Source organism: Burkholderia sp. JP2-270, assembly GCF_003233675.1.
Classification (GTDB): domain Bacteria; phylum Pseudomonadota; class Gammaproteobacteria; order Burkholderiales; family Burkholderiaceae; genus Burkholderia; species Burkholderia pyrrocinia_C.
The window spans coordinates 922,539-978,824 of sequence record NZ_CP029826.1; the positions used below are offsets into that span (position 1 = coordinate 922,539).

General features: G+C 66.5%; 53 protein-coding genes and 1 pseudogene (1 of these 54 cut by a window edge). 24 read left to right on the top strand and 30 right to left on the bottom strand.

The window, feature by feature from the left end:
- Together DM992_RS36935 and DM992_RS36940 are read right to left on the bottom strand one after the other, a co-directional pair.
- A protein-coding gene (locus DM992_RS36935) for an ABC transporter permease (RefSeq protein ID WP_111021124.1) crosses the window boundary here: on the bottom strand, window positions 1-83 show its start. The gene continues 781 nt to the left of window position 1, outside the view; 83 of the gene's 864 nt are visible here — the first part of the coding sequence; its start codon is at window positions 81-83; its stop codon lies beyond the left edge, outside the window.
- 1 nt (window position 84) lies between these two features.
- Window positions 85-1,077 (bottom strand): aliphatic sulfonate ABC transporter substrate-binding protein, encoded by a 993-nt coding sequence (locus DM992_RS36940; protein WP_111021126.1) that lies wholly within the window; start codon window positions 1,075-1,077, stop codon window positions 85-87.
- A 345-nt stretch (window positions 1,078-1,422) separates the two neighbouring features.
- Here DM992_RS36940 and DM992_RS36945 point away from each other — a divergent pair, with 345 nt between their 5' ends.
- Complete coding sequence (locus DM992_RS36945) at window positions 1,423-2,850, top strand: MFS transporter (RefSeq protein WP_111021128.1); 1,428 nt, start codon at window positions 1,423-1,425, stop codon at window positions 2,848-2,850.
- 121 nt (window positions 2,851-2,971) lie between these two features.
- On the opposite strand, the gene DM992_RS36950 is transcribed toward DM992_RS36945, so the two are convergent.
- Together DM992_RS36950 and DM992_RS36955 are read right to left on the bottom strand one after the other, a co-directional pair.
- Window positions 2,972-4,372 (bottom strand): LLM class flavin-dependent oxidoreductase, encoded by a 1,401-nt coding sequence (locus tag DM992_RS36950; RefSeq protein WP_111021130.1) that lies wholly within the window; start codon window positions 4,370-4,372, stop codon window positions 2,972-2,974.
- Window positions 4,369-5,628, bottom strand: a complete 1,260-nt coding sequence (locus DM992_RS36955; RefSeq protein WP_111021132.1) for an acyl-CoA dehydrogenase family protein — start codon at window positions 5,626-5,628, stop codon at window positions 4,369-4,371. The genes DM992_RS36950 and DM992_RS36955 overlap by 4 nt, the downstream gene beginning before the upstream one ends.
- 292 nt (window positions 5,629-5,920) lie before the next feature.
- On the opposite strand from DM992_RS36955, the gene DM992_RS36960 reads away from it, so the two are divergent.
- Complete coding sequence (locus tag DM992_RS36960; protein ID WP_111021133.1) at window positions 5,921-7,159, top strand: SfnB family sulfur acquisition oxidoreductase; 1,239 nt, start codon at window positions 5,921-5,923, stop codon at window positions 7,157-7,159.
- A gap of 247 nt (window positions 7,160-7,406) precedes the next feature.
- On the opposite strand, the gene deoC is transcribed toward DM992_RS36960, so the two are convergent.
- Window positions 7,407-8,087: a deoxyribose-phosphate aldolase gene (deoC, locus tag DM992_RS36965; RefSeq protein ID WP_111021134.1), complete on the bottom strand. Its 681-nt coding sequence runs from the start codon at window positions 8,085-8,087 to the stop codon at window positions 7,407-7,409.
- A gap of 146 nt (window positions 8,088-8,233) precedes the next feature.
- On the opposite strand from deoC, the gene deoR reads away from it, so the two are divergent.
- Window positions 8,234-9,004 (top strand): DNA-binding transcriptional repressor DeoR, encoded by a 771-nt coding sequence (gene deoR, locus DM992_RS36970; protein WP_111021136.1) that lies wholly within the window; start codon window positions 8,234-8,236, stop codon window positions 9,002-9,004.
- A gap of 22 nt (window positions 9,005-9,026) precedes the next feature.
- Here deoR and DM992_RS36975 read toward each other — a convergent pair whose 3' ends face one another.
- Genes DM992_RS36975 through rbsK form a run of 3 tightly spaced genes read right to left on the bottom strand, consistent with a single transcriptional unit; the run spans window position 9,027 to window position 12,423 of the window.
- Window positions 9,027-10,079, bottom strand: a complete 1,053-nt coding sequence (locus DM992_RS36975) for an aldose 1-epimerase family protein (RefSeq protein WP_111021138.1) — start codon at window positions 10,077-10,079, stop codon at window positions 9,027-9,029.
- A gap of 2 nt (window positions 10,080-10,081) precedes the next feature.
- Complete coding sequence (gene fucP, locus DM992_RS36980) at window positions 10,082-11,455, bottom strand: L-fucose:H+ symporter permease (RefSeq protein ID WP_111021140.1); 1,374 nt, start codon at window positions 11,453-11,455, stop codon at window positions 10,082-10,084.
- Window positions 11,456-11,496: 41 nt separating this feature from the next.
- Complete coding sequence (gene rbsK / locus DM992_RS36985; RefSeq protein ID WP_111021636.1) at window positions 11,497-12,423, bottom strand: ribokinase; 927 nt, start codon at window positions 12,421-12,423, stop codon at window positions 11,497-11,499.
- A gap of 422 nt (window positions 12,424-12,845) precedes the next feature.
- On the opposite strand from rbsK, the gene DM992_RS36990 reads away from it, so the two are divergent.
- The 4 genes from DM992_RS36990 (at window position 12,846) to DM992_RS37005 (ending at window position 15,787) form a co-directional block, all read left to right on the top strand.
- Complete coding sequence (locus DM992_RS36990) at window positions 12,846-13,652, top strand: transporter substrate-binding domain-containing protein (protein ID WP_034184581.1); 807 nt, start codon at window positions 12,846-12,848, stop codon at window positions 13,650-13,652.
- Between the two features lie 65 nt (window positions 13,653-13,717).
- A complete protein-coding gene (locus DM992_RS36995; RefSeq protein WP_111021142.1) occupies window positions 13,718-14,404 on the top strand; it encodes an amino acid ABC transporter permease in 687 nt (228 codons plus the stop codon).
- Window positions 14,401-15,051 (top strand): amino acid ABC transporter permease, encoded by a 651-nt coding sequence (locus tag DM992_RS37000; protein ID WP_111021144.1) that lies wholly within the window; start codon window positions 14,401-14,403, stop codon window positions 15,049-15,051. The genes DM992_RS36995 and DM992_RS37000 overlap by 4 nt, the downstream gene beginning before the upstream one ends.
- On the top strand, window positions 15,038-15,787 hold the full coding sequence (locus DM992_RS37005; RefSeq protein ID WP_111021146.1) for an amino acid ABC transporter ATP-binding protein: 750 nt from the start codon (window positions 15,038-15,040) through the stop codon (window positions 15,785-15,787). The genes DM992_RS37000 and DM992_RS37005 overlap by 14 nt, the downstream gene beginning before the upstream one ends.
- A 313-nt stretch (window positions 15,788-16,100) precedes the next feature.
- Here the strand turns inward: DM992_RS37005 and DM992_RS37015 are convergent, their stop codons facing one another.
- Both DM992_RS37015 and DM992_RS37020 read right to left on the bottom strand, forming a co-directional pair.
- On the bottom strand, window positions 16,101-16,778 hold the full coding sequence (locus tag DM992_RS37015) for a hypothetical protein (RefSeq protein ID WP_162631827.1): 678 nt from the start codon (window positions 16,776-16,778) through the stop codon (window positions 16,101-16,103).
- Window positions 16,779-16,841: 63 nt separating this feature from the next.
- Window positions 16,842-17,699 (bottom strand): PhzF family phenazine biosynthesis protein, encoded by an 858-nt coding sequence (locus DM992_RS37020; RefSeq protein WP_111021149.1) that lies wholly within the window; start codon window positions 17,697-17,699, stop codon window positions 16,842-16,844.
- Window positions 17,700-18,089: 390 nt separating this feature from the next.
- Between DM992_RS37020 and DM992_RS37025 the strand changes: the two genes are divergently transcribed.
- Window positions 18,090-18,719, top strand: coding sequence for a CoA pyrophosphatase (locus DM992_RS37025; RefSeq protein WP_111021151.1), 630 nt, complete (start codon window positions 18,090-18,092; stop codon window positions 18,717-18,719).
- A 36-nt stretch (window positions 18,720-18,755) separates the two neighbouring features.
- On the opposite strand, the gene DM992_RS37030 is transcribed toward DM992_RS37025, so the two are convergent.
- Window positions 18,756-19,733 carry an AraC family transcriptional regulator gene (locus DM992_RS37030; protein ID WP_111021153.1) on the bottom strand — a complete coding sequence of 326 codons (978 nt, stop codon included), beginning with the start codon at window positions 19,731-19,733 and terminating at the stop codon, window positions 18,756-18,758.
- Window positions 19,734-19,827: 94 nt separating this feature from the next.
- Between DM992_RS37030 and DM992_RS37035 the strand changes: the two genes are divergently transcribed.
- Together DM992_RS37035 and DM992_RS37040 are read left to right on the top strand one after the other, a co-directional pair.
- Window positions 19,828-20,661, top strand: a complete 834-nt coding sequence (locus DM992_RS37035) for an oxidoreductase (RefSeq protein WP_111021155.1) — start codon at window positions 19,828-19,830, stop codon at window positions 20,659-20,661.
- A gap of 289 nt (window positions 20,662-20,950) precedes the next feature.
- The gene (locus DM992_RS37040) at window positions 20,951-21,787 is read left to right on the top strand and encodes an alpha/beta hydrolase (protein WP_111021157.1); all 837 of its coding nucleotides are present in this window, start codon (window positions 20,951-20,953) and stop codon (window positions 21,785-21,787) included.
- Between the two features lie 375 nt (window positions 21,788-22,162).
- Here the strand turns inward: DM992_RS37040 and DM992_RS43180 are convergent, their stop codons facing one another.
- From DM992_RS43180 to DM992_RS37060, 3 genes and pseudogenes are all read right to left on the bottom strand, one after another.
- A complete protein-coding gene (locus DM992_RS43180; protein ID WP_239511483.1) occupies window positions 22,163-22,612 on the bottom strand; it encodes a hypothetical protein in 450 nt (149 codons plus the stop codon).
- Between the two features lie 335 nt (window positions 22,613-22,947).
- A complete protein-coding gene (locus DM992_RS37055) occupies window positions 22,948-23,601 on the bottom strand; it encodes a YitT family protein (RefSeq protein ID WP_111021159.1) in 654 nt (217 codons plus the stop codon).
- Between the two features lie 135 nt (window positions 23,602-23,736).
- Window positions 23,737-23,928: pseudogene (locus DM992_RS37060) on the bottom strand (aminotransferase class IV); the annotation flags it as partial.
- Window positions 23,929-24,119: 191 nt separating this feature from the next.
- Here DM992_RS37060 and DM992_RS37065 point away from each other — a divergent pair.
- Window positions 24,120-25,268, top strand: coding sequence for a porin (locus tag DM992_RS37065; protein ID WP_111021181.1), 1,149 nt, complete (start codon window positions 24,120-24,122; stop codon window positions 25,266-25,268).
- A gap of 91 nt (window positions 25,269-25,359) precedes the next feature.
- Here DM992_RS37065 and rfbB read toward each other — a convergent pair whose 3' ends face one another.
- From rfbB to DM992_RS37115, 10 genes are read right to left on the bottom strand one after another with little or no spacing between them, the layout of a single operon-like run.
- Window positions 25,360-26,364: a dTDP-glucose 4,6-dehydratase gene (rfbB, locus tag DM992_RS37070; RefSeq protein WP_111021183.1), complete on the bottom strand. Its 1,005-nt coding sequence runs from the start codon at window positions 26,362-26,364 to the stop codon at window positions 25,360-25,362.
- On the bottom strand, window positions 26,361-27,245 hold the full coding sequence (rfbD, locus tag DM992_RS37075) for a dTDP-4-dehydrorhamnose reductase (protein ID WP_111021185.1): 885 nt from the start codon (window positions 27,243-27,245) through the stop codon (window positions 26,361-26,363). Before rfbD ends, rfbB begins: the two co-directional genes overlap by 4 nt.
- Entirely contained in the window at window positions 27,242-27,814 is a 573-nt protein-coding gene (gene rfbC, locus DM992_RS37080; RefSeq protein ID WP_111021187.1) for a dTDP-4-dehydrorhamnose 3,5-epimerase, read from the bottom strand. Before rfbC ends, rfbD begins: the two co-directional genes overlap by 4 nt.
- Entirely contained in the window at window positions 27,811-28,707 is an 897-nt protein-coding gene (rfbA, locus tag DM992_RS37085) for a glucose-1-phosphate thymidylyltransferase RfbA (protein ID WP_111021189.1), read from the bottom strand. The genes rfbC and rfbA overlap by 4 nt, the downstream gene beginning before the upstream one ends.
- 41 nt (window positions 28,708-28,748) lie before the next feature.
- A complete protein-coding gene (locus tag DM992_RS37090) occupies window positions 28,749-30,119 on the bottom strand; it encodes an MFS transporter (protein WP_111021191.1) in 1,371 nt (456 codons plus the stop codon).
- Window positions 30,116-30,835: an ABC transporter ATP-binding protein gene (locus DM992_RS37095; protein ID WP_111021192.1), complete on the bottom strand. Its 720-nt coding sequence runs from the start codon at window positions 30,833-30,835 to the stop codon at window positions 30,116-30,118. The genes DM992_RS37090 and DM992_RS37095 overlap by 4 nt, the downstream gene beginning before the upstream one ends.
- On the bottom strand, window positions 30,832-31,614 hold the full coding sequence (locus tag DM992_RS37100; RefSeq protein WP_111021194.1) for an ATP-binding cassette domain-containing protein: 783 nt from the start codon (window positions 31,612-31,614) through the stop codon (window positions 30,832-30,834). Before DM992_RS37100 ends, DM992_RS37095 begins: the two co-directional genes overlap by 4 nt.
- Window positions 31,611-32,498 carry a branched-chain amino acid ABC transporter permease gene (locus tag DM992_RS37105; protein WP_111021196.1) on the bottom strand — a complete coding sequence of 296 codons (888 nt, stop codon included), beginning with the start codon at window positions 32,496-32,498 and terminating at the stop codon, window positions 31,611-31,613. Before DM992_RS37105 ends, DM992_RS37100 begins: the two co-directional genes overlap by 4 nt.
- Window positions 32,491-33,384: a branched-chain amino acid ABC transporter permease gene (locus DM992_RS37110; RefSeq protein ID WP_111021198.1), complete on the bottom strand. Its 894-nt coding sequence runs from the start codon at window positions 33,382-33,384 to the stop codon at window positions 32,491-32,493. Before DM992_RS37110 ends, DM992_RS37105 begins: the two co-directional genes overlap by 8 nt.
- Before the next feature lie 17 nt (window positions 33,385-33,401).
- A complete protein-coding gene (locus DM992_RS37115; protein WP_111021200.1) occupies window positions 33,402-34,496 on the bottom strand; it encodes an ABC transporter substrate-binding protein in 1,095 nt (364 codons plus the stop codon).
- 307 nt (window positions 34,497-34,803) lie between these two features.
- Here DM992_RS37115 and DM992_RS37120 point away from each other — a divergent pair, with 307 nt between their 5' ends.
- The 10 genes from DM992_RS37120 (at window position 34,804) to DM992_RS37165 (ending at window position 43,525) form a co-directional block, all read left to right on the top strand.
- A complete protein-coding gene (locus DM992_RS37120; RefSeq protein WP_111021202.1) occupies window positions 34,804-35,151 on the top strand; it encodes a RidA family protein in 348 nt (115 codons plus the stop codon).
- Window positions 35,152-35,445: 294 nt separating this feature from the next.
- Window positions 35,446-36,690, top strand: coding sequence for a D-amino acid dehydrogenase (locus tag DM992_RS37125; RefSeq protein WP_111021204.1), 1,245 nt, complete (start codon window positions 35,446-35,448; stop codon window positions 36,688-36,690).
- Window positions 36,687-37,478, top strand: a complete 792-nt coding sequence (locus DM992_RS37130) for an aspartate/glutamate racemase family protein (RefSeq protein WP_081938620.1) — start codon at window positions 36,687-36,689, stop codon at window positions 37,476-37,478. Before DM992_RS37125 ends, DM992_RS37130 begins: the two co-directional genes overlap by 4 nt.
- Window positions 37,479-37,557: 79 nt before the next feature.
- Window positions 37,558-38,262 carry a GntR family transcriptional regulator gene (locus DM992_RS37135; RefSeq protein WP_111021206.1) on the top strand — a complete coding sequence of 235 codons (705 nt, stop codon included), beginning with the start codon at window positions 37,558-37,560 and terminating at the stop codon, window positions 38,260-38,262.
- Window positions 38,263-38,384: 122 nt separating this feature from the next.
- Window positions 38,385-39,269: a glycosyltransferase family 2 protein gene (locus DM992_RS37140; RefSeq protein WP_105392800.1), complete on the top strand. Its 885-nt coding sequence runs from the start codon at window positions 38,385-38,387 to the stop codon at window positions 39,267-39,269.
- 70 nt (window positions 39,270-39,339) lie between these two features.
- Window positions 39,340-40,275 carry a dihydrodipicolinate synthase family protein gene (locus tag DM992_RS37145; RefSeq protein ID WP_034184548.1) on the top strand — a complete coding sequence of 312 codons (936 nt, stop codon included), beginning with the start codon at window positions 39,340-39,342 and terminating at the stop codon, window positions 40,273-40,275.
- Window positions 40,276-40,316: 41 nt separating this feature from the next.
- Window positions 40,317-41,495, top strand: coding sequence for an L-rhamnonate dehydratase (gene rhmD, locus DM992_RS37150; protein WP_111021208.1), 1,179 nt, complete (start codon window positions 40,317-40,319; stop codon window positions 41,493-41,495).
- A gap of 9 nt (window positions 41,496-41,504) precedes the next feature.
- The gene (locus DM992_RS37155; protein WP_111021209.1) at window positions 41,505-42,290 is read left to right on the top strand and encodes an SDR family NAD(P)-dependent oxidoreductase; all 786 of its coding nucleotides are present in this window, start codon (window positions 41,505-41,507) and stop codon (window positions 42,288-42,290) included.
- Window positions 42,291-42,301: 11 nt separating this feature from the next.
- Entirely contained in the window at window positions 42,302-42,616 is a 315-nt protein-coding gene (rhaM, locus tag DM992_RS37160; protein ID WP_111021211.1) for an L-rhamnose mutarotase, read from the top strand.
- Between the two features lie 15 nt (window positions 42,617-42,631).
- The gene (locus DM992_RS37165; RefSeq protein WP_111021213.1) at window positions 42,632-43,525 is read left to right on the top strand and encodes an amidohydrolase family protein; all 894 of its coding nucleotides are present in this window, start codon (window positions 42,632-42,634) and stop codon (window positions 43,523-43,525) included.
- 45 nt (window positions 43,526-43,570) lie between these two features.
- Here DM992_RS37165 and DM992_RS37170 read toward each other — a convergent pair whose 3' ends face one another.
- The 4 genes from DM992_RS37170 to DM992_RS37185 form a co-directional block, all read right to left on the bottom strand.
- Entirely contained in the window at window positions 43,571-44,278 is a 708-nt protein-coding gene (locus tag DM992_RS37170) for a DUF3142 domain-containing protein (RefSeq protein WP_111021215.1), read from the bottom strand.
- Between the two features lie 7 nt (window positions 44,279-44,285).
- On the bottom strand, window positions 44,286-46,454 hold the full coding sequence (locus tag DM992_RS37175) for a hypothetical protein (RefSeq protein ID WP_111021217.1): 2,169 nt from the start codon (window positions 46,452-46,454) through the stop codon (window positions 44,286-44,288).
- A 365-nt stretch (window positions 46,455-46,819) separates the two neighbouring features.
- Window positions 46,820-48,232, bottom strand: a complete 1,413-nt coding sequence (locus tag DM992_RS37180; protein ID WP_111021219.1) for a 3-deoxy-D-arabino-heptulosonate 7-phosphate synthase — start codon at window positions 48,230-48,232, stop codon at window positions 46,820-46,822.
- A gap of 144 nt (window positions 48,233-48,376) precedes the next feature.
- The gene (locus tag DM992_RS37185) at window positions 48,377-49,315 is read right to left on the bottom strand and encodes a LysR family transcriptional regulator (protein ID WP_111021220.1); all 939 of its coding nucleotides are present in this window, start codon (window positions 49,313-49,315) and stop codon (window positions 48,377-48,379) included.
- 206 nt (window positions 49,316-49,521) lie between these two features.
- Here DM992_RS37185 and gltP point away from each other — a divergent pair, with 206 nt between their 5' ends.
- Window positions 49,522-50,847, top strand: a complete 1,326-nt coding sequence (gene gltP, locus DM992_RS37190; RefSeq protein WP_111021222.1) for a glutamate/aspartate:proton symporter GltP — start codon at window positions 49,522-49,524, stop codon at window positions 50,845-50,847.
- A gap of 55 nt (window positions 50,848-50,902) precedes the next feature.
- Window positions 50,903-52,177, top strand: coding sequence for an aminotransferase class V-fold PLP-dependent enzyme (locus tag DM992_RS37195; protein WP_111021224.1), 1,275 nt, complete (start codon window positions 50,903-50,905; stop codon window positions 52,175-52,177).
- Window positions 52,178-52,259: 82 nt separating this feature from the next.
- Here DM992_RS37195 and DM992_RS37200 read toward each other — a convergent pair whose 3' ends face one another.
- Together DM992_RS37200 and DM992_RS37205 are read right to left on the bottom strand one after the other, a co-directional pair.
- Window positions 52,260-53,666 (bottom strand): cation:dicarboxylase symporter family transporter, encoded by a 1,407-nt coding sequence (locus tag DM992_RS37200; protein WP_111021226.1) that lies wholly within the window; start codon window positions 53,664-53,666, stop codon window positions 52,260-52,262.
- Window positions 53,667-53,692: 26 nt separating this feature from the next.
- Window positions 53,693-55,063 (bottom strand): adenylosuccinate lyase family protein, encoded by a 1,371-nt coding sequence (locus DM992_RS37205; protein ID WP_111021228.1) that lies wholly within the window; start codon window positions 55,061-55,063, stop codon window positions 53,693-53,695.
- A gap of 150 nt (window positions 55,064-55,213) precedes the next feature.
- On the opposite strand from DM992_RS37205, the gene DM992_RS37210 reads away from it, so the two are divergent.
- A complete protein-coding gene (locus DM992_RS37210) occupies window positions 55,214-55,945 on the top strand; it encodes a GntR family transcriptional regulator (RefSeq protein ID WP_111021230.1) in 732 nt (243 codons plus the stop codon).
- The last annotated feature ends 341 nt before the right edge of the window (window positions 55,946-56,286 follow it).

Here is a 56,286-nt window from a genome sequence, read left to right on the forward strand (position 1 = left end):
TCGCGCAGGCTCGCGCGGGGCGGTTCGGCGCGGCGGGGCGCGAGCGCGTCGTCGCGGGCAGCGGTGTCCGTCATCGGCGGCATCTCAGTGCGACGCGGCGACGAGCGGGCGCGCAAATGCCGGATCGATCAGCGTATCGACAACCTTCGCGGGATCGACGCCGGGCCTGGTCAGCTGTTCGGCCGTCAGTACCGGCGCCGCTGCCTTCAGCGCCGCGCGTTGGGCATCGCCCGGCACCGGATCGCTGAAGTCGTTGCGCTGAAGCTGCAGTTTCGCGACCGGCAGCGATACCTTCGATTCGTCGGCGACGATCTGCGCGGTGTCGGCCGGATGCGCGATGATCCATTGGCGCGCGCGATCGTAGACCTTCAGCACACGCGTGACCGCCTGCGGGTACTGGCTGGCGAATGCGTCGCGGACGTTCAGGAAACCATACGTATTGAATGCGACGTTGCGGTACAGCAGGCGCGCGCCGTCGTCGAGCTGGGCGGCGGCCATGTGCGGATCGAGACCGGCCCATGCGTCGACCTGACCATTCGCGAGTGCGGTGCGTCCGTCCGGATGCTGCAGGTTCACGATCGCCACATCGTCGCGCGTCAGGCCGGCCGTGTGCAACGCGCGCAGCGTGAACAGGAACGGATCGGTGCCGCGCGTCGCGGCGATTTTCTTGCCCTTCAGGTCCGCGAGCGAGCGGATCGGCGAATCCTTGCGGACCACGAGCGCGGTCCACTCCGGGCGCGAGAACACGTATACGGCGCTGATCGGGTTGCCGTTTGCCCGGGCGAGCACCGACGCAAGCCCTGCGGCCGATCCGAAGTCGACCGCACCGCTGTTCAGGTATTCCAGCGCGCGATTGCTGCCGAGGCTCAGCACCCAGCGAATCGACGTGCGGTCGGCCTTGAACTCGTCGTCGAGCCAGCCGAAGTGGCGAATCACCAGGCTCTCCGGCGAGTAGTACGCATAGTCGACGCGGATTTCCGCGGGGGTTGCCGCACGTGCGTGCATCGATACGAGACCGGCGAAAGCGGCAACGGCGACGGCCGCGGATTGCCATGCGCGGGACCAGGACTGCTTCATCGGGGAATCTCCGGAAGAGCGGCAACGTGCCGCGAACAGGCAGGGTGACCGTCCAATGTACCGAAGCGCCAGCGACTCGATAACGAAGAAATACGCGATTGCACATGCGCGTTGCTGCTAAGCGCACGTGACGAGCAACTTTATGACGCACACCGAATAATTTATCGCTTTATATCGCTTGGGATAACCGGATCACGAGAACAGAATCTCCGCTGCCAGAGAGCGACGACAGTACGTGCCGTACGGTCGAGCACTCGCTCCACGCGCTGTCGACAGCGAATGCACGTGCTGCGTTCCTGGCTCCCTGTGGATCTCGCCGAACATTCGGCGCAACAAAGGAATGCGATGAGTTCGATCGATCTGAACGCGGTCACGCCGGTTTCCGCGCCTATCCGCTCCGCAAGCGACGTGGCGCGCCTGATCAATACGACGGACAGTTCCGTCAGCCATGCGCGGATGATCGTGCTGCTCGCGCTCGGCGGCGTGTTTCTCGATGCGTACGACCTGACGACGTTGTCCTACGGCATCGACGACGTCGCGCGCGAGTTCGGTCTGACGCCCGCGCTGACCGGGCTGGTCGGTTCGGCGATCATGATCGGCACGATCTTCGGCAGCCTGATCGGCGGGTGGCTGACCGACAGGATCGGTCGTTACCAGGTGTTCATGGCCGACATGCTGTTTTTCGTGATCGCCGCGATCGCGGCCGGGCTGGCGCCGAACGTCTGGGTACTGATCGGCGCACGCTTCGTGATGGGGCTCGGTGTCGGCATCGACCTGCCCGTCGCGATGGCGTTTCTCGCGGAATTCTCGAAGTTCAGCGGCCGCGGCAACAAGGCGTCGCGGCTCGCCGCTTGGTGCCCGATGTGGTACGTGGCGTCGTCGGTCTGTTTCCTGCTGATCTTCGGCCTGTATTTCCTGCTGCCGGCCGAGCATGCGGGATGGCTTTGGCGCGCGTCGCTGATCTTCGGCGCGGTGCCCGCGCTCGTCATCATTCTGGTCAGGAATCGTTTCATGAACGAATCGCCGCTGTGGGCTGCGAATCAGGGCGACCTGGCCAATGCCGCGCGAATCCTTCGCGAGTCGTACGGCATTCACGCACACGAAGCGGAGGATGCGCGACGCGGGCCGAGCCAGCCGCCAGTGCGGATTCGCGTGCTGTTCCAGCGCCCGTATCTCGGGCGCACGATCGTCGCCAGCGTGATGAACCTGTGCATTCCGTTCGAGTACACGGCGATCGCGTTCTTCCTGCCGTCGATCCTGTCGCAGTTTCTCGGCGCGGGCGTGTTCGAGACGATCGCGGCATCGCTCGCGCTGAACGTTCTGTTCGCGTTTACCGGCGGCTTGCTGGGCATGCGCCTTGCATATCGATATCCGTCGCGTCATGTCGCGATCGCGGGCTTCGCGCTGCAATTCGTCGCGCTTGTCGCGCTTGCGCTGGCCGGACATCCGCACGGTGCGCTCGCGGTCGGCATCGTGCTGCTGATGCTCGGCACCTGGTTGTTCGCCGAAGGTTTCGGGCCGGGTGCGCAGATGATGATCTATCCCACCTTGTCTTACCCGGCGTCGATCCGCGGCACCGGTGTCGGCTTCGGGCGTTCGCTGTGCGGCATCGGCCAGGCGCTTGCGCTGTTCGTGCTGCCGATCCTGCAGGCCCGTCTCGGTACGAACATGTTCTGGGTCGTCGCGATCAGTGCGGTCACGCCGATCGTGTTTCTGTTGATCGTGCGTTACGAGCCGACGGCACGCGACATCGACGACGAAAGCGCCGCGTGAACGCTGGCGGGGGAGCGTTCACCGCCCCGGAAAATACCAACGGCTTCGTCGGACCGTACGAAGCCGTTTGCGTCGAAGCCGGTCGCCGCCGAATGCGGGCCAGCCGGCTTCGACATTGCCGTTACGCGCCGACGGCCTCCCGCTCGGCCTCGCGCTTGACCTGCTCGATATCGCGAAACTGCGCGGCCGGATGCTCGTCCGGCAGCCGCGCCGTGCCGCCGAACAGTTTCTCGCGCAGCGTGCCCGGCGCATATTGCGTCGGATAGACGCCGCGCCGCTGCAACTCCGGAACGAGGTAGTGCACGATGTCTTCGAAGGTTTCATGCGCGACCGCATATGCGAGATTGAAGCCATCCACGTCGGTTGCGGCAACCCATTCCTGCAGGATGTCCGCGACGGTCGCCGCCGACCCGACGAACACCGGGCCCAGTCCGCCGATGCCGCCCCATGCCGCGAGCGCCTCGATCGTCCACGCGGTGTCGCCGCCGGCCAGATGCTCGACCGCCGACACGATCGCATTGGTTTCGACGCGCCTGACCGGATCGGCCGGCGCATACTGGCCGAAGTCGATGCCGGTCCAGCCGGACATGAATACCAGCGAGCCGTCGTACGACACGTAGCGGCGGTACTCGTCGAACTTGGCCTGCGCCTTCTCGTCGGTTTCGTCGACGATCACCGTGACGAGGTTGTAGATCAGCACCTTGCGCGGATCGCGGCCTGCGGCGGCGGCCTGTGCGCGCACATCGGCCACGTAGCGCGCGAGCTGCTCGCGGGTCGGCGCGGCGACGAACACGCATTCGGCGTGCTGCGCGGCGAACGCCTTGCCTGGGCCGGACGCGCCGGCCTGGAACAGCACCGGCGTGCGCTGCGGCGACGGTTCGCACAGGTGATAGCCGGGCACGTCGAAGAAGCGGCCCTTGTGACCGATCTCGTGCACCTTCTCGGGATGCGTGAACACGCGGCCGTCGCGATCGCGCACCACCGCGCCGTCTTCCCAACTGCCCTCGAACAGCTTGTACAGCACCTCGACGTATTCGGCCGCGACCGCATAACGATCGTCGTGCGTGCGCAAGCCGTGATCGCCGACGTTTTTCGCGCCGCTTTCCAGATAGGACGTGACGATGTTCCACGCGAGCCGGCCCTTGGTGTGATGGTCGGCGGTCGACAGCCGGCGCGCGAACGTGTACGGGTGCTCGAACGTCGTCGACGCTGTGATGCCGATGCCGAGATGCTCGGTCGCCATCGCGATCGGCGCCGCGAGCTGCAGCGGGTCGTTGACCGGGATCTGCGCGGCCTGGTGCAGCGCGTGGTAGTTGCTGCCCTTGTAGACGTCGTAATAGCCGATCACGTCCGCGATGAAGATCGCGTCGAAGATCCCGCGTTCGAGGATGCGGGCGAGGTCGGTCCAGTAGTCGAGATCCTTGTACTGCCACGAGCGGTCGCGCGGATGCGCCCACAGGCCGGGCGACTGGTGGCCGACGCAGTTCATCTCGAACGCGTTGAAGCGGATGTTCCTGCTCATCGCGCGACTCCCGGTTCCGTGCCGGCGCTTGTGCCGTCGCCGACGCGCCAGACGAACGGCGGCGTGCGGCCGTTGATGACCCAGTCGCCGACGATCCTGGCCTTGTAGACGAGCGGATTGTGCGACGACACCGTACGCGCGTTGCGCCAGTGGCGGTCGAGCGCGGTCGCGCTGCGTGTGGCGGACGCGCCGAGTGCGTCGAACAGCCGCGTCGCGGCGCGCAGTACGAGTTCGGACACGACGAGCTGGCTCTGCGCGGATTCGATTTCGGCCGCGACGTTCGCGTCGTGCTCGGCCTGTTCGTCGCCGCCGAAGCGGGCTTCGTAGGCGAGCTGAAGCGGCTGCGCGGCGCGCAGCGCGAGCGCGTCCGCCGCGTAGGCCCACGATGCGATCTCGCCGATCACCTGCTGCAGCTGTGCGTCGTCGCCCGCGCGCGGCGCGTTGCCGTGGCTGTACACGCGAGTGCGGGTGCGCACGAGTTCACCCGCGTCGCGCACGATCGCGTGGCCGATGCCGGCCAGCGTCGCAACGTGGAAGAGTTGGTAGAACGCGGTCTGGTACTTGAAGCGGCGTGCGAAGTCGATCACGTTGTCGGCGTCGACCGTCGCATTCTCGAAGCGCGTCGTGCCGCTGCCGGTGGTCGTCTGGCCGAAGCCGTCCCAGTCGTCTTCCCGGATCACGCCGGGCTGCGCGGTCGCGACGGCGACGATCACGTCGCTGCCGTCGTGTGCGCGCTGCGCGAACACGTCGATCCAGTCGGCGAACAGGCTACCGGTGCTGTAGAACTTCCGCCCGTTCAGCACCAGCCGGCCATTCTGCTCCGACACCTTCGTGATGGTCTGGCCGAGCGGCACGTCGCCGGCCTCCGACCACGCGTTGCCGACGAGCTGGCCGCTCGCGAAGCGGTCGAACCACGTCGTGCGTTGCGGCCCGGGCGGCGCATTCAGCCAGTCCTCGACGAATGCGAAGTGCCCGCGCAACGCCTGCGGCAGATTGGAATCGGCGGCGGCGAGCTCGATCAAGAGCCGGAACAACTGCGGCAGCGATGCGCCGGCACCGCCGTCGCGTACCGGCAGCCGTATCGCGCCGAAGCCGGCCGCCTTCAGCCAGCCGATCGCTTCGTGCGGCAGCTCGCGGCGGCGTTCGCGTTCGGCAGTGCCAGAGGCGATGCGGTCGAATATCGGCCGGAACCGGCTCGCGAGTGCGTCGTAGTCGGTGCCGGTGGAAAGGTCGGTGTCTGCGTGCAACGAAGTCATGCGGATTTCCTCGAAGGGCGGGGCCGTTTGCGCCGGGAGGCCAGTATAGGAAGCGCCGGGCGGGCGTTCCAATAACGGATTCGCAGATCGTTATCGTCGATCGGCATTACGCGGAACGGCTGCGGACGCCCCGACGCTCGGGCGTCGATTGCGACACGGAAGCACGCTGACGCGTGCGTGCATCTCCACGTCGTTTGTGATCCGAAGGAATATCGTTCCGAGAATCGCTCGGTTTGCCGACCTGCGGCGCACTGCTAGATTGAACGCTTTCGTGATTCGACAGGAGAGCCCGATGTCAGATACGAGCGCCACGATTCAGGAGCGGTCGACCGAAGCGAAACCGCAAGCGGCCCGTGTGATCGCCGACGATGCGCAGGCGGTCGCGGCCGCACATGCGCTGGCGCAGCGGCTTGCGGAAGGCGCCGCCGAACGCGATCGGGAGCGCCGGTTGCCGCGCGACGAGATCGAATGGTTCTCGCAGTCGGGGCTATGGGCGATCACGGTGCCGAAGGCATACGGCGGCGCGGGCGTATCGCATGTGACGCTCACCGAGGTGATCAAGATCGTCGCGGCGGCCGATGCGTCGCTCGGACAGTTGCCGCAGAATCATTTCGGGCTGGTCGACGTGATCGCGCTGGTCGGCACCGACGCGCAGAAGCGCTATTTCTTCGCGGAAGTGCTGAGCGGCAAGCGGTTCGGCAACGGCTTCTCGGAGAAGGGCACGAAGCACGTACTCGACCTGAAGACGCGCGTGCGCCGCGACGGCGACGACTATGTCGTCGACGGCACGAAGTTCTACTCGACGGGTGCGCTGTTCGCGCATTACGTGCCGGTGCTCGGTCTCGACGACGCACAGCACGCGTGGCTTGCGTACGTGCCGCAGCCGACGCCTGGGCTGACCGTGATCGACGACTGGTCGGGGTTCGGGCAGCGCACGACCGCGAGCGGCACGGTGGTGCTCGACAGCGTGCGCGTGCCCGCGTCGCATGTGCTGCCCGCGCAGCGCGTGTCGGACGAGCCGACGCTCAATGGCCCGCTGTCGCAGATCATCCAGGCGGCGATCGATGCCGGCATCGCGAAAGCGGCCATCGACGATACGCTGGCGTTCGTGCGCACCCGCACGCGGCCGTGGGTCGACAGCGGCGTCGAACGGGCGGCAGACGATCCGCTGATCCTCCGCGAGATCGGCCGTCTGCACATCCAGCTTCATGCGGCGGAAGCGCTGCTCGAACGCGCGGCGCGCACGCTCGACGAGATCGGCGCGCGCGGCACGGTGACCGACGACGATGTCGCGCGCGCGTCGGTCGCGGTCGGCGAAGCGAAGGTGCTGACGACCGAGATCGCGCTGCTCGCGGGCGAGAAGCTGTTCGAGCTGGCCGGCACGCAGTCGACGCTCGCCGAGCACAATCTCGACCGGCATTGGCGCAACGCGCGCACGCATACGCTGCACGATCCGGTGCGGTGGAAGTATCACCTCGTCGGCAACTACTACCTGAACGGCGTGCGTCCGGCGCGCCATGCGTGGAATTGAGCCGCTCGCGATCCGGCTGACAGCGGATATGCACGTTCCGCAAGTCGCCGACGGTGGCCTGATTTGCGGATGATCGGTTGTTTTTTTGGACCGGAGCTGCGCGCTGGCTCGTTCCTCCCGAAGCGGGCAAGCCGAATGCGGAGCCACGCTTCGCGGCTTGCCGTGGTGGCGGACGAACGGCTCGTGGCGGTGAATGGATTTCGACACCGCCGCTGACAGTCCGGTTCGGGCACCCGCCCTTCGCGCGTCAGTACGCCGAATCGCTGCCGTCCTGATCGGTGACGATCGCCACCCCCGAGCTCGTGCCGAGCCGCGTCGCGCCGGCCTCGAGCATCGCGAGCGCGGCCGCGCGGTCGCGCACGCCGCCCGATGCCTTCACGCCGAGGTCCGGCCCGACCGTGCGGCGCATCAGCGCGACATCCGCGAGCGTCGCGCCGCCGTGGCCGAAGCCCGTCGACGTTTTCACGAACGCGACGCCGAGATCGCGGCACATCTCGCACACGCGCACCTTCTCGTCGTCGCTCAGAAGCCCCGTCTCGAGGATCACCTTCAGCGGGACCGCTCCGCACGCATGCTGCACGGCCGCGATGTCGGCTTTCACGTCGTCGGCGCGGCCGCTCTTCAGCGCGCCGAGGTTGATCACCATGTCGATCTCGCCGGCGCCCGCCGCGATCGCGGCCGACGCCTCGAATGCCTTCGCGGCCGACAGCGCCGCGCCGAGCGGAAAGCCGACCACCGCGCAGACGAGCACGCCGGTATCGGCCAGCTCGCGTGCGGCGAGCGGCACGTTCGCCGAATTCACGCAGACCGAGTAAAAGCGATGCGCGGCCGCCTGGCGGCACAGTTCGCGGATCTGCGCGTCGCTCGCGTCGGGCGCGAGCAGCGTGTGATCGATGGTTTGGGCGAGTTGGGCGTTGGAAAGCGGCATGTTTCAGGACTCCACGGATCGTGTGCCGGAAAGGCACACGGAAAGTTGATGTTTTCACATCGGTTTGTTACAAATACGACATTCCGGCCGGGCCCGCACGCCCGGCACGACGAGCGACGAGTGCGACAGGCACGCAGGATACAGGCATGGAAACGAAGAAGGGCGAACGGATCAAGACGCTGATGAACGTGCTGCAAGGGCAGAACGCGATTCATCTGAGGGAAGTCGCCGAGCTGTTCGGCGTGTCCGAGATGACGATCCGCCGCGATCTCGCGGACAACCCGCACGGCCTGAGCCTGATCGGCGGCTACGTGACGCGCCATTTCGCCGCGCAGCGCAGCGACATCGGCGAGTACCTGATCAGCGCCGAGAACAACCGGCAGACCGAGGAAAAGCGCCGCATCGGCAAGCTGGCCGCGCAGTTCGTGACGACCGGCGACACGATCTTCGTCGACTGCGGCTCGACCACGCCGTTCATCGTCGACTTCATCCCGGACGACCTCGAATTCACGGCCGTCTGCAATTCGCTGAACGTGTTCGCGAAGCTGCAGCAAAAGCCGCATTGCAGCGTGATCCTGTGCGGCGGCGCGTATCACCGCAAGAACATGGTGTTCGAGTCGGTCGCCGAAACCGGCATCCTCGACACGGTGCGCGTGTCGAAGGCGTTCATCTCCGCGGCCGGCGTGAGCGACCGCTGCGGCGTCACGTGCTTCAACTTCCACGAAGTCGACGCGAAGAAGAAGGTGATGGCGCGCGCGCAGAACCGCTTCCTGCTCGTCGACCATACGAAGTTCGACGAAGTGCGCGCGGCCTATTTCGCCGAACTGACCGACTTCAACTACGTGATCTCCGACGGGCAACTGGGCAGCCGCTACGAAACGGCGATCCGCGAGCACGGGATCGCGCTCGTGACCTGACGCAACGCGGCCGCGCATCGTTTCACGCATCGCGTGCTTCCGCCGCGCTCAGGTAGCCGGTGACCACGTCGAAGCGGCGCGTTGCCCCCGGCGCGAGCGCCGCGACATGGCCCTTGCGGCGTTCGGCTTCATACCCCTCCGGCTCGCAGGTCGACGGCAGCGCGAACGCGGCGACCTGCTGGTCCGCGTTGTGCAGGATCCAGCGCGTCGCATGCGGGAACTGTTCGGGGCGGTACGCGGTGTGGAATGCGCCGCCGTCCGGATGCGCGAGCAGGAAATGCGCGACGCCGTCTGCATCCGTTTCCGCACCGTCGATGAAAAACACGATCTCGGGGTCGTACAGCGCGGGCGTATCGAGCGTCGCGAGCCGTTCCGGTTCGCATGCGAGCGTGGCCGTATAGTCGCGCCACGCGGCGGTCGGCTTCACGTGTGCGGGCACACTGTCGCGCAATCGCAATCCGCCGCGCGGCAGCGATTGCACGAAACGGCCGCCCGGCACGTACGCATAGTTCAGGTGTGCCATGTACATCAGGTCCATCGGCGTGCCGCCGAGATTCGTCACGGCCATCGCGATCGTCATCTGCGCGTCATGCTCCGCGAGCCGCACCGACGGACGCGCGACGTAGTGGCTGCCGAAGCCCTGCACGTATTCGTATTCGCCGGTCACTTCGACCGTTGCGCCGTGCGCATCCGTGCCGACGATCAGGCTCGCGCGATCCATCGGCGCACACGGCATCTCGCCGTGCAGCGCGTGCGTGTCGTCCGGGCCCGGGCAGCCGTTGCGCAGCAGCCCGCTGTGGAACATGAAGCAACCGTAGGTATCGATGATCGACGCCGCGCGCTTCGGCTGCCGGAACATGTGCTTCATCGTCAGGTCGCGGCCGTCGAACGCGGCGGCCCAGATCATCTGGCCGAGATACGGCAGCACGACGACGTGGCCGCGGCGGTTCTCGAGCTTCAGCGCCTCGACGCCGGACGGATACGCGAACGCGGTGACGGTGATGCCGTCGGTGCGGTACAGCGTGCGCGGAGCGTCGCGGAAGTCGTCGCGCCGCAGTTCGATCTCGCCTCGCATGGTTACGCTCCCGACGTGGTGCGCGTCGCTGCGTAGCGCGCGGGTGTTTTGCCGTCGGCTGTCGCGTCGGGCGTCGCGGCCGGCAGGTGGCGCAGGCAGTAGAAGCCGTAGTAGACGATCACGACGAAGCACGCGAGCGGCACGACGAACGCGAGTTGCATGTTGCCGCCGGTATGGTCGGAGATCAGCCCCTGGATCAGCGGCACGACCGCGCCGCCGACGATGCTCATCACGAGGATCGAGCCGCCGTATTCGGTGTCCTTGCCGAGGCCGTCGATCGTGAGGCCGTAGATCGTCGGCCAGCACGGGCCGAGGAACACGCTCACGCACACGGCCGCATAAACTGCCGTGATGTTGTGCACGCCGATCGTGTACGCGAGCAGCGCGATGCACAGGATGCCGTAGACGATCAGCACCTTGGCCGGGCCGACACGCTTCATCACGAGCGTCGCGACCAGCTTGCCGACGAAGAACGCGAAGAACGTCGCGAGCAGGTAGTGCGATGCGTCGCGCTCGGTGAGGCCGCCGATTTGCATCGCGAGCCGGATCGTGAAGCTCCATACGCCGACCTGCGCGCCGACGTACAGGAACTGCGCGACGACGCCTGCGACGAAGCGCCGGTTGCCGAACAGGCGTGCGAGCGTGCCGCGCGCGTCGATCTTGTGCGTGGCTGCGCCAGGCCCGTTGCCCTTGCAGGCCGGGTAGGGCGTGAGCGCAAACACGATGAACACCGCGACGAGCACGACGATCAGCCATTTGTACGGCTCGAGCGTGGCCTGGATCATCGCGAGCTGGTGCACGTGCGCGTCGGCCGCCGACATCGCCGCGAGTTGCGCATGCGACGCATCGCCTTCCTTGAAGATCAGGAAGCTGCCCATGTACACGCCGGCCATCGCGCCGAACGGGTAGAACGTCTGCGAGATGTTCAGCCGCCGCGTGCTGGTGTCGCGCGGGCCCATCAACGTCGAATACGAGTTCGACGCCGTCTCGAGGAACGACAGGCCCGCGGCGATCACGAACAGCGCGACGAGGAACATCCCGTACTTCGCCATCGATGCGGCCGGGAAGAACAGCAGGCAGCCGGTCGTGTAGAGCAGCAGGCCGACGAGGATCGTCGTCTTGTAGCTGAACTTCTTCACGACGGTTGCGGCGGGGATCGCGAGGAAGAAGTAGCCGAGATAGAACGCGGACTGCACGAACGCCGATTCGAAGTCGGACAGGAAGAACGACTTCTTGAACTGCGCGATCAGCACGTCGTTCAGGTTCGCGGCGGTGCCCCACAGCGCGAACAGGCAGCACAGCAGCGTGAATGCGAAAAGCGGCGTGCGGTTCAGGTAATAGCCGTCGGGTGTGTGTTCGATTCTGGCTCGGCTCACGGGTGTCTCCTTCCCAATTGTCTCGTCGATGAAGGCGCCGGTCAGAGGCCGGCGTCGCGGAGGAAGCGTTCGAACGTCGCGGCGTCGGCGTACGACTTCTGCGTGCCGAGGCCCGTGACCGAATGCGCGGCGTACGCGGATGCGTGGCGCATCGCGTCGAGCGCGTCGCGCGACGCGGCATAGCAGCGCGCGAAGCAGCCGATATACGCGTCGCCGGCGCCCGTCGTATCGCGCGCGTCGACCGGCACGCCCGGCACGTGCCGCAAGCCGTCGCGCGACACGAGCAGCGAGCCCTTGTCGCCGAGCGTGACGAGCACATGCTTCAGGCCGCGCGCGACCAGCGCTTCGGCGGCGCGCGCCGCGGTGTCGCGCGAATCGACCGGCATGCCCGACACGATCGCGAGCTCGGTTTCGTTCGGCACGAAGAATTCGACGGAGCGGATCCGCTCGAAATCGAGGTCGGCTACCGCGGGCGCGGGGTTCAGCAAAACGGGGATGCCGTGGCGCGCGCCGAACGCGATCGCGTGATAGACGGTGTCGAGCTCGATCTCGAGCTGCAGCACGATCAGCGCGCATTCGGCGAGCATCGGCGCGGCCGCATCGATGTCGGCCGGCTTCAGGTGGCGGTTCGCGCCCTTGACGATCAGGATGCTGTTGCTCGAATCGGGTTCGACGAAGATCGGCGCGACGCCGCTCGGCACGCCGGCGACCTTGCGCACGTGCGTGGTGTCGATCCCTTCGCGCTCGAAGTTGCGGATCGTGTTGTCGGCGAACACGTCGTCGCCGACCTTCGTCACCATCACGACGCGCGCGCCGAGGCGCGCGGCCGCGACTGCCTGGTTCGCGCCCTTGCCGCCGCAGCCGAGCTCGAAGTTCGGTGCTTCGAGCGTTTCGCCCCGGGCGGGCATGCGCGTGACATAGGTCACGAGGTCGACCATGTTGCTGCCGATGACGGCGATTGTCTCCATCTGCGTCTCTTCCTTGGTATGGGGTGCGCCGCATGCGTGGTCGGCGGCGGCCTGCAACGAGTGATAATAAAATCACATTAGATGTGAAAATGCAATCTCCTGATGTTATAGGGGTCACTATTTGGGATGGGGATGTGCGGTGGTTTTACTGGCGGTAGCTGGCGTGCCTCGCGCGATCGCCGGCCGATTCGTCTGGTCAGACTGGTCGGATGGTTTGGTGCATGGGCGCGCGCCGCGAACGGGCAACCGCGGCATTCGGCATCGAATCATGCACCGAAATGAGGAATACATTTCGGCACGCTTGGCGGTTATTGCCGACAATTGAAGCGGCAAGCGGGGGTGGCCCGGTTTTTGCTGAAGTGGGCATGGCCGCGCAACGGTTGCGCGCTGCCCGACGACAGACGAGACAAGGAAGACTCACCGTGAATTCGATCACCCGACCGTTCCCCCGACGCGCATGGCTGGCTGCGCTGATTGCCGCGCCCGTGATGGCGCTGTTTGCCGCCGCGCCTGCGCGTGCCGACGCGCTCGACACCATTGCGAAAAGCGGCGCGCTGCGCGTCGCGGTGCCGGAGGACTATCCGCCGTTCGGCTCGGTTGGTACCGACATGCAGCCGCAGGGCTATGACATCGACATGGCCGAACTGCTTGCGAAATCGCTCGGCGTGAAGCTGAAGCTGGTGCCCGTGAACAGCGCGAACCGGATTCCGTATCTGACGACCAACAAGGTCGACATGGTGATCTCGTCGCTCGGCAAGACGCCGGAGCGCGAGAAGGTCGTCGACTTCTCGACCGCGTACGCACCGTATTTCCAGGGCGTGTTCGGGCCGGCCGACGTGAAAGTGAGCACGCCCGCCGACCTGAATGGCAAAACGGTCGGCGCCACGCGCGGCGCACTCGAGGAGATCGCGCTGTCGCAGCTCGCACCGAACGCGACGATCAAGCGCTTCGAGGACAACAACGCGACGATCCAGGCGTTCCTTTCAGGGCAGGTGCAATTGATCGCGGCCGGCAACATCGTCGCAGCAGCGATTCTCGCGAAGAATCCGCCGCGCCGGCCCGAGGTCAAGTTCGTGATCAAGAATTCGCCGTGCTTCGTCGGCGTGAACAAGAACGAAGCACGCCTGCTCGCGAAGATCGACGACGCGATCGCACATGCGAAGCAGGACGGCACGCTGAGCGCGATGTCGAAGAAGTGGCTCGGCCAGCCGTTGCCTGCCGGCCTGTGAGCGATCGCCGCCGTGCCTGCGACGGCGCGACGATCGTCGTCTGAACCCGATCCTTCCCATCTGTCATGAGCTATCAGCTTCGATTCGGCGAGCTCGCCGAATACGCCGGCATGTTCGCGAGCGGCGCGGCGACTACGTTCGCGCTGACCGCCGTCGCGACCGTGCTCGGCGTTTCGATCGGCGTGCTCGGCGCGGCCGCGTACAGCGCCGACGCGCGCGCGGCCGTGCGGCTGCGTCCGTTGGTCGGCGCGTACGTCGAGGCGGTTCGCAACACGCCATTCGTCGTGCAGCTATTCTTTATCTTCTTCGGATTGCCCGCGCTCGGCGTGCACATCGACGAATACACGGCCGCAATTCTCGCGATGACGCTGAATCTCGGCGCGTACTCGGTCGAGATCGTGCGCGCGGGCGTCGCCGCCGTGCCGAAGGGGCATCTCGAGGCCGCCGCCGCGCTTGCGATGTCGCGCGCGCAGATGCTGCGCCACGTCGTGTTGCCGCAGGCGCTCGCGAAGGTGTTTCCGGCGCTCGCGAGCCAGATCGTCATCACGATGCTCGGCTCGGCCGTCGTGTCGCAGATCTCGGTGGCCGATCTCACCTACGCGGCGAGTTATATCCAGTCGCGCAATTTCCGCTCGTTCGAAACGTATTTCGTGATCGCGCTCGCGTATCTGGCGATGGCGCTGCTGCTGCGCGCCGCGCTTGGCTCGATGGGGCGCCGCCTGTTCTCCCGCCGTGTGCGAGGTGCACGATGATCGATTTCACGTTCGGGCAGATTCTGGCAAACCTGCTGCTCGCCGCACGCTGGACGGTCGTGCTGTCGATCGTGTCGTTTCTGTCCGGCGGTCTCGTCGGCCTCGGGTTGCTCGTGATGCGCGTGTCGAACTCGCGCGTGCTGCGCAGTTGCGCGAAGCTGTACATCGAGGTGTTCCAGGGAACCCCATTGCTGATGCAGCTGTTTGTCGTGTTCTTCGGCCTGCCGCTCATCGGTCTCGATGTGTCGCCGTGGGTTGCGGCCACGGCCGGCCTCACGTTCTTCACGAGTGCATATCTCGCGGAAATCTGGCGCGGCTGCGTCGACGCGGTGCCGAAAGGGCAGTGGGAGGCATCGGCAAGCCTCGCGATGAGCTACGTCGAGCAGTTGCGTCATGTGATCCTGCCGCAGGCCGCGCGCATCGCGATCGCGCCTACGGTCGGGTTCGGCGTGCAGGCCGTCAAGGACACGGCGCTGGTGTCGATCATCGGCTTCACCGAGCTGACCAAGGTCGGCGTCGCGATCTCGAACGCGACGTTCCGTCCGTTCGTCGTGTACGGGCTCGTCGCGCTCATCTATTTCGCACTCTGTTATCCGCTTACCCGTTACGCGCGCACGTTGCAAAGGAGATGGAATGCCGCTCGTTGAAACCCGTGGTCTCGAAAAGAATTTCGGTACCCATCATGTGCTCAAGGGCATCGATTTCTCCGTCGAACGCGGGCAAGTCGTGTCGATCATCGGCCGCAGCGGTTCGGGCAAGAGCACGCTGCTGCGCACGCTCAACGGGCTCGAGAGCATCGATGCGGGCACGATCGCGATCGACGGAGAACGCGTCGATGCGCGACACGCGGACTTGCGTGCACTGCGGCTCAAGGTCGGAATGGTGTTCCAGCAATACAACCTGTTTCCGCATCTGAGCGCCGGACAAAACGTGATGCTCGCGCAGTCGGTCGTGAAGAAGTCGCATCGCCAGCAGGCGCGCGCGATCGCGGAGCTGATGCTCGAGCGTGTCGGCCTCGGCGACAAATTCGACGCGTTTCCGGAACAGCTGTCGGGCGGTCAGCAGCAGCGCGTCGCGATTGCGCGCGCGCTCGCGATGAAGCCGAGCGTGCTGCTGTGCGACGAAATCACGTCGGCGCTCGACCCGGAACTGGTCGGCGAGGTGCTGGGTGTCGTCGAGCAGCTCGCGCGCGACGACATGACGTTGATCATGGTCACGCACGAGATGAACTTCGCGCGCGCGGTGAGCGACAAGGTGGTGTTCATGCATCAGGGCAGGGTCTGGGAAAGCGGGACGCCGGAGGAGATCTTCGCGCGACCGGGGACGGTGGAGTTGAAGCGGTTCCTCGGGGGGCTTCAGAAGGCGGAAGATAGCGTGAGCTGACGCCGGTCCGATCCGCGGATGTTAGTGATGGCGCTTGATCTGCTCCGGGCCGCGGTGGCGTGTTGCTCGCGTCGCACGCGAGTTCTCTCGGCGCGGCGGTCACGCTGATCGCGATCGCGAGCCTGTTCGCGTTCATGGCGCCGCAGGCGTGCTGGTCGCTGCTGCGGGAGATCATGCCGCGCGATCGCGTTCGTGCTGGCTGGTGCGTCGGCGCTCGCCGGTGCGGTGATTCTCGCGTTCGCGGTGGGCTCGCGTGCGGTCGCGCAGATGCGCGACGCCGTCTGACGCAACCACGCGGCGGTGCATACGACGCTCACGCGTATGCGTGGATCAGCGTGTCGAGATTGCGTTGCGCGAGCGGCGTGAGCGGCGCGAATTCCGCCGATTGAAACAGTGGGACTTGCCCGCGCAACTGTTCGAGCGCCTGCTTGCGGCCCGCGCGGAAGGTTGCCGACGGCGCATCGGGATCCTGCGCCCATTCGCGTGCGATCGCGCGGTCGTATTCGCGCAGCCGGTCGGGTGTGGCTGCGAGGATCGCGAGATCGGCGTCGAGAAAAATCCGCCCGGCGCGCTGCAGGTCCGGATCGGACGCGAACGTATCGGGCAGCCGGTGCGACTTTGTCGCGAGCACGAGGTCGTGTGCAGCGGACACATGCGATGCGTGCGCATGCAACCACGACTCGGTGCAGCGTTCGTTCGTGACCTGAACGAGCCAGCGCGCGCTGCGCGCTTCGTTGTCCGCATAGTCCGGCAGCGTCGTCGCGTAGACGAAATCGTGCGCCCATACGGTGAGTTCGATGGCTGGCCACAGCGGATCCGTGCGATACGGCGCGAGGTGTTCGAACAATTCCGCCAGGTGTGCGAGCGTGTGGTAGAAACGCTGCGGCTCGCTGTATGCACGCTCGACGAGCGGCCAGATCGCGGCCGTGCCGAAGCAGGCGTCGCAGGATGCGCGCAGCGTGCGGGCGAGGCCGGAGGTGAGCGTGTTCATGTCGACGATCGTTTCGGGCAAGCGATGCGCGCAGCATAACAAACGCGGCGGCACGTGCCGCTTCTACACGTTGACGGCACCGCGCCCGAGTTCGATTACGCGCCCCCCGACACCGATTTCGCCGTTTGCGCTGACCGACAACCTCAGCCGGCAAGGCCGGCCGACGGTGTCACCCTGCTCGACCTGAAAGGCCGCAGGCAGATCGTGTTTGGCGGCAAGCAGCCAGCCACCGAGGTTTGCGCAAGCCGATCCGGTGCCCGGGTCTTCCGAAATGCCGCCTTGTTTCACGAAGAAATAGCGGGAGACCACTTTCCCGGGGCGCTCGGCGTCGAACGCGAACACGTAGGCGGTCTTGCGGCCGAGGCTGCTTTTCGGCCAGATGTCGAGGCATGCGCTGTCGGGCTGTGCGCGGCGCACGGCGCCGGTGTCCTTGAGTGCGACCAGCAGTTGATCGGCGCCTGTATCGACCCAGATCGGGGGCGCGAGCAGATCGTCTGCTGTCAGCCCCAGCAGTGCCGCCGTCCGGGCATCGGACAACTCGCACGCTGCCGTTTTCGGCATGCCCACGTGCGGCGCGGTGAACATCCACACGTCGTCATGCGCATTGACGTTGACAACCCCGGCCTTGAACTCAAGCGCGAGGTCATCGCCTGCTTCGAACAGGTCGCGCACGACATGCGCGGTGCCGAGCGTCGGATGGCCCGCGAAGGCCATTTCATACCCCGGCGTGAAGATGCGGACCCGCGCATGCGCGCGGTCCGACGGCAACACGAAGGTCGTTTCGGACAGGTTGAACTGCTCGGCGAGTGCCTGCATGGTCGCGTCGTCCATGCCGCGCGCATCTTCGAATACGCAGAGCGGGTTGCCGCCGAACGTGGCTTCGGCGAATACATTCAGCAGGCGGAAGGCATACGTGGTCATTTGGATCTCGCGTGGATGCAACGATCACCGGATTGGGGCAAGAGCTTGCCGGCTGTTTGCGCCGGAACCGTGAACGCATGTCGTTGCGATGCAGTACGCCATTGTGCCTGCAAGATTCGATGAAAGGCGCAGCATACGTGCCGTCTGTTTTTCATGCATGATCAGGTTTCTCCGGCTGGTCGACGGCGATCCGATCCGGGAATTCAGATTCCCGCGATACCGGCGGATATTTTTGCGTTCGAGCAGACAGTCGCGCTCGAGCGTGCGCCGTTTGCGACCGCATGCGAACACGGATTCCCTCGATTTCGCGGCAACGACGCCGTTCCCGGCAACCCATGTCGGGTTCGGTATCGCCCGGAGCTTGCAGATTCAAGCGTGCAGGAGGAAGACATGGCATCCGGCAGCAGTGTCCTGGAAACGATCGTACGCGGCGTGGAAGGCCTCCGGATCCCTGCCGAAACGGATTGGCTCGCGGCGAAGCAATATCTGGCCGACAACGATCGACAGTGGAAACTCTCGGCTGTCCTGGTGGCGATCGTCGCGCGGCGCGAGCCGACGATCCTGCTGACCAAGCGTTCGTCGGGGCTCAGCGAATACTCGTCGCATGTGAGTTTCCCGGGCGGACGTCCGGCGGATTCCGACGGCAGCATCGGCGCGACTGCGCTGCGCGAAGCGTTCGAGGAAATCCGCCTCGAGCCCTGCGCGATTCGGGTGGTCGGGTGCTTGCCGATTCATAAAACCAGAAAGCGCAATCACGCGATCTTTCCCGTGATCGGCATCGTGCCGGAATCGGCCGAATGGGAGGCGGCACCGGCCGAAGTCGAGGAGATCTTCGAGTTTCCGTTCTCCACGCTGCTGAATCCGGATCTGCCGCGGCAATACACCGACGGCGAACGCGCAGGCGCCTGGTACTGGGCGGATCAGACGCAGGACATCTGGGGCGTGACCGCGCTCATCCTGAAGTCGCTGGCAAGTCTGGTTCTCGACGCTGCGCGCGGCGGGGCCACACGTCGCGACTAGGTTCACGCGCCGGACCGCCATCCGGCCACGCTCACCTCAATGCGACGACACGAACACCGCATCCTCGAACGCCTCCGGAATCGCGAAGCTGTCGCGCATGCGCTGTGTCTCCTTCGCCGGCGTCAGGCCGAACAGACGTTTGAATTCCCGGCTGAACTGCGACGGGCTCGTATAACCGACCGCGTAGCCGGCCGCCTCGGCCGTCAGGTCCTGGCGCACCATCAGCAGCCGCGCCTGATGCAGGCGCGTCGACTTCAGGTACTGCATCGGCGACACCTGTGTGACCGCCTTGAAGTGGCTGTGAAAGCTCGGCACGCTCATGCCGGCCTCGTCGGCCAGTTGCGACACGTCGAGCGGCTGCGCGTAATCGGCATGGATCACGCGCAGCGATCGGCCGATCCGGCCGAACTGCCCGCGCATCGCGAGTGCGCTGCGCATCGCGCTTCCCTGCGCGCCGGTCAGCACTCGGAAATACAGCTCGCGAAGCAGCGCCGGACCGAGCACCGCGGCTTCGAGCGGCCGCTGCATCGCCTCGACGAAGCGCAGCACCGACGCGTGCATCGCTTCATCCATCGGCGTCGACATCATGGTCCTCGGCGCCTGTACGTGCTCCGCTATGCCTTCGCGGTCGATCTGCGCCGCGAGTTCGGCGGCCATCGTGAAATCGAGGTGCAGGTACAGCGCGAGAAGCGGGCGCTCGGGCGTCGCGTCGGTTTCCATGCTGAACGGGACGGGCACGGACACCGCGAGGTAGTGGTGCTCGTCGTACAGATAGCGTTCGCCGCCGAAGTAGCCGCGCTTGCAGCCCTGGCAGACGATCACGATTCCCGGGTCGTACAGCACCGGCGTGCGCGACAGTGCGCGGTTCGAGCGCAGGATGCGCACGCTCGGCAGCGCCGTCAGGTTGTAGCCTTCGTCGGGCGCCAGCGTGCGCAGCAGCGCGACCAGGCGTTTCCGGTTTCGCGGTGATGACGGCAGCGACGGTTGTCGGGGGGAGGATGGCTCGGTGTTCATAGTTTTGTGCAAGAAAATAAGCGGAATCTGGCTTATTCGACGTTGTTCGTCAGACTAGTATGCATGCTTCAATCGACATTCGGGAGAAGCGAACATGGCATCCGGCAACATCATGCTCATCACTGGCGTCAGCAGCGGCTTCGGCCGCGCGCTCGCACAGGAGGCGCTCGCGGCCGGCTACACGGTGGTCGGTACCGTGAGAAGCGCGCAGGCGGCGCGGGAATTCGAAGCGCTGTCCGCGCAGGCTGCTTTCGCGCGTGTGCTCGACGTGACCGATTTCGACCGCATCGACGGCATCGTCGCGGAAATCGAAGCGAACGTCGGGCCCGTCGACGTGCTGGTGAACAACGCCGGCTACGGGCACGAAGGCATCATGGAAGAAGCGCCGCTCGCCGAGATGCGCCGGCAGTTCGACGTGAACGTATTCGGCGCGGTCGCGATGATGAAGGCCGTCGTGCCGTTCATGCGCGCGCGCCGGCGCGGCCGCATCCTGAACATCACGTCGATGGGCGGCCACATCACGATGCCGGGAATCGCGTATTACTGCGGCAGCAAATTCGCGCTGGAAGGCATATCCGAAACCGTCGGCCAGGAGCTCGAGCCTTTCGGCATTGCGGTGACGGCCGTGGCGCCCGGTTCGTTCCGCACCGACTGGGCCGGCCGCTCGATGGCGCGCACGCCGCGCTCGATCGCCGACTACGACGCGATCTTCGACCCGATCCGCAAGGCGCGCGAGGAGAAGAGCGGCAAGCAGTTGGGCGATCCCGCGAAGGCTGCGCGGGCGATGCTCGCAATCGTCGCGGCGGAACATCCGCCCGCGCACCTGTTGCTCGGCAGCGATGCGCTGCGGCTGGTGCGGAACAAGCTGTCGGCGCTGGAACAGGAAATCCGTGCGTGGGAGGCCGTGACGGTGTCGACGGACGGCTGACGATCGGCCGGGCGGGGCGCGCGAATCCGGGTGCCCCATTGCCGGTGTTTTGCACGGACATCGTCGACGCGATGCAGCACGGCAGGAAAGCGCGTCGATCGGCAGTCGGCCCGACTTGCCGCGCGTCCCGTCCGGGCGCACCGGCATCGCTCGCATCGCGGGCGTTTATTTCCCGTCGGTGGATGATCGGCGGTCGCGGCGCACCGTGGCATCACGGTTTCACAATAAAGGCTGATAATGGCTGCCGGCCGGTACGCCGAGTTCGTCCACCTCACAGGAGTCAATCGCGATGCCATACGTCACTACGAAGGATAACGTCGAGATCTTCTACAAGGACTGGGGCCCGAAGGATGCACAGCCCATCGTCTTCCATCATGGCTGGCCGTTGTCGTCCGACGACTGGGATGCGCAGTTGCTCTTTTTCGTTCAGAAGGGCTATCGCGTGATTGCGCACGACCGGCGCGGCCACGGCCGGTCGGCGCAGGTGTCGGACGGCCATGACATGGATCATTACGCCGCGGACGCGTTCGCGGTCGTCGAGGCGCTCGACCTGCGCAATGCGGTGCATATCGGTCATTCGACCGGCGGCGGCGAAGTGGCCCGCTACGTCGCGAAGCACGGCCAGCCGGCCGGTCGCGTCGCGAAGGCGGTGCTGGTCAGCGCGGTGCCGCCGCTGATGCTGAAAACCGAATCGAACCCCGAAGGCTTGCCGATCGACGTATTCGACGGTTTCCGGAAGGCGCTCGCCGACAATCGCGCGCAGTTCTTCCTCGACGTGCCGAGCGGCCCATTCTACGGTTTCAACCGGGCCGGCGCGACGGTGCATCAGGGCGTCATCCGGAACTGGTGGCGGCAGGGGATGGCGGGCAGCGCGAAGGCCCACTACGACGGCATCAAGGCGTTTTCGGAAACGGATCAGACCGAGGACCTGAAGTCGATCACCGTCCCGACGCTCGTGCTGCATGGCGAAGACGACCAGATCGTGCCGATCGCCGATGCCGCGCTGAAGTCGATCAAGCTGCTGCAGAACGGCACGCTCAAAACGTATCCGGGTTATTCGCACGGCATGCTGACGGTCAATGCGGACGTGCTCAACGCCGACCTGCTGGCGTTCGTGCAGGCGTAACGGTGTCGGCAGGCGAACCGGCAGCGCGGTTGGACACGGCTGCCGGTTCGCCTGCCGCATCCAACATGCGTTGCATTGCGACAGCCCCCGCCGAGTCCGTTCTCCGATTCAAGCTCCTTGAGCCGGCGGGCGTCGACCACATCCATGCCGCCGAACTTATCCATCGAAAGACGCGCTGCGTTGCGGGCGTGAGCGTGTCATGCCCCATCGTTTTTGGAACTGCGATAAACAACGGGGCTGGATTGAAAAATGGAAACCCAGCCCCTGGCGCCGAATGTCGGTAGTTTCCGGATTGTTTAAAGTTTATCGAATGGCAAAGCGGGTGGCCGGTGAGCCATTCGCGCAATTATTGCCGTGGATAAACATATTTCAGTTTTAGGAATATGCCGAGTAAATCAGCGGATAAACTTCCTTGGCGTTGAATGAATAGACGCCGTCGCTAATGGTTGCCAGCAGGTTGCCGGTGGCGTCGGTTTCGATCTTGTCGATCTTGCCGGCCTTGCAAAGCGCCTGCGCGGAAGCGTACGAGGAGACGAACATCAGGGCCGAGAAAAGCACGGTCGCAATCTTTTTCATGTTTTTTCTTAGGGTAATAACGAGTGGAGTAACGCGGTTTGGTGTCGCATGGCCATGCCCGGAACTACATGCCTGCTTTTCCGTATCGCTGATTCTCAAGTGTCGAGAAGTCTGCGATGGCCGGGTCAGGAAAAACTCGTGAGAATCAATTTCGGAAATAATATTCCGGCCCTCCGTTATTTGGTCGATTTTGAGTCGCGATGTTGCGGCGCGGAACACAGGCTGTTGATTGGATTCGCTGGATTCCATCTGAATTAAATTGTCGCTTTCCCGATCCGATAATTTTTAGAATTAACTTTGTTTTCGTAAATTTTTGGTGGGGCTGTTTTTGTTTATTGATTGCTGTTGGAATTTGAATAATCGGCGATGAATATTGATTCGATGAAAAGATCGACGGCATCGGCATCCATCCAAACGCTCGCGATCTGCGCGTCGAAGGCGGGCCGCGTGTCGCGAAACGCGGCGCGCGCATCAGCTGCACCGGGGACTTGCGTTTGATATGTTCAATGGCTTTCCCGTGCTTCGGTCGGCATGAGGCTGCCGATACCGGCTGGACGCGATGTGCCGGTATGTCGACCGGCCGCTCAGGGCGCGGTACCGGTATAGCGGCCCGGGCGATGCCATGCGACGACCATCGCGCTCATGGCGACGGCGCTGATCGCCGACCAGCCGACGCGATCGGCCTGAATGACCAGCGTGGACGTCAGCAGGATCATCGCGTCGATACACACTTGGGTAATACCGGCGTTTATGCCTCGCACGCGCTGCAGCCACAATGTGACGACACCGGTACCGCCGACGCCCGCGCCGTGCCGCGCGAGCGCAAGAATGCCCATGCCGCACAGCGTGCCGCCTGCCAATGCCGCGAACAGCGGGTTCACGAAGGCAATTTTCAGCGTCCGGGGCATCGCCGCGAGCGCGAATGTGATGCCGCAGCTCGCGATCGTCGATTTGATCGCGAAACGTGGCCCCATCACGAAGTGCGCGAAGATGAAGAACGGCAGGTTGACCAGCGTGAAGATCGTACCCACCGATAATGGACAGAGGTACGAGACGAGCAGTGCAATGCCGGCGATCCCGCCGGTGACAAGTCCGGCCGCCTTGAGCAGGACGAGCCCGATAACCACAAAGGCCATGCCGACTGTCATCCCGTAGATGTCTTCGAGCACGGAGTGCGGCGTTGCGCTTGTGTCGCGTGTCGGAATGGCGCCGGATACGGCGCCTGATTCGTGCTTCATGATGTCTGCAGCCACATCGGGACGGCGGATCGAATCCTCCCAGGTCGATCGCGCCGCGGGTTCCTGGTACGTGCCGATGTCTCCTGGCGGCGCGCGTCAGGCAGCTTACCCAGGCAAAATTATTTGGGCAAATCGCTCGAATGCGTACGGCGACTTATCGACGGCGATACCTTCACGCGTCGCCAGTTCGATAGTCGACGCGCGCGTGATGCCCGGCAGGATCGAGCTCGACAGCGGCGGCGTGCGCAGCGAGCCGTCGTCCAGAACGAAGAACACGTTCATGCCGCCTGGTTCCTCGATCCACTTGTGTCGAGCGGCGTCGAGAAACTGCTATCCGTTTTTCGTACCTCCAAACAGCCCCCGTTTCGAAGAGCACCTTTCCACCGCAGGGGACTAACAGCGGAAAAACGGCTCATTACACTGCGCCCGTCGCATCGCCGAGAGACCTCGACGCGGCACGCATACGCAGCGCACAAGCGTTGCGACCGGAAAACGAAAGACTTTGGGGGGAAATCGTCATGAACAAGCGTTGGGGGATCATCGCGCCCGCCGCCATGCTTGCTGCCGCCGCGCATGCACAAAGCAGCGTGACACTGTATGGCAAGATCGAGGACGGCATCAACTACACGAGCAATGCACGCGGCCACGGAACCGTGCAACTGCAGAGCGGCTACGATTACGGTAGTCGCTGGGGTATCAAGGGCACCGAGGACCTCGGCGGAGGCTACCAGGCGATTTTCACCCTCGAGAGCGGCTTCGACGTCAACAACGGAAAAATGAGCCAGGGTGGCCGGGAATTCGGCCGTCAGGCCTTCGTCGGTATCGCGTCGGATCGTTACGGCACCGTGACGTTCGGCCGTCAGTACGATCCGAGCGTCGACGTTTTCTCGCCGCTCACCGCAAACGGCAACTGGACTGGCTATCTGTTCGCGCATCCGTACGACAACGACAACACGGACTACTCGTTCCGCGTGAACAATTCGGTCAAGTACGTGTCGCCCGTGTGGCACGGGATTACCGCGGAGGCAATGTATGGATTCAGCAACCAGGCGGGCGGCTTCGCGAACAACCGTCTGTATGGCGCCGCGCTGCAATATCAGCAGGGCGGGCTGACGGTCGGCGCGTCGTATTTGAAAATCAACAACGCCCGCAATGCGGATTCGACCGGCGCGATTACCGGCGACAACACGTTCGATGCGTCGTCACAGCAGAACATCGGCATCGGCGTGAACTACGCGTTCTCGAATGCCCTCGTCGGGTTCACGTATTCGCACGTCGACGTCTACGATCCGACGTCGAACGCGTATTTCACCGGTACGACGCAGCCGGCGGGCGGTGCGTGGAAATCGTGGAAATTCGACAACTTCGAGGTGAACGGACTCTATCACTTCACGCCCGCGTTCTACATCGGTGCGGCGTACACGTACACGCAGGCTCGCGTCGCTTCGACGGTCGGCGCGTTCAATCCGAAGTGGCATCAACTGAGCACGAAGTTCAATTACGACATGTCGAAGCGGACGTCAGTGTTCGTGGAAGGCGTCTACCAGCACGCGATGAACGCGCACACCGGAACCGACTTCGACTACGCGTACGTTCCGGGCGCCGCCGATATCTCGTCGGGCCCGAACCAGTACGTCGTGCGTGTCGCGCTGCTGCATCACTTCTGAGACCGACGCCGTTCGCGAATGCCGCACACCGTGCGGCAGCCTCCGATCCGCATGACGGACGCGATGGCAGTGTCGAGTGACGTCAGGATGCCTACAGGTACCAGTCGAGCGTCTTCAGGATGCCCGTCTCGAAGGTTTCCGCCGGCTTCCATCGAAGTTCGCGCTCGAGCTTGCCTGCGTCGATCGCATAGCGGCGATCGTGGCCGGGGCGATCGGCGACGAAGTGCTTGAGGCGCGCGTGCGGCGCGCCCTGCGGCCGGCGCACGTCCAGCAGCGAGCAGATCAGGTCGACGATGTCGGCGTTGCGCCACTCGTTGCATCCTCCGACGTTGTACGTCTCGCCGACCGTGCCGCGCCGGATCACGGCATCGATCGCCCGGCAGTGATCGTCGACGTATAACCAGTCGCGGACGTTCGCGCCGTCGCCGTAGAGCGGAATGGGCACGTCGTTGACGCAGCTGCGGATCACCGTCGGGATGAACTTCTCGACGTGCTGGCGCGGGCCGTAGTTGTTCGAGCAGTTGGTCGTCGTGACCGGCAGCCCGTACGTGTGGAAGTACGCGCGCACGAGATGGTCGGAGCCGGCTTTGCTGGCGGAATACGGCGAATTCGGCGCGTACGGCGTGGCTTCCGAGAACGGTGGATCGTCCGGGGCGAGCGATCCGTACACCTCGTCGGTGCCGATGTGATGGAAGCGGCGCTGCGCGAGCGCGTCGGCGTTCCGCTCCGTCATCCAGACCGTGCGCGCCGCGTCGAGGAGGGTCCAGGTGCCGACGACGTTCGCGCGCACGAATTCGCCCGGGCCGGTGATCGAGCGGTCGACGTGGCTCTCGGCGGCAAAGTGGACGATCGTGTCGATCGCGTGGTCGCGCAGCAGGCTCTCGACGAGCGGCCGGTCGCAGATGTCGCCGAGCACGAAGCGGTGGCGGCCGGTGTCTTCCGAGCCCGCGAGATGGTCGAGGCTGCCGGCGTAGGTGAGCAGGTCGAGATTGATGATCCGGACCTGCGGATCCGTCGCGAGCAGGTAGTGGACAAAGTTGGCGCCGATAAACCCGGCGCCGCCGGTGACGAGGACATGTTTCGGTCGATGGCTCATGAGGTTCGTTTCCAGGTATCGAGCACGTCGGCGAGCGCCGGGATCCAGCACGGCGCCTCGATGCCGAAATGCTCGCGAATGCGGGTGCAGTCGAGTGCGGAGTTCGCCGGCCGCGGCGCTGGCAGCGGATAAGCGGCCGAGCGGATCGGGCGCACGAGCGGGATGCGATCGATGAGGCCGGCGCGCCGTGCCTGCCCGAAGATCGTCTCGGCGAACCCGTGCCAGGTCGTGACGGGTGTGCCGCACAGGTGGTAGGTGCCCCAGCGCGTGATGGCGCCCGTGCGGTGGCGATCCGCGATCGCAAGCAGCGCGTCGGCGACCGCGCCGGCGTGCGTCGGGCCGCCGTACTGGTCGGCGACGACCGCGAGTTCGTCGCGCTCGCGGCCGACCCGCAGCATCGTGCGCACGAAATTGCCGCCGTGCGTGCCGAACACCCACGCGATCCGGAGGATCAGGTGCGCATCCGGCAGCCGCTGGCGGACCGCTTCCTCGCCTGCCCATTTGGTGTGCCCGTAGACACCGAGCGGCGCGACGCCCGCCGCTTCGTCGTACGCGCCTTGCGCGCGGCCGTCGAACACGTAGTCGGTCGACAGGTGCAGCAACGGGATGCCGGCCGCGGCGCACGCGTCGGCGAGCGTCGCCGGGCCGGCGCAATTGGCGCGCCATGCGGCGTCGGGTTCGGTTTCCGCGCGATCGACGGCCGTCCACGCGGCCGCATTGATCACGAGCGTCGCGCGGTGCGTGGCGAGCGCTTCGCGGACGGCTCGCGGATCGGCGATGTCGAGCTGCGCGCGGGAGAGCCCGATGGCAGGGCGCGCGCCCGCGCGCAGCAGGAGTTCGCGACCGACCTGGCCGAGCGCGCCGGTCACGACGATCGTCATCGCCGGGCTCCGTGAAGGTCGGGCGACGCCGGCGCACGGTCGCGCAGGCGCGGCTGTCGGCGATCCTTGTCGGACAGCTCGAACGGCACGTCGAGCGCGGGCCATTCGATGCCGATGTCGGGGTCGTCCCACAGCACGCCCGCGTCCGACGACGGATCGTAGTACGCGGTGCACTTGTACGCGAAGTCGGCCTCGTCGGACAGCACGCAGAAGCCGTGCGCGAAGCCCGGCGGAATCCACAGCTGGCGATGCGACACGTCGTCGAGCACGGTGCCGAACCAGCGTCCGAGATGCGGCGAACCGGGCCGGATGTCGACCGCGACGTCGTACACGGCGCCACGCGACACACGCACGAGCTTGCCCTGCGGATGCCGGAACTGGTAGTGCAGGCCGCGCAGCACGCCGCGCCGGGAGCGCGAGTGGTTGTCCTGCACGAAGCCCGCGTCGACGCCCGCGTCGCGCAGCCAGGACTCGCGATAGCTTTCGACGAAGAAGCCGCGCGCGTCGCCGAAGCTCGCCGGTTCGATCAGCAGCACACCCGGCAGCGTCGTCTCGATGACGGACGTCATGCGGCGACCTCCTTGTTCAGCACGTCGAGCAGGTAACGGCCATAACCGCTTTTCGACAGCGCGTGCGCGAGCGCTTCGAGCCGCTGCGAGTCGATCCAGCCGAGCCGGTACGCGATCTCCTCGGGGCACGCGATCTGCAGCCCCTGGCGTGCCTGCATCACCTGGATGAAATTCGCCGCATCGAGCAGCGACTCGTGCGTGCCGGTGTCGAGCCACGCGTAGCCGCGGCCGAGGATCTCGACGTTCAGCTTGCCGTTCTCCAGATAGGCGCGGTTCAGGTCGGTGATCTCCAGCTCGCCGCGCGCGGACGGGCGCACCTCCTTCGCGAGCGAGACGACGTCGTTGTCGTAGAAGTAGAGACCCGTCACCGCGTAGTGCGATTTCGGGTCGCGAGGCTTCTCTTCGAGATCGATCGCCCGCCCGTGCTCGTCGAACGAGACGACGCCGTAGCGCTCCGGGTCGCGCACGTAATAGCCGAATACCGTTGCGCCCGTCGTACGCGCGGCGACGCGCTGCAGCAGCGACGACAGCGCCGGACCGTGATAGATGTTGTCACCGAGCACGAGCGTCGCCGCGTCGTGTCCGATGAACGACGCGCCGATCACGAACGCCTGCGCGAGCCCGTCCGGGCTCGGCTGCACCGCGTACGAGAAATTCATGCCCCACTGTTCGCCGTCGCCGAGCAGTTGCCGGAACGCATCGAGATCGCGCGGCGTCGAGATGATCAGGACGTCGCGGATGCCGGCCAGCATGATCGTGCTGAGCGGGTAGTAGATCATCGGCTTGTCGTACACCGGCATCAGCTGCTTCGATACCGAATGCGTGAGCGGATGGAGCCGGGTGCCGGATCCGCCCGCCAGAATCAGTCCCTTACGGCCAGTCGCTGTGTGCATGATGTCCTCGCTGTGATGAAGAAGGGCGGGCCGCGTGCGCGTCAGCCCGGGTCGATGCGTCGGAACACGATCGCGAAGCCTGCCAGGTAGACGGCCGCGATCACCGCGAAACCGGCGGCGGTCGCGCGGTCCGGGTCGGCGATCGCGTGCAGCACGACCGACGCGATCGCGACGCCGACCAGCGAGCCGATCTGCCGGCTCGCGTTCAGCGATGCGGCGGCGAGATTCGCATCCGCGGGGCCGGCCGACTGCATGACGACGAGATTCATCGCGGGGATCGCCTGGCCTGCGCCGAAGTTCGCGATGGCGACCGAGATCGCGAGCGCCGCGTAGGGCAGCGCCTCGATGCCGATCAGCCCGGCGCTGCCGAGCGTGGCGAGCGCGAGGCCCGCGAGCAGCGTGCCGCGCGGGCCGAGCCGCGCGCTCACGCGGGCGGACGCGAGATTGCCGATGCCGAACATCGCCATCAGCGGAAACAGTTCGAAGCCGGCGCGCAGCGCGCTTGCGCCGCGCGTCTGCTGCAGGTAAAGGCTCAGCAGGAAGATTTCCGCGAGGATGCCGAAATTGATCGCGAGCCCGAGCAGGCCGCCCGCGACGAAGCGCGGGTTGCGCAGCAGCGCGGGCGACAGGATCCGGTGGCGGGCGCGGCGTTCGCGCCACACGAATGCGGTGCCGGCAGCGAGCGTCGCGGCCGCGCCGGCGACGATGGCGGGCGAGCGCCAGCCGGCGCCCGGCCCCTCGATCAGCGTATAGCTGAGCGCCGCGAGCGCGAGCACGCCGAGCAGATGGCCGAACGTGTTCAGCGGGCCGGGATGGCGCGGCGAGTGCCCGACGTGGCGGCGCGTGAGCCACAGTCCGGCCAGACCGACGGGCAGGTTGACCCAGAAGATTCCGCGCCAGCCGATCGCGTCGACGAGCACGCCGCCGACGCACGGCCCGATCGCCATCGCCGCCGATACCAGTGCGCCCCAGATGCCGATCATCCGCGTGCGCAGCGGCCCGGCCGGAAACGCCAGCGTGAGCAGGCTGAGCGAGCTCGGCATGAAGAGCGCGGCACCGACGCCCTGCAGCAGCCGCGCGGCGACCAGCATGCCGCTCGTCTGCGCGGCCGCGCACAGCACCGACGCGGCGACGAACAGCGCGAGCCCGGCGACATAGATCGTACGCGGCCCGTAACGGTTCGCCAGCGCGCCGCCGAACAGCAGCAGCGCGGCGAAGCTGAGCGTATAGGCATCGACCACCCAGACGAGTGCCGTCAGCGACATGTCGAGACTCGCCTGCATCGCCTTCAGCGCGACGTTCACGATGGTCACGTCGAGCATCGCCATCACGAAGCCGCAGGCAAGCGCGACCATCACACGCGCGGGCTGGGCGGCGGTCGCGCCGGCAGCTGGGGCGGCGTTCGTGCTCATGCCGCGCGGCCGCCGAGATAGAGGCGCCGCATCTCGTCGCTGTCGAGCAGTTCGGCCGACGTGCCCGTCAGCGCAACGCGGCCCATCGTCAGCACCACGCCGCGGTCGGCGATGCGCAGCGCCTCGAGCGCGTTCTGTTCGACCATCAGCACCGCGATGTGCTCGGTATCGCGCATCCTGACGATCGCGTCGAACACCTCGTCGACCATCTTCGGCGACAGGCCGGCCGACGGCTCGTCGAGCAGCAGCAGCACGGGGCGCGGCATCAGCGCGCGTGCGAGCGACACGATCTGCCGCTCGCCGCCCGACAGTGCGCCTGCGGGCGACCGGTAGCGGCGCCGCAGCACCGGGTATTGCTCGCACAGCTCCTCGATCCGTGCTTCGCGCGGGAACGCGGACATCGCGTGGCCGCCGAGCATCAGGTTCTCGCGAACCGTCAGCGCGCCGAACACGTTGTCGGTCTGCGGAACGAAGCCGATGTCGTGCTCGCGGATCTTGCGGTGTACCGGCACGCGCGCGATGTCGCGGCCGTGCATCGTGACCGTGCCGGCGCGCGGCAGCACGAAGCCGGCGATGGCCTTGAGGAGCGTCGACTTTCCGCAGCCGTTCGGGCCGAGGATCGTGACGATGTCGACCGGCCCGACGGAGAGCGATACCCCGTGCAGGATGTCGATGTCGGGTGTATAGCCGGCGATCAGATCGCGGACGTCGATCATGACACCCCCAGCGGACGGCGCGCATGCGCGCGGCCCAGGTAGGCATCGAGCACGCGCCGGTTGCTCTCGAGTTCGGCGGGACGGCAGTCGGCGATCGCGGCGCCGCGATCGAGCACGATGCAGCGGTCGCACAGCTCGCGGATGAAGTGCATGTCGTGCTCGATCACGACGAGCGTGACGCCCTGTCCGCAGATGCGGCGCAGTTCGGCGACCAGCTCGCCGCGCAGGTTGGGGTGGACGCCCGCGGTCGGTTCGTCGAGCAGCAGCAGCTTCGGCTCGGTCATCATCGCGCACGCGATGCCGAGCAGTTTCTTCTGGCCGCCCGAGATCGCCGCGGCGCCGAGCTGCGCGACGTGTGCGAGCTTCAGCTCCTCGAGCAGCGCGGCGGCGCGTGCGCGGGTTTCGGCTTCCAGCGTGCGAGTCGCGCGACTGCGCAGCAACGCGGCGACAGGCCCGTGACGGGCCGACGACGCAGCCATCGCCAGCTCCAGAACCGACATGCGCGCGGGCATCGACGGCAACTGGAACGTCCGGCGGATGCCGAGCCGCGCGATCCGGTGCGGCGCAAGCGTGTCGATGCGGCGCCCGGCGAAGCGGATCGCGCCTGCCGCGACGGGAGCGAAGCCCGTGATCGCGTTGAGCGCCGTGCTCTTGCCCGAGCCGTTCGGACCGAGCAGCCCGACGATCTCGCCGTCGCCGACGGACAGCGTGAGGCCGGACAGCACCGTGTTGTCGCCGTAGCGTATCGTGACGCCTTCAAGCTCGAGCAGGGCGCTCATGGGTGAACCTCCAGTCGTTCCGGCACAAGGCCGCGCGGGCGCCACAGCACGCATGCCAGCAGCATCAGGCCGACGAGGCCGAGGCGCACCGCACCCGCGAGGTCGCTGCCGATGCCGAGCCAGTCCTTCAGAAACGGCGCGATCGCGTAGACCGCCTGCACGATGAGCGCGCCGGCCAGCACGCCCGCATGGCTGCCGAGCCCGCCGACCATGACGATGGTCCACAGCGCGAAGGTTTCGGATGCCACCATCGTGTCCGGGCCGACGTAGCTGATGTACCAGGTGAGGAGCGCGCCCGCGAACGCCGCGGGCAGCGCCCCCGCGACGCTCGCCCGGGTCTTCAGCGCGACCGGGTCGTAGCCGAAGCAGACGGCGAGCGCGGGCTCCTCGCGCATCACCTTCAGCGCGCGGCCGAAGCGGCCGGTGGTCAGCAGCCGGCATGCGGCGTATGCGACGGCGAGGCCGCCGGCTGCGACCGCGAGGAACGCGAGGTCGGCCCACGGCGCGCGCAGCCCGGGAAAGAGCGGCGCGATGCCGCCGATGCCTTGCGCGCCGCCCGTCAGCCAGCCTTCGTTCAACGCGAACGTGCGCAGGATCTCGGCGATCGCGAGCGTCGCGATGCCCCAGTAGTCGGCCGACAGATGGCGGCCGAGCCGCGCGATCGCGACGGCCAGCACGCTCGCCGCACCGGCCGCGAGCGCGAGCGCGGCCGGCAGCGGCCAGCCGAGCTGCGACGCGATGCCGGCGGCGTAGGCGCCGAGCCCGGCGAACGCGACGAAGCCGAAATTGACGAGCCCCGCATAGCCGGCCTGCAGGTTCAGGCCGAGCGCCATCGTCGCGTACAGGCACGCGACGGTCAGCAGATGGACGATGAAACTAGACACGACGCACCTCCCTGTCGAAGATCCCGTATGGCCGGAACACGAGTGCGACGAGCAGGATCGCGAACGACACCGCGCCGACGTATTCGACCGGAAAGAACGCGAGCGGCCGGCCGACCAGCCCGCCGAAGTCGACGTCGAGCGCGGTCGTTTCGGCGAACGCGATCAGGAGCGCGCCGGCCGCCGCGCCGAGCGGATTGCCGAGGCCGCCGAGGATGGCGGCGGAAAACACCGGGATCAGCAGCCCGTAGCCGAGGTTGACGTGCACGCTTTCGGTCGCGCCGAGCATGGTGCCGCCGAGCGCCGCGAGCACGCCGCTTGCGAACGTGATCACGTTGGTCACGCGCTGCGCGTCGATGCCCGTCGCGAGCGCGAGCGCGCGATTCGACGCGAGCGCGCGCATCGCGCGGCCGAGGCGGGTGCGGTACAGCAGCAGCGCGAACACGGCGAGCGCGACGGCGCCGCACGCGATCGAGCCCGCCTGCGCGGACGACATCGCGACGCCGCCGACCATCAGCGGCGGACGCACCGCCTGCGCATACTGCAGCGGCCGCGAGCCGGCGGCGCCGAGCATCAGCGCGACGGCGAGCAGCGACACGGCGAGCGAACCGATCATCGCGACCGCGCTGCCCGAGCGCAGCAGCCGCGTGAACACGAACAGGTTCAGCAGCGTCGCGGCAAGGCCGACCGCCACGCACGACACGGCGGTCGCGAGCGCGAACGGCAGGCCTGCGCGCTCGAACCCGAGGGTCGCGAACGCACCGAACATCGCGTACTGGACGTGCGCGATGTTCGGGAAGCGAATCAGCGAATACAGCGTCGACAGGCCGACCGACACGAGCAGCAGGTCGGACGTGCGCATCAGGACATCGATCAGGAATTGCAGCATCGCGTTGCTCCCGGTGGCTAGCGCGCGACGACGGATTGCCGGTACACGACCTTCTCGTATGGCTGCACCGTGCGCTGGCCGTCGGCGTCGAAGGCGATCGTGCCGGTCACGCCCGTATACGGCTGGCTGGCCGAGAGCGCTGCGCGCACCTTCGCCGGATCGGCCGATTGCGCGCGGTTCATCGCGGCGGCGGACAGCATCGTCGCGTCGTACGCGTAGCTGCCGAACGCCGAGCGCGGCGCCTCGTGGTACGCGGCGCGATAGTCGGCCGCGTACGCGGCGGCACTTGTGCCGAGCGCCGCGACCTCCAGGCCGATCTGCCCCTGCGCGATCTGGGCGGGCGTGTCGCTCGTGCACATCGTCAGGTAGATCCCGTACCACGGCCGCTGGTTGAGGCGCATCTCGAACGCCTGCCGGTTAAGCGTCGCGGCTTCCTGTCCGTACGCGCTGTACACGTAGCCGTCGGGCTGCGCGCGCGATGCCTGCTCCAGCTCGCGCCGGTAGGTCGACTGGCCCTCGGTGTAGAGCACCGTCGAGACGATCGTGCCGCCGAGCGCCTCGAAGCGCTTCCTGAACTCGGCCGCGATGCCCTGGCCGTAGCCGTTGTTCGGTGCAATCAGCGCGACGCGCCGCAGTTTGCGGTCGTACACATCCTGCGCGGCGAAGCGCGCGGACAGGTCGTCGAGCCCGATTGCGCTGAACGAGCCCGCGCCGATCTTGCGGACCTGCTGGCTCGACGAACCGATGTTGATGTGCACGTCGCCCTGACGCACGAGGAACTGCCCGACCGGGATCGTCACCGACGAAGAGAATTCGCCGAGTACGAGCGGCACGCGCTCGACCGTCGCCAGCTTGCGCGCGGCGTCGAGCGCCGTGTTCGCCGTGCCGCCCGAATCCTCGATCCGCACCTGCAGCTTCTGCCCGAGCACGCCGCCTTGCGCGTTGATTTTAGCGACCGCGAGTTCGATCCCGCGCCGCTGGTCCTCGCCGATCGACGCGCTTGCGCCTGTCAGCGGCAACACGGCGCCGACGCTGACGTCGGCGTGCGCAGGAAATGTCGCCCACGCGCCGAGCGCGACGCAGATCCCGAGACTCCAGCAACCCAGCTTCATTTTTGTTCTCCTGAATGCGTGTTGAATTGCGTTTGAAATACAAAAGTGTCGACAGAATCACAGAACAAAAATCGTTGGCAAACACTTTTTGAACGGATGTGGCGAAGTTCGTAAAACGCACCGATGGTCACAAGAAAATGCCTTGTTTTAAAGCGTTAAATGCACAAACTCAGCGACTGTAAACACCAGCGGCGGGCATATGCTCCAGATTGGCGCGGCATCGAATATTTTTGAAAAAAGTGTATACAGTCCTGAATATGGATGCTTAGAATTCAACCCACTCGATACGGAAAGCGGAGGCGGTGCGATGGAGATCAGGCGATATGGCGCAGGCGAGCGGATGAGCCAGCTCGTGGTCGCGGGCGGCTTCGCGTTCATTGCCGGACAGGTTGCCGACGACACCGCACTCGACGTCGCCGGCCAGACCCGCCAGATCCTCGACAAGATCGACCGGCTGCTCGACGGCGCGGGGCTCGACAAGCGCCGGATCGTGTCCGCGAACATCTGGCTTGCCGATCACCGGAGCTTTGCCGACATGAACCGGGTCTGGGACGCATGGGTGCCGCAGGGCGACGCGCCGGCGCGCGCATGCGTGGAGTCGGCGCTCGCGTTTCCCGAGTACACGGTCGAAATCGCGGCGATCGCCGCGTTCTAGGGTCTGTTTCCAGATGGAACGCACATGCGAATGCCCGAAATCGCTCGTAGGGCAAGAAGTGAGGAGCGCCGTTTGGCCGAGCCAAACAAGCGACGAGCGACGCCGCCATACGGGCGATTTCGGGCATTCCCGTGACATGAATTTTTTAATTTGGGGTTGCCACGAGAACGGCCGCTCGCCGCGTTGCGCTCCTTGCGAATACGTCAGTATTCGCGGCGTCGCTCGCCTCGCGAGCGGCCGTTCTCGTGGCAACGCATGCGCGTTCCATCTGGAAACAGACCCTGGAGGCGAGCGATGAGGACGGTCGTGCTCGGAGGCGGCATCGTCGGTGTGACGACCGCATACTTTCTCGCGAAGGCGGGCGACGAGGTGGTGGTAGTCGACCGGCGCGACGGCGTCGCGCTCGAGACGAGCTTCGCGAACGCGGGGCTGATCGCGCCCGGGCATTCCTATACGTGGGCATCGCCGCGCGCGCCGAAGATCCTGCTCAAGTCGCTGTTCTCGGACGGGCAGGCGCTGCGCCTCAAGTGGTCGCCGGACTGGCGGATGTGGGCGTGGTGCCGGCAGTTCCTGCAGAACTGCACGGCGGAGCGGTCGCGCCGGAACACGTCGATCAAGGTGCGGCTGTGCCGCTACGCGCAGCAGCAGCTCCAGTCCGCGACGCGCGACGAGGGGCTCGCGTACGACCGGATCAGCGGCGGGCTGCTGTACCTGTACCGGGATCCCGCGTCGTTCGAGCGCGGCGTCGCGAACATGCGGATCCTGTCCGACAACGGCCTGCTGCTCGAGACGCTCGATCCGCGCGCGGTGATCGAGCGCGAGCCCGCGCTTGCCGGCGCGGCGGGCGAGATCGCGGGCGCGATCTACTGCCCGTCCGACGAGAGCGGCGACGCGCATCTGTTTACCCGCGCGCTCGCCGAGCGCTGTCGCGCGCTCGGCGTCGAGTTCCGTTTCGGCGCGACGATCGACGGCATGCGCGCGGACGCGGACGCGGTGGACTACGTGCAGACGTCGCAGGGCCGCGTGAGCGGCGACCGCTACGTGCTCGCGCTCGGCGCGTACTCGCCGTTCGTCGCGCGCCGGCTCGGCTACCGGTTGCCGATCTATCCGGTGAAAGGCTACTCGGTCACGCTGCCGATCGACGCGCGCCACGAGCCGCCGACGCTCGGCGGCGTCGAGGAAAACCAGCTCGTCGCGTGGGCACGGTTCGGCGAGCGGCTGCGGCTGACCGCGACGGCAGAATTCGGCGGCTACGACACGACCCACACGCCCGCGGACTTCGCGCACATGCTGGCGACCGCGAAGGCGCTGTTTCCGAACGGCGCCGACTATACGAAACCGTCGTATTGGGCCGGGTTGCGGCCGATGACGCCGGAGGGCACGCCGATCATCGGCGCGACCCGGCATCGCAACCTGTTTCTCAACACCGGGCACGGCCACATGGGCTGGACGATGTCGTGCGGTACCGCGAAGATCGTCGCGGACCTGATCCACGGCCGGCAGCCCGACATCGACATTACCGGGATGACACTCCAGTGAGCGAACTTCTTTCGACCCCTGTGCAGCACGGCGCCGGTTCGTACGCGCGCTTCGGCTTCTCGCTCGATGCGGGCATCGCGCGCCGCGCGGCGATCGGGCTCGTCGTGCTCGCGACCGACCATACGATCGAATACGAATGGCGGCGCGTGCTCGCACTCGACGGCGTCGCGTTCTACGAGAGCCGGATCGCGAACTCTGCCGACATCACCGCGGAGACGCTCGCGCGGATGGACGGCGGGATCGCGGCGGCCGTCGAGCTGATCCGCCCCGGCGAGCGGCTCGACGTGGTGGCGTTCGGCTGCACGTCCGCGTCGATGGTGCTCGGCGAGGAGCGCGTGTTCGAGCGGATCCGCGAGGCGCGGCCGGGCGTCGCGTGCACGACGCCGATCACCGCGGCGCGGGTCGCGCTCGGCGCGCTGGGCGCGCGCGGCGTCGCGCTCCTCACGCCGTACGAGCGCTCGATCAACGAAGCGATGGCGGCCTACCTGCGCGCGCGCGGCGTCGACGTCGTGCGCGCGGGCTCGTTCGAGCACCGCGACGACAACGAGGTGGCGCGGATCGACCGCGCATCGATCGAGCGCGCGGTGCTCGCACTGGCCGCCGATCCGGCGGTGGATGCGGTGTTCGTGTCGTGCACGAGCCTTCGGCTCGTCGATGCGCTCGCGGAGATCGAGGCGCGCGCCGGCAAGCCTGTGTTGTCGAGCAATCACGCGCTCGCGTGGCATGCGCTGCGGCTCGCCGGCGTCGACGATCCGGTGCCGGGCTTCGGACGCCTGCTGATGCAATGACGGTAGCCGCACGAGAGGCGTCCGCAGGCCGGTTCATGGCCGATAATGACGGTCGCCGACAGACGAAGGAGGAGGCGAGATGGTAGCGAATTCCGTGCTTGGCGGCCGCGAGGCGCTGGCGCCCAGGCGCGCGGGCCTGACGGTCAACGAGATATACGAGCAATTGAAGCAGATGGCCGTGCTGTATACGATCCGGCCGGGCGAGCGGGTCAACGAGCTTGAACTGGCGGAGCGGTTCGACGTCAGCCGCACGCCGATCCGGGAGGCGCTGAACCGTCTCGTTGCAGAGAACCTGCTGGTCTTCGTGCCGAATCGCGGATTCTTCATCCGCCAACTGGAAGGGAAAGACGTGTTCGATCTCTTTGAGCTGAGGCGTTCGATCGAGTCGACCGCGGTGATGCTCGCGTGCGAGCGGGCGTCCGACAACGACATCAAGACACTGCGCCGCTTCTGGCGGCAGGTGATGAAGAGCGCGTCGCGGATGCCGTCGTCGGAACTCGTCCTGAAGGACGAACTGTTTCACCTGGAGCTTGCCGCGCTGTCGGGCAACGCGGAGATCGGGCGCGTGCTGCAGGGAATCAACGCACGGATTCACTACGTGCGATGGGTCGACGTCGACCAGCGGCGCGATGCGGCCTTCACCGAGCATCTGGAGATCCTCGACGCGCTCGCCGCGCGGGACACCGAACGATGCGTCGCGTTGACCGACACGCACATCCGCTGGCGGATGGAGGAAATCACGCGCGTGGTGGCAGCGAGCGTCGTGAAGCTGTACGCGAAATAACGGGCGGTCCGCGGCGCAAGCGCGCCCGGCGAGACCGCGCCGACGAGACGCAAGGCAAAGGAGGACGGGCCGCCCGCCTGCCGGTGCGGCGCATCGCCACGCTTTCGTTACGAGGTGCCGTCATGAAACATGGCACGCTGGTCACTCTGTACAAGCCGTCCGCGGCGCAGATCGACCATCTGCTGGGCCTGCCCGCGCACAGTCCGGCCGTCGTCGCGGTCGACAACTCGCCCGTCGTCGATCGCGAGCTGCACGCGCGGCTTGCCGCGCACGGCGTCGACGTGGTCGCGAACCACAACCGCGGCGGGATCGCCGGCGCGTTCAACGCCGGCGTGGAGTTCCTCATTCGCCGCGGCTGCGACGTATTCTTCATCTTCGACCAGGATTCGACCGTGCCCGCCGATTACTTCGAGCGGATGCTCACGGGGTGCGCGACGGTCGGCGATACGCGCTTCCTGGTCGGGCCGCGCATCTTCAACCGCAACTTCCGGCGCAACCTGCCGCTCTTCACCGTGCGCCGCTGGTCTGCACGGATCACGCCGATCGGCGACGGCGCACGCGGCTTGCTGCCGTGCTCGGTGATCATCTCTTCCGGCACCGCGATCTCGCTCGACGCGTATCGCGCGCTCGGCCGGTTTCGCGAGGATTTCTTCATCGACCATGTCGACGCCGAGTACTGCATGCGCGCGCAGGCGAACGGCGTGCCGGTGTGCGTGAATGCGGACGTATCGCTGCCTCACGAGCTCGGCAGTCCGTCGGCCCGGCAGCACTGGCCGCGCGTCGAGATCTTCGACCAGAGCGCGCTGCGCCATTACTACGCCGCCCGCAACTGCATCCTGGTCGCACGCGACTACTGGCGCCGCTATCCGGCCATGCTGCTGATCAACCTGATCACGCTGAAGCACGTCGCGTTCATCCTGCTGCATGCGCGCGACAAGCGAACCAAGCTGCACGCGATCCTGTGCGGCGTGACGGACGGGCTGCGCGGCCGGTACGGCAGGGTCTGAGCGACTCGTGACGACGTGCGGAATCGCGCTTTATCAATTTTGTAATCCTGAATGAAGTGAGGCAGACAAGATGATTCATGACACGCAGGCAGCTCGCCGCTATACGGGCGCGTTTTCCGTCGCGCCGACGATTTTCACCGAATCGGGCGAACTGGACCTGGAAGGGCAGATGCGTTGCGTCGACTTCATCATCGACGCGGGCGCAGACGGGCTGTGCATCCTTGCGAACTACTCGGAGCAGTTCTCGCTGTCCGACGACGAGCGCGAACGGCTCACCGGGATGATTCTCGAGCACGTTGCGGGCAGGGTGCCCGTGATCGTGACGACAACCCATTTCAATCCGGTGATCTGCGCGGCGCGCAGCCGGGCCGCACAGGCAGCCGGCGCGGCGATGGTGATGATCATGCCGCCGTATCACGGCGCGACGATTCGCTGCGGCGAGGCGGCGATCGGCGCGTTTTTCTCGGAGGTCTCCGATGCGATCGACATCCCGATCATGTACCAGGACGCGCCGATGAGCGGCACGCAGGTATCGGCGGCGTTCCTCGCGCGGCTCGCGCGCACGATTCCGAACCTGCGCTATTTCAAGATCGAGGTGCCGCAGTCGGCGGCGAAGCTGCGCGAGCTGATCGCGCTCGGCGGCGACGCGATCGAGGGGCCGTGGGACGGCGAGGAGGCGATCACGCTGCTTGCCGATCTCGACGCGGGGGCAACGGGCAGCATCCTCGGCGGCGGCTACCCGGACGGGCTGCAGCCGATTCTCGCCGCCTATCGCGCGGGCCGGCGCGACGAGGCGGTGGCTGGCTACGAGAAGTGGCTGCCGCTCATCAACTACGAAAACCGGCAGGCCGGGCTGCTCGCCTGCAAGGCATTGATGAAGGAGGGCGGCGTGATCGCGTCGGACGCGCCACGGCGCCCGCTGATGCCGCTGCACCCGGAGACGCGCGCGGGCCTCGTCGAGATCGCGCGGCGGCTCGACGCGCTCGTGCTGCGCTGGGCGCGCTGACACGCGCGCATTTTTCTTCTTTCCGATCGAGGAACGTCCCGATGAGCATGCCCACGATACGACACATCCGCGCGCTGACGGTGCGCGGCGGCGGCGCCGACTACCACGACCAGGGCGCTGACCACTGGATCGACGATCACATCGCGACGCCGATGGCACGTTACCCCGAATACCGGCAGAGCCGGCAGTCGTTCGGCATCAACGTGCTCGGCACACTCGTGATCGAGATCGAGGCGAGCGACGGCACGGTCGGTTTCGCGGTGACGACGGGCGGCGAGATCGGCGCGTTCATCGTCGAGCGCCATCTGGCACGCTTCATCGAAGGGCAGCGCGTGACCGACATCGAGAAGATGTGGGATCAGATGTTCTACGCAACGCTCTATTACGGGCGCAAGGGCGTGGTGCTGAACGCGATCTCCGGCGTCGATCTCGCGTTGTGGGACCTGCTCGGCAAGGTGCGCGGCGAGCCGGTGCACCAGTTGCTCGGCGGCAAGGTGCGCGACGAACTGCAGTTCTATGCGACGGGCGCGCGGCCGGATCTCGCGAAGGAGATGGGGTTCATCGGCGGCAAGCTGCCGCTGCATCATGGCCCGGCGGAGGGCGACGACGGCCTGCGCCGCAACCTCGACGCGCTGGCGACGATGCGCGATCGCGTCGGCGCGGATTTCTGGCTGATGCTCGACTGCTGGATGAGCCTCGACGTGCGCTATGCGACCCGGCTCGCGCACGAGGCGCGCGCTTACGGGCTCAAGTGGATCGAGGAGTGCCTGCCGCCCGACGACTACTGGGGCTACGCGCAGTTGCGCCGTGCGGCGCCGCCCGATCTGCTCGTGACGACGGGCGAGCACGAGGCGACCCGCTGGGGCTTCCGGATGCTGCTCGAGATGGGCTGCTGCGACATCATCCAGCCCGACGTCGGCTGGTGCGGCGGCCTGACCGAACTCGTCCGCATTTCGGTGCTCGCCGACGCGCACGGCGTGCTGGTGGTGCCGCACGGCTCGTCGGTCTACAGCTATCACTTCGTGACGACGCGGCACAACAGCCCGTTCGCGGAATTCCTGATGATGGCGCCGCAGGCGGATCGCGTCGTGCCGATGTTCGATCCGCTGCTGCTCGACGAACCGGTGCCGACGGGCGGACGGATGAAGGTGCCGGATACGCCCGGCTTCGGCGTGCGGCTCAATCCGGCCGTGCGCACCGAACGGCCCTACACGCACTGAGCCGCCGCGATGAAACTGCTCGAGAACAAGGTCGTCGTCGTCACCGGCGGCTCGCGCGGCATCGGCCGGGCGATCGCGCTCGCGTGCGCGCGGCATGGCGCCGACGTCGTCGTCAATTACTGGGCCAACCCGTTGCTGCCGGCGCAGTCGGATCATGCGCTCGACGCGCTGGTCGACGAGGTCGGCGCGACCGGCCGGCGCGCGCTCGCCGTGCCGGGCGACATCGCGCGGCCGGACACCGCGGACGAGCTGGTCGCGCGGGCCGTCGATGCGTTCGGCCGGATCGACGTGCTGGCGAGCAATGCGGGGATCTGTCCGTTCCACGCGTTCCTCGATCTGCCCGCCGACCTGCTGCGGCGCACGATGGAGGTCAACCTGCACGGCGCGTTCCACGTGACCCAGGCGGTCGCGCGCCAAATGGCCGTGCAGGGCGACGGCGGCGCGATCGTCGCGACGAGTTCGATCAGCGCGCTCGTCGGCGGCGGCATGCAGACGCACTACACGCCGACGAAGGCCGGTGTGCACGCGCTGATGCAGTCGTGCGCGGTCGCGCTCGGCCCGCACCGGATTCGCTGCAATTCCGTGCTGCCGGGCACGATCCGCACCGAGATCAACGAAGCGGATCTCGCGGCGCCCGGCAAGGCCGAGTACTTCGAGCAGCGCATTCCGCTCGGCCGCCTCGGCGAGCCCGACGACGTCGCGGACTGCGTGGTGTTCCTCGCGTCGGACCTCGCGCGCTACGTCAACGGCGCGGCACTTCTCGTCGACGGCGGCCTTTACGTGAACCTGCAATGACGGGGGCGGACATGGAGACGATCGCGTTCCGGATGCGGCTGCATCCCGGGCAGAAGGACGAGTACCGGCGGCGCCACGATGCGATCTGGCCGGAGCTGGCCGACGCGCTGCGCGCGGCCGGCATGGCCGATTACTGGATCTTTCTCGACGACGAAACGAATTGCCTGTTCGCCGTCTTGAAACGGCCGGCCGGGCACCGGATGGCCGAACTCGCGCAGGCCGACGTGATGCGCCGGTGGTGGGCGTACATGGCCGACCTGATGGCGACGGACGGGGACGGGCGGCCGCTCGAAAAACATCTGGAACCGATGTTCCATCTGGCGTGATCGCAGGGAGGCGCAATGCAGGTCGTCGATCCACATGTGCATTTCTGGGATGCCGATGCGTTGAGCTACGGCTGGCTCGACCGCGCGCGACCGGCGTTTTCCGGGCCGGTGGCGGCGCTGCCGCGCGCATACGGTCCGGCCGACCTGCGCGCGGACGCGGGCGGGATCGACATCCTGAAAGTCGTGCACGTCGAAGCGATCCATGATGCGTGGACAACGCCGAGCGAAGTCGAATGGCTGCAGGCGCTGGCCGACACGCCGGCGAGCGGCGGCATGCCCGAGGGCATTGTCGCGGGCGTCGACCTGTCGCGTGCCGACGCGCCGGCGAGGCTCGAGGCGGCCGCCGCCTGCGCGAACGTGCGCGGCATTCGCCAGGTACTGAACCGCCACGCGAACCCCTGGTACAACTACGTCGATCGCGACTATCTCGACGATCCGGGCTGGCGCGACCATTTCGGGTGGCTCGCCCGGCTCGGGCTGTCGTTCGACCTGCAGCTCTATCCGTCCCAGGTCGGGGCCGCGCTGGCGCTGGTCGACGCGCATCCGGACACGGTCTTCATCGTCAATCACGCAGGCATGTTCGTCGACCGCGACAGCGTGCACGGCTACCGCGCGTGGCGCGCCGGGCTGCACGGGCTCGCCCGGCGCGAGAACGTCACGCTCAAGCTGAGCGGGCTTGCGATGTTCGATCACCGGTGGACGATCGAGAGCTTCCGGCCATATGTGCTCGAGGGAATCGACGCGTTCGGCGCCGCGCGATGCATGTTCGCGTCGAATTTCCCGATCGACCGGCTGCATGCCGGGTATCCGGCGCTCTGGCGTGCGTATTCGGAAATCGTCGCAGGGGCGAGCGATGTGGAGAGGCACGCGCTGTTTGTCGGCAATGCAGAGCGGATTTACCGCATCTGATACTCCGGCACGCGGACGGGACCAACGTCGCCGCGTTTCCGCCCGCTAGCTGTTGCGCAGGAACACGACGTAGCCGCGGAACCACGGATTCGTCGCGAGGTACGGCGGCGCGTCCCACTCGCCGCCCTGGATCACACCGATGCGAAACGGCAGTTGCAGCCGCGCGACGCGCGGCAGGTAGGCCGCATAGTCGGGGATCGTGCTGCGCCCCTGGTAGGTCTGCACGACCACCTCGTCGACGATTCCCCTGAGCTGGTTGACCTGGTCGGCATCGATGCGGCTGCTCCAGTCGAGCAGCCCCGTGATGCTCAACCGGCAATCGGCGGGCAAGGTCTCGCGCAACGTCCGCAGGAATTCGACGTAGTCCTGCAGATGGCGCGTACGCGCATCGAAGTCGATCTGGATGCCCGCGATCGTGCGGCCCGATGCGCGCCAGCGCGTGAGCTGCGCCAGCATGATCTGCGTGACGCGCGGCGTCCAGCGCAGCGTATGCGCACGATAGACGAGCCAGACGCGCGCGTTCGGCGCGGGCGGCAGTGCGACGCCCTGCGCGATGACGCGTACCTGCGACTCGTCACGCGGCGATGCTTCGATCTGCCCTTGCAGCACGTAGACGGCGCGCGCGCCGCTTACGACCGCCTGCGGCTTCACGCCGGCCCACAGCCAGAACGCGTCGTACCGCGCGGCATCGACGGTGCCGGCCAGCGCGATGCGTCCGGCCAGCAGCAGCGCGACGCACGCGATGCGCTTCACGCCGCGCTCACCAGTAGTAGCGGAGCTTCTGCGCCCACGGGCTGCCCGGATAGGTGGCCTTCAGCGTATCGAACCAGCGCTTGCGCGTGTTCTTCGGGACGTCCTTGCCGCCGCATTCGTTGTAGCCGGCCGGCGCATAGCACTTGATCGCGCGGTAGAACGCGTAAGCGCGGTCGTTCGGGCTCGCCTGCGCATCGGCCATCACCGTCGCGTAGCTCGACATCCGCTCGTACGGCTTGCCTGCGAACTGCGACGGCGATGCGCCGAGCGTCGGCGGCGTGCGCTTGGCGCTTGCCGCCGACGCGTTGCGCACCCACGGCATCGAATCGCCTTCGAGCCCGGATGCGGGCGGATGGAGGCGCACGAAATCGGCGAGGCAGTTCAGCCCTTTCGCATCGCCGGGATTCTGCTGAAGCGCTGCTGCGATGTCGCGTGCGGACAGGCATGCATAGCCGTCTTCGTTCCTCGCACCGGGCGCCGTGAACGGCTTCAGCGCATCGGCTGGCGTGCCGGACACCAGCGCGGCGTCGGCGATGAAGTCGGCGTAGTGCGAGCGCGTGAGCTCCTTGTACAGCAGCGTATACAGCGCGGTGTCGCGCAGCGCGCCGCCTGCCGCCTGGTTCTGCGCCTGCGCGCGCAGCAGGTCCGCATTGGCCGTGCGCTGCAGCAGCACCGCACGGATCGCGGCGTTCTGCACGGGCGAATCGTCGGCGAACACGTCGTTGACGAGCCCGGCCTGTTCAAGGTTGATCGCGAGCGCGAGTTCCAGCGCTTCGCGCTGGAAGCGGAATTTCGCGAGCGGGATCAGGTCGCGCCACAACTGGCGGGCCTTGTCGCTCTGGCCGCTATCCTCGAGCGCGAACGCACGCAGCGTCTGCTGGCTCAGGCCAAAGTAATCGAGTGGCACTGCGGGCGTCTGCGGCAGCAATTCGAGTGCCGCGTCCGGCTTGTGTCCGACATACACGTACCAGGTCGCGAGCAGGTAGTCGTGGAGCGCGGGCGCGCTCGCGAAGCGCGGCTTCTGCGCCTGCAGATCGTCGAGCGTCAGCGGCTTGTCGCGGCTCGAGTCGCCGCTGTCCGACGTGCGCATGCGCAGCAGGTCGACGGTCGCGAGCACGGTCGGCGACTGGATCTGCCGCGCGTCGAGTTCCGACCCGAACAGCAGCTTGCTGTCGAGTTCGTTCGCCAGTTGCATCAGCGGCACGTTCGAGGTCTTCGGCGACCAGCGCGCCAGCGCGTTGCCGTACAGGTCGGCCTGCTGCGTGACATTCCCGCCGAGCCACGCGACGCGCCGCAACAGCCCCGACGCGGATACCGCATAGCGCCCCTGCGGATACACCTTCAGGTAGGTGCGAAACACCGTGTTCGCGGCGTCGAGCGACACCTTCGTCACGCGCGCGCGCGACGGCGTGGGGCTGTCGTTGTCGAACACGTCGGCCTGTGCGGCGTTCAGCTGCGCGCGCCCGGCCATGTAGAGCCCGGTTTCCTTCAGCCACGGGTTCGCGCTGTGCGATGCGTTCGCGAAGGCTTTGGTCGCGGTGAGGAAGTCGGCGCGGTAGAACGCGTTCGTGCCGTCGAGGTAGGCCGCGAACTGCTGGCCGAGCGGCGATTTGACCGACGGCTTCGTCCAGGCGGCGCTAGCGCCGCCCGCGGCACAGGTCTTCTGCGCGATGTCGGTGCGCGCCGCGCGCAGGCGCGCGGCTTCGTCGGCGGGGATGCCGCCGGCGGCATTCAGCGCATCGTTGAACGCGTCGGCGCCGGCATTCATGCTGCGGCAGATGCTGCCCTCGCCGTCGGCGTACCGATTCGACAGCGCATCGGCGTCCGACGCGCCGTCAGCCCGGTCGGGCTGCTTCTGGCCGATGTCGATCCACCCGGAAAAGTCCAGCGGGAACGGCACGATGATCTGGTTGATCCGGTCTTTCGCCGGGATCGTCTTCGGGTCCGGGAATACCTGCGCGACCTTGGCGCTGTCGACCATCAGCAGCATCGCGTTGATGCGCGTGTCGTTGGCGGGGCTCAGCATCGGCAGGCTACCGCACGAATAGCCGTTCTGCCGGAGCGTGGCCGCCACATAGCAGCCGTCGTCTCCGCTCGCATGAGCGGCGGGGATCCAGAGCAGGCCGGCCGCCAGCGCGGCGAGCAGGTTTCGGTTCAGCGTCGGGTTTCTTCGCATTTTTCTTGTGCTGGGGTGGGGCCGCGATGGCCGGGTCTCTCAGGGGGCGTCGTGCCCCGGCGCGTATCGTACCAAACGGGCGAGACGGATAGCGCCGGCGGCCAGTGAGGTCGCGGTGATCGGGCGGCGGGCGCGAGTCTGTCGGCCAGTCGCAGCGATTGCCGGCCCGGCGAAATGGAAGTCCACTCAGTGTAGATGTAACGCAACCTTGAATCCGGATCGCCTGAATCAAGATTCAGCCGGCAGTTGCGGCCGACGATCGATGGGCTGACGGCGGCCGGCTGGCGGGATGGACGCTGCCGTTCGGCGTGCTCACCAACCGAGCGGGCGGCGCGTTGCCGTTGCGCGACGGCCCGGCTCGTGCATCACGCGTACACGCTGCTCGCGACGCCATCGTCGGCGACATCGTCGATCGCGGCCCGCAGGTCGTCGATCGCCACCATCAGTTCGCGGACCTGCCGCAACGACGGGTATTGATGCAGCACGGCATGCCATTGCGGCAGCGTCAGCAGCGCATGCCAGATGACGCCTAGGCCGCCCGGATCGGCGTCCGGCTGCCGTGCGAGCGCGCTCGCGTATTCGAGGCTCGCCTGCGCCGACAGCAACTGCATCCGGCTCGCCGCGCCCAGCAGGCGCGGTGTCGCGTCCGCGGACGCATCGCAGCAATAGAGCACTTCCCGTTGCAGCGCCGCGTCTTCGGTCGTCAACGCGCGGAGCGACGCGCCGTGCACGCGCACCGTGCCCTGGTGCGTCTCGAACGAATAGATCGTGTCGGGGTCGGCCTGCGCGAGCAGGTTCAGGCCGCGCAGCAGCCGCGGCAAATCGGTCGTCGCGGCATCCGCGGACGCCTTCGCTTCGACGAGGAAGCGGACGTTCCATGCGGGCGCCGCTTCATCGCCGCGCGTGCGTTCGAGCAGGATCGCATCCCATTCGGTTTTCGCGCGGTCGTGCCGGCCCGGTATCGACGACGGCACGCGCATCGATGTGACCACACGGTAGGTGCGCCGGTCGTCCACGGCTTCGAGCCTGCCGGCCAACGCGTCGAGCGCCTGTGCGGCCAGCGCTTCGACGGCCGCGCCGCGCCGCTGCGACGCAGCGCCCTGCGCGACCGCGATCGTGCTGCCTTCGAGCGGACCCTGGCGTACCCACAGTGCGCGGTATTGCCGGACGTGCTCGTCCGACGCCAGCGCATCGAGACGCAACAGGCGTTCGAGTGCCGCACCATCCTTCAGCTTGACGATGTCCTGCTCGAAGGCGGCGTCGGTCGCCATGTCGGGCAGCGCGAGCAGTTGCTGCAGCGTGGCATGGAGATCGGCCCACGACGCGGACGTTGCGGCCGCATGCAGCCGCGCGAGCCCGTCGCGTTGCCACGCCTGGGCGCTGCGCTCGAGTTTGGCCGGGTGCGCGATCGCGTTGACGGCCGAGTGCAGCGCGCGCCGGTCCTGCTCGGCGTGCGCGTGCAGCGACGCGTATTCGCGCACGCTCGGCGCGTCGTGCCGCAGCACCGCGGCCTGGAAGGCGGGATCGCCGGATTGCCTGTCCATCGCGTCGCGGATCATCCGTGCGAGCGCATCGATGAAGCGCTGCTGCAGTTCGGTGCCGGGAGCGTGTCCGTCGCTGCGCAGCCGGCGTGCTTCCTCGATCGCGATCGCAAGGGTGGCGGCCGGGTTCGCGGCTTCGGCCGGCGACGACGCACTGTCGAACGGCGGCAGCCGGTAACGGCGAGCGACGGTGCGCAGGACTTCGTCGAACAGGGCGGGAAGCGGTGTCAGCGACATGTCAGGTATCGGGGTGGACGCGGTTCGCGTGATCGGGGTTCAAGCCGGGGGGCGATGTGCAACGTTATCACGCCGGATCGGGCATGCAGGATCGTGTGGTCGAAGGCGTGGCGGGATTCGATCCATCCGGATGCCGAGCGTCGCCTACGACTTGCGCGTTCCCGGCTGCGGATGCTCGCCGGGATCCAGCAAATTCGTGTTGAAGTTGCACGACTGCGCCGCGAGCCGCGCGATCTCTGCATTCAGCGAATGCGGCCGGTTGGCCCGGTGCAATGCCACGTAGCGAACGGGCGGCAGCGCGGGGCGCGTCTGCACGATGTCGAGCGCGCCGCACGCGACCATGCGCGACAGGCACGCCTTCGGCAGATAGCTGACGCCGAGCCCCGACAGCGCGAGGCCGATCTGTGCGATCAGGCTGTTGCTGGCCAGGATCCGCTGCATGCCGACACCGTGTTCCTCGAGAAAGCGCGTGTACAGATGGCCGGTACCCGACAGGCTGCCTTGCAGGATCAGCGGAAACTGCGCGATGTCCGCGAGCGGGATCGCCGTCTTCCGCTTCGGTGCGAATCCGGCCGCGCACATCCACGCATTGTCGACCTCGCCGACAGCGGTCGACACGAACGACTCGGTCGCGTGGATCTGCGGCACGACGATCAGATCGATCGTATCGGCCGCCAGGCGCTCGCGCAGCGTCGCGTTCAGGTCCACCTCGGCTTCCACGCGCACTTTCGGATAGGCGGCCTGGATGGCCGCGATCAGGCGCGGCAGCCACGTGAGCGCGGTCAGTTCGGTCACGCCGATCCGGACCTGCCGAACCAGCACCTCTTTCGAACTGATGCGCTCGACGATCTGGTCGCGCCGTTCGAGCAATTCCTTCGCGTGCTCGAAGAGTTCGGCGCCCTTGTCGGTGAGCCTTGCGCTGCGGTGCGCGCGATCGAACACGGTCAGGTCGAAGGTGCGCTCGAGCTCCTGGATGCGCTTCGATACGGCCGACTGCGTCGTGTTCAGGCGGGTCGCCGCCGCTTCGAACGAGCCGAGCTGCACGATCCAGTACAACGCCTCCATTTGCTTGAACGTCAGCATCTCGCCCGCCGATTCATGAATTAAAGCGATAGTTTGACATATAAAAAAATCGCTTTTTTCGCTTATTTAGGCTGCTTAAGGTGTCGATGTCGTGTCGCCCGGCGTGTCCTGCGCGGCCCGAACCGGCCGGCAAACCCGTGGCCGGAACGCGCGGCGCATGGTGTGCCGCGTGCAATCGCTTGGACCCCAGTCATGGAGAGAGAGACATGGACACCGTCATCGAGAACCCGCCGGCCGCGCACGCCGTGCGCAAGCCGCGCGTCGGGCTGGCGTGGCAGATCGTCATCGGGCTCGTCGTGGGCATCGTGGCCGGATTCGTGCTGAACCGCTTTCCGCAGATGCGCGATGCGGCGGTGTCCGGATTCCTGCAGCCGGCCGGCGACATCTTCATCAAGCTGATCCGGATGATCGTCGTGCCGATCGTATTCACGAGCATGGTGATCGGCATCGCGGGCGTCGGCGACGGCAAGTCGCTCGGGCGCATCGGCCTGAAGACGCTGATCTACTTCGAGGTGGTGACGACCGTCGCGATCGTGCTCGGCCTCGTGATCGGCAACGTGCTGCAGCCAGGCGTCGGCACCGACCTGTCGCAGCTCGGCCACGCGGACATGTCGCACTACCGGCAGGCGGCGCAGCAGGCACAGGCCCATCACGGGCTGATGGCGCTCGTGCTCGGCGTGATTCCCGACAACATCGTCGCGTCGATGGCGAAGGGCGACCTGCTGCCGGTGATCTTCTTTTCGCTGCTGTTCGGACTCGGGCTGCAATCGGTGCCGGACGAATACCGGATGCCGGTCCTCGCGATGCTGAAGGGGATTGCCGACGCGATGTTCAAGGTAACGAACATGGTCATGCACTACGCGCCGGTGGGGGTGTGCGCACTGATTGCGGTGACCGTCGCGAGCTTCGGGTTCGGTTCGCTGTTGCCGCTGCTGAAGCTGGTCGCTGTGACCTACCTCGCGATCCTGCTTTTCGCGATCGGCGTGCTCGGGCTGGTCGCGCGGTTGTGCGGCTTCCGCATCCTCACGCTGCTGCGCGTGATCAAGGACGAACTGATCATCGCGTTCTCGACCTGCAGTTCGGCGACCGTGCTGCCGCAGTTGATGAAGAAGATGGAGGACTACGGCGTGCCGAAGAGCATCACGACGTTCGTGGTGCCGACGGGATACACGTTCAATCTCGACGGCGCGTCGATCTATCTCGGGATCGGCACGCTGTTCGTCGCCCAGCTGTACGGCGTGCATCTGGGCTGGCAAGAGCAGATCGTGCTGACGCTGACGATGGTCGTCACGTCGAAGGGCGCGGCGGGCGTGCCGGGTTTCATGTTCGTGATCCTGCTCGCGACGCTGGCGAGCGCGGGTCTGCCGCTCGAGGGGCTCGCGTTCATCGCCGGGGTCGATCGCGTGATGGATATGGGGCGCACCGCGCTGAACGTGATCGGCAATGCGCTCGCGCCGCTCGTCATCGCGAAGTGGGAAGGCCGGTACGACGCGGAAAAAGGCCGCGCGTATCTCGCGTCGCTCGACGCGTGACCCCGGCCGCACGACACCGACCGACAATCTTACGAAGCAAACAGGAGCATCGCAGATGAGCAGTATCCGTGGAGCCTTCTTTCCCGACGCGCTGATGCGCGAAATCCGGTCGCGCTTTCATCACGTCGACCGCGACATCGACGGGCGCGAACGCCTGTTCTTCGACAACGCCGGCGGGTCGTTTCGGCTGAAGGCGGCGCTCGATGCGTATTCGCGTATCGATGCGCTGCCCGACTGCCCCGAGCGCATTCACGAACGCGCGCTCGACCTGCAGGCGATCCAGGCGCGCGGCGAGGACGACGTTCGCACGATCCTCAACACGCAGGGCGGCTCGATTTACGCATCGCTGACCGCATCGGGCGCGATGTTCGACATGGTGAGGGCGATCATGGAGAACGTGCCGGGCACGAACGCGGTCACGACCGTGCTCGAGCACCCTTCTTCCCATGACGCGATGACGTACTACGCGGAGCGTACCGGCAAGACGTTGCGCATCGCGCCGAGCAATCCGCGCACCGGTGGCGTGGACGTCGACGCGATCGTGGCGCTCGTCGATGCGGATACGGCGCTGCTCAGCGTGATGGCCGCGTCGAATATTTCCGGCGCGAAACTCGACATCGACGCGATCGTGGCGCGGGCGCGCGAGAAAAAGCCGGATCTGTTCATCGTCGTCGATGCGGTCCAGCATGCACCGCACGGCGTGATCGACCTGCAGAAAACCCCGGTCGACGGCATCAACTTCGCGCCGTACAAGTTTTTTGGCTGCCGCGGTTCCGGGATCTCGTGGCTGTCGCCGCGGGCGGCGTCGTTGCCGCATCACCGGCTTGCAGCGAAAGAATCGAGCGTGTGGGAACTCGGCAGCCCGGCGCCGGCGCAGTTCGCGGTCGTCACGGCGATCGTCGATTACGTCGCGTGGATCGGCGCGTATTTCAGCGATTCGGACGATCGGCGCGCGCTGTTCGCCGAAGGCATGCGCCGGATCGAACTGCACGAACGCGCATTGCTGGCGGCGCTGCTCGACGGTCACGGTGGCCGGCGCGGGCTCAGGGCGATGGAAGGCGTCCGCGTGTTCTGGGATCATGACGCGCTCGACGAGCGCGATCTGATCGTCGGCATCGGGTTCGCGAATCTCGACGCGACGCACGCGGTGCGCGAATATGAACAGCGCGGCGTGATCGTCTACGAGCGGGTCGCGTCGAGCCTGTATTCAGGCCGAATGCTGAAGTCGTTCAATCTCGACGGTGCGGTGCGCGTGTCGCCGCTTCATTGCCATACGGGCGAAGAGATCGAGCGGTTTCTTGCGATTACGGAAGCGATGGCGCGGCGCTGACCGTCCGATCGGCATCGATGGTGCAATCGGCGACGGCTCGCGAACATGCCGATCCGGCATGCGCCGTCGCCTTGAACCGGTGCTACAGGCCACGGTGTTCGAGCGGGATGCCGGGCCCATGCGGATTCGCGTTGTCCGTGGCGTCGCGACGCAAGTTGCCGTCGTCGAACTGCGCGTCGGCGCGCGCCGTTTCCGGATAACGCTCGGGGTAGAGGTGGCGCTGCGCGACGCTCTCGTCGAACGTGTCGGACCACTTCGCGACGACCACCGTGGCCAGGCTGTTGCCGATGGTGTTGCACGTCGCGATCGCCATCGACATGAAGCGATAGACGCCGAAGATCAGCGCCAACCCTTCCACCGGCAGCAGGCCCGTCGACGTCACCGTCGCCGCGAACACGACGAACGAACCTCCCGATACCGTTGCGGCGCCTTTGGACGTCAGCAGCATCAGCAGAAGGATCCCGAGCTGATGCTCGAACGTGAGCGGCACGTTGTATGCGTGTGCGATGAACATCACGCCCATCGCCATGAAGATCGACGTCCCGTCGAGGTTGAACGCATAGCCGGTCGGCAGTACGAGCCCGACGGTCTGTTTTGCACAGCCGAGCCGCTCGAGCTTGACCAGCAGGCGCGGCAGTGCGCTTTCCGACGACGCCGTGCCCAGCACGATCAGGATCTCGTCCTTGATGTAGCGCATGAAACGCCACATGCTGAAGCCGGCCAGTTTCGCGGCGAGGCCCATCACGACGACGATGAACAGCACGACGACCGCATAGAAGCTGAGCACGAGTTGCGCCAGCGCGACCAGCACGGCCGTCCCGTTGCTGCCGACCGCATAGGCGATCGCACCGAAGGTGCCGATCGGCGCGAGCTTCATCACGAGATTGATGAACGAGAACAGCACTTCCGAGATCCGGTCGAGCCCGTCATTGACGCGCGCGCGCCTCGCTTCGGGAATCGCGAGAATGCCGATGCCGACCATCACCGCCAGGACGACCACCTGCAGCAGCTCGCCTTTTGCGAATGCGCCGATGAAGTTGTCCGGCACGAGATGCATCACGAACTCGGTGAACCCCTGCGGCGTCGCTTTGGCCGCGGCGACCGGCACCTTGCCGAGCGCAACGGACGTCATGCCCTGACCGGTTCGCAGCAGGTTGCCGGCGAACAAGCCGAATGCCAGCGCGATCGTGGACACGACTTCGAAGTACACGATCGCGCGCCATCCGACCCGGCCCGCGCTCTTCACGTCGCCGGCGGACGCTATGCCGTGCACGATCGTCAGGAATACGAGCGGTGCGACGCCGGCCTTGATCAGCGCCAGGAAGACGTCGCCGAGGATCTTCAGCTGCGTGGCGAATGTCGGGAACAGCAGGCCGGCAATGATGCCGAGCACCAGCGAGGCGAGGACCTGCATGCCGAGCTTGCGATACCACGGGCGCTTCGGCACGGCAGGGGCCGATGCGTCGCGCGAGGTCGGTGTCTGATTCATGATCGTGTCTCCTCCACGGCGTGGATTCAGATATCGCGGGACAGTGCGATGGCCTGATCCACCATTTGCGGTGCAAGCCCCAGGTAATTGGCCGGATCGGTCATGCGATCGATCGCGTCGCGATCGAAATGTCGCGTCACTTCGGGGAGCGCGGCGAGCGCTTCGGCGAGCGTCCCGCCCTGTTCGTTGACCGTCCGGCACGCGTCGTACACGATGTCGTGCGCCTGCTGGCGCCCGGTGAACGGCGCCATCTGCATCATCGCGGCTTCGGCGACGATCAGCCCCTTGCTGATGCCGAGGTTCTGCTTCATCCGCTCCGTGTCGACGATCAGCCCGCCGAGCGCGAACTTCGCCTGATGCAGCGCGCCGGACGTCAGGATGAAGCTCTCCGGGATCGCAATCCATTCCGCGTGCCACGGGCCCGTCGCGCGCTCGAAGTCCTGGATCATCGCGTCGACCATCAGGCCGGCGTGCTGCCGAACCGCCTTGGCCGCCGCCAGCATCAGCTCGCTCGAGATCGGATTGCGCTTCTGCGGCATCGTGCTGCTCGCGCCGCGCCCCTTGACGAACGGTTCGTAGACCTCGGCAAACTCGTTCGACGCCATGATCATGATGTCGGTCGCGATCTTGCCGAGCGAGCCGGTGATCAGCGCGAGCAGGTTCACGGCCTCGGCGAAGCCGTCACGCGCAACGTGCCATGTCGTTGCAGGCACGCCGAGCTTCAGTTCTTCCGCGAGTGCCTTCTGGACCTCGAAGCCCTTGTCGCCGAGCGACGCCAGCGTGCCGGCCGCGCCCGCGAACTCGACGACCGCGACACGCGATCGCAATTGCGCGAGCCGCTGCTGGTGCCGGTCGAACATTGCCAGCCAGATGGCCGCCTTGTATCCGAACGTGACCGGTAACGCCTGTTGCAGATGGGTCCGGCCGGCCATCGCGGTATCGCGATGCTGGTGCGCCAGATCGGCCAGGATCCCGCGCAGCGCGCGGATGTCGCCGTCGATCGAATCGAGCGCATCGCGCACCTGCAGCGCCACCGCGGTATCCATGATGTCCTGCGTCGTCGCGCCCCAATGGACGTAGCGACCCGCATCGCCGCACATCGCGACGAGCTGGTGCACGAGCGGCAGGATCGGATAGCCGACGATATCCGTCTCCTCACGCATGTGATCGAAATCGATGCGCTCGATGCGCGATTCGCGTGCGATCACGTCGGCGGTGTCGGCCGGAATCACGCCGACCCGCGCCTCGGCCTTCGCGAGCGCGACTTCGACATCGATGTAGCGCTGCACGAGCGCGTAATCGGAAAAGAGCGCGCGCATCTTTGCGGTACCGAATGCATCGCGAAACAGGATCGAATCCACGACGGTGCTGGAGACGGGAAGGGGGCTGCTGGGCATGGAGACCTCGAAAACGGGGCAAGGGGAATCGGATCTTCGATGCAGGGTTGCGTCGATATGTCCGGACATATAGGAGCGTATTATGTCCGGACATATCGCTCAAGCGATGTTTACCCTTAAACTGTCGGCGACGACCGATTCGCCGAGAAAATGAACAGACCCCACTTTGCCGAGATTGCGCGCGACCTGACCGAAGGCATCGCGTCGGGCCGCTTCCCGGTTGGCTCCTACCTGCCGACCGAGCTCGAATTGCGCGATCTGTACCAGACCAGCCGGCATACGATCCGTGCGGCACTGCACGAGCTGCAGCAGCTCGGCTTCGTCTCGCGCCGCAAGAACGCCGGGACGCGCGTCGAATCGGCACAGCCGAAAAACGACTTCCGGCCGTCACTCTCGTCGGTCGAGGATCTCGTTCAGTTCGGCTCGGAGCATCTGCGTGTGGTGCAGTCGGTCGAACAGCTTGCCGTTGCCGGCAAGCTCGCGAAGGTGCTGAAGTGCGAAGAGGGCGCACGCTGGCTGCGCATTTCGAGCTTGCGTGTCGAACACGACGCGTCGCGTCCGCCGATCGGCTGGACGGATGTCTATCTCGATCCCGGTTATGCCGACATCGTGGAGACGGTTCGCAGCGAGCCGGACACGCTGATCAGTTCGTTGATCGAGGCGCGCTACGGGAGATGCGTCGCGGAAATCCAGCAGAACGTGCAGGCGGTGAACGTCTCGCCGGACATGGCTGCGCGGCTGAAGATCCCGGCGGGAACGGCCGCGCTTGAAATCGTGCGGCGCTATATCGATTCGGCTGGCATTGCGTTCGAAATCTCGATCAGCATTCACCCGGCCGAACGATTTTCCGTATCGATGAAGCTGAAACGGTCCGACAGCTAGTCGGGTGGAGCGATGAAGGCGTCGACGTTCAGCTCGGTCGGCGTCCGGTAGCAGGCGGCGCCGTCGATCGGGTCTGTCGTTTCGACCATTGAAGCCACTCCGTTTCCGTGGTTTGTCCGGAGCGTTACGCCGCTCAAGGGCAAACGAGCGTCCGGAATGAGCCGCGTCGATCCGGCGTGGCGGACCACGCGGCGACCCACGTTTCGCATCACGCTGACGCATTCGCTGCCTGCCGACCGCATCAGCCGTCGTCTCGATCGCTGCCCGACAACGACCGGAAAGCGCGCCGCGCGCACGTCGCGGCCATCGCAGCGTGGCAAAACGGAGGGCCGAGTCGAGCC

Excerpts from the sequence above, each read along its gene's own strand:
- DM992_RS36940 (WP_111021126.1), bottom strand. The coding sequence starts at position 1,077 with ATGAAGCAGTCCTGGTCCCGCGCATGGCAATCCGCGGCCGTCGCCGTT.
- DM992_RS36945 (WP_111021128.1), top strand. The coding sequence starts at position 1,423 with ATGAGTTCGATCGATCTGAACGCGGTCACGCCGGTTTCCGCGCCTATC.
- DM992_RS36950 (WP_111021130.1), bottom strand. The coding sequence starts at position 4,372 with ATGAGCAGGAACATCCGCTTCAACGCGTTCGAGATGAACTGCGTCGGC.
- DM992_RS36955 (WP_111021132.1), bottom strand. The coding sequence starts at position 5,628 with ATGACTTCGTTGCACGCAGACACCGACCTTTCCACCGGCACCGACTAC.
- DM992_RS36960 (WP_111021133.1), top strand. The coding sequence starts at position 5,921 with ATGTCAGATACGAGCGCCACGATTCAGGAGCGGTCGACCGAAGCGAAA.
- deoC (WP_111021134.1), bottom strand. The coding sequence starts at position 8,087 with ATGCCGCTTTCCAACGCCCAACTCGCCCAAACCATCGATCACACGCTG.
- deoR (WP_111021136.1), top strand. The coding sequence starts at position 8,234 with ATGGAAACGAAGAAGGGCGAACGGATCAAGACGCTGATGAACGTGCTG.
- DM992_RS36975 (WP_111021138.1), bottom strand. The coding sequence starts at position 10,079 with ATGCGAGGCGAGATCGAACTGCGGCGCGACGACTTCCGCGACGCTCCG.
- rbsK (WP_111021636.1), bottom strand. The coding sequence starts at position 12,423 with ATGGAGACAATCGCCGTCATCGGCAGCAACATGGTCGACCTCGTGACC.
- DM992_RS36995 (WP_111021142.1), top strand. The coding sequence starts at position 13,718 with ATGAGCTATCAGCTTCGATTCGGCGAGCTCGCCGAATACGCCGGCATG.
- DM992_RS37000 (WP_111021144.1), top strand. The coding sequence starts at position 14,401 with ATGATCGATTTCACGTTCGGGCAGATTCTGGCAAACCTGCTGCTCGCC.
- DM992_RS37005 (WP_111021146.1), top strand. The coding sequence starts at position 15,038 with ATGCCGCTCGTTGAAACCCGTGGTCTCGAAAAGAATTTCGGTACCCAT.
- DM992_RS37015 (WP_162631827.1), bottom strand. The coding sequence starts at position 16,778 with ATGAACACGCTCACCTCCGGCCTCGCCCGCACGCTGCGCGCATCCTGC.
- DM992_RS37020 (WP_111021149.1), bottom strand. The coding sequence starts at position 17,699 with ATGACCACGTATGCCTTCCGCCTGCTGAATGTATTCGCCGAAGCCACG.
- DM992_RS37025 (WP_111021151.1), top strand. The coding sequence starts at position 18,090 with ATGGCATCCGGCAGCAGTGTCCTGGAAACGATCGTACGCGGCGTGGAA.
- DM992_RS37030 (WP_111021153.1), bottom strand. The coding sequence starts at position 19,733 with ATGAACACCGAGCCATCCTCCCCCCGACAACCGTCGCTGCCGTCATCA.
- DM992_RS37035 (WP_111021155.1), top strand. The coding sequence starts at position 19,828 with ATGGCATCCGGCAACATCATGCTCATCACTGGCGTCAGCAGCGGCTTC.
- DM992_RS37040 (WP_111021157.1), top strand. The coding sequence starts at position 20,951 with ATGCCATACGTCACTACGAAGGATAACGTCGAGATCTTCTACAAGGAC.
- DM992_RS43180 (WP_239511483.1), bottom strand. The coding sequence starts at position 22,612 with ATGGAATCCAGCGAATCCAATCAACAGCCTGTGTTCCGCGCCGCAACA.
- DM992_RS37055 (WP_111021159.1), bottom strand. The coding sequence starts at position 23,601 with ATGAAGCACGAATCAGGCGCCGTATCCGGCGCCATTCCGACACGCGAC.
- DM992_RS37065 (WP_111021181.1), top strand. The coding sequence starts at position 24,120 with ATGAACAAGCGTTGGGGGATCATCGCGCCCGCCGCCATGCTTGCTGCC.
- rfbB (WP_111021183.1), bottom strand. The coding sequence starts at position 26,364 with ATGAGCCATCGACCGAAACATGTCCTCGTCACCGGCGGCGCCGGGTTT.
- rfbD (WP_111021185.1), bottom strand. The coding sequence starts at position 27,245 with ATGACGATCGTCGTGACCGGCGCGCTCGGCCAGGTCGGTCGCGAACTC.
- rfbC (WP_111021187.1), bottom strand. The coding sequence starts at position 27,814 with ATGACGTCCGTCATCGAGACGACGCTGCCGGGTGTGCTGCTGATCGAA.
- rfbA (WP_111021189.1), bottom strand. The coding sequence starts at position 28,707 with ATGCACACAGCGACTGGCCGTAAGGGACTGATTCTGGCGGGCGGATCC.
- DM992_RS37090 (WP_111021191.1), bottom strand. The coding sequence starts at position 30,119 with ATGAGCACGAACGCCGCCCCAGCTGCCGGCGCGACCGCCGCCCAGCCC.
- DM992_RS37095 (WP_111021192.1), bottom strand. The coding sequence starts at position 30,835 with ATGATCGACGTCCGCGATCTGATCGCCGGCTATACACCCGACATCGAC.
- DM992_RS37100 (WP_111021194.1), bottom strand. The coding sequence starts at position 31,614 with ATGAGCGCCCTGCTCGAGCTTGAAGGCGTCACGATACGCTACGGCGAC.
- DM992_RS37110 (WP_111021198.1), bottom strand. The coding sequence starts at position 33,384 with ATGCTGCAATTCCTGATCGATGTCCTGATGCGCACGTCCGACCTGCTG.
- DM992_RS37115 (WP_111021200.1), bottom strand. The coding sequence starts at position 34,496 with ATGAAGCTGGGTTGCTGGAGTCTCGGGATCTGCGTCGCGCTCGGCGCG.
- DM992_RS37120 (WP_111021202.1), top strand. The coding sequence starts at position 34,804 with ATGGAGATCAGGCGATATGGCGCAGGCGAGCGGATGAGCCAGCTCGTG.
- DM992_RS37125 (WP_111021204.1), top strand. The coding sequence starts at position 35,446 with ATGAGGACGGTCGTGCTCGGAGGCGGCATCGTCGGTGTGACGACCGCA.
- DM992_RS37135 (WP_111021206.1), top strand. The coding sequence starts at position 37,558 with ATGGTAGCGAATTCCGTGCTTGGCGGCCGCGAGGCGCTGGCGCCCAGG.
- DM992_RS37140 (WP_105392800.1), top strand. The coding sequence starts at position 38,385 with ATGAAACATGGCACGCTGGTCACTCTGTACAAGCCGTCCGCGGCGCAG.
- DM992_RS37145 (WP_034184548.1), top strand. The coding sequence starts at position 39,340 with ATGATTCATGACACGCAGGCAGCTCGCCGCTATACGGGCGCGTTTTCC.
- rhmD (WP_111021208.1), top strand. The coding sequence starts at position 40,317 with ATGAGCATGCCCACGATACGACACATCCGCGCGCTGACGGTGCGCGGC.
- DM992_RS37155 (WP_111021209.1), top strand. The coding sequence starts at position 41,505 with ATGAAACTGCTCGAGAACAAGGTCGTCGTCGTCACCGGCGGCTCGCGC.
- rhaM (WP_111021211.1), top strand. The coding sequence starts at position 42,302 with ATGGAGACGATCGCGTTCCGGATGCGGCTGCATCCCGGGCAGAAGGAC.
- DM992_RS37165 (WP_111021213.1), top strand. The coding sequence starts at position 42,632 with ATGCAGGTCGTCGATCCACATGTGCATTTCTGGGATGCCGATGCGTTG.
- DM992_RS37175 (WP_111021217.1), bottom strand. The coding sequence starts at position 46,454 with ATGCGAAGAAACCCGACGCTGAACCGAAACCTGCTCGCCGCGCTGGCG.
- DM992_RS37180 (WP_111021219.1), bottom strand. The coding sequence starts at position 48,232 with ATGTCGCTGACACCGCTTCCCGCCCTGTTCGACGAAGTCCTGCGCACC.
- DM992_RS37185 (WP_111021220.1), bottom strand. The coding sequence starts at position 49,315 with ATGCTGACGTTCAAGCAAATGGAGGCGTTGTACTGGATCGTGCAGCTC.
- gltP (WP_111021222.1), top strand. The coding sequence starts at position 49,522 with ATGGACACCGTCATCGAGAACCCGCCGGCCGCGCACGCCGTGCGCAAG.
- DM992_RS37195 (WP_111021224.1), top strand. The coding sequence starts at position 50,903 with ATGAGCAGTATCCGTGGAGCCTTCTTTCCCGACGCGCTGATGCGCGAA.
- DM992_RS37200 (WP_111021226.1), bottom strand. The coding sequence starts at position 53,666 with ATGAATCAGACACCGACCTCGCGCGACGCATCGGCCCCTGCCGTGCCG.
- DM992_RS37205 (WP_111021228.1), bottom strand. The coding sequence starts at position 55,063 with ATGCCCAGCAGCCCCCTTCCCGTCTCCAGCACCGTCGTGGATTCGATC.
- DM992_RS37210 (WP_111021230.1), top strand. The coding sequence starts at position 55,214 with ATGAACAGACCCCACTTTGCCGAGATTGCGCGCGACCTGACCGAAGGC.